55 protein-coding genes (1 of these 55 running past the window's edge) are annotated in these 57,671 nt (G+C 44.5%); 40 read left to right on the top strand and 15 right to left on the bottom strand.

Annotated features, from left to right (window positions below):
* A protein-coding gene (locus CXF83_RS01640; RefSeq protein WP_232774999.1) for a SpoIIE family protein phosphatase crosses the window boundary here: on the bottom strand, window positions 1–588 show its 5' end (the start). 630 nt of this gene lie to the left of the window's left edge; the window shows 588 of its 1,218 coding nt (coding positions 1–588); the start codon lies at window positions 586–588; its stop codon lies off the left edge, out of view.
* Between the two features lie 220 nt (window positions 589–808).
* On the bottom strand, window positions 809–1,204 hold the full coding sequence (locus CXF83_RS01635; protein WP_101093386.1) for a nitrous oxide-stimulated promoter family protein: 396 nt from the start codon (window positions 1,202–1,204) through the stop codon (window positions 809–811).
* Window positions 1,205–1,552: 348 nt separating this feature from the next.
* On the opposite strand from CXF83_RS01635, the gene CXF83_RS01630 reads away from it, so the two are divergent.
* The 6 genes from CXF83_RS01630 (at window position 1,553) to CXF83_RS01605 (ending at window position 5,510) form a co-directional block, all read left to right on the top strand.
* Complete coding sequence (locus CXF83_RS01630) at window positions 1,553–2,341, top strand: hypothetical protein (protein WP_101097963.1); 789 nt, start codon at window positions 1,553–1,555, stop codon at window positions 2,339–2,341.
* A gap of 112 nt (window positions 2,342–2,453) precedes the next feature.
* Window positions 2,454–2,747, top strand: a complete 294-nt coding sequence (locus CXF83_RS01625; protein ID WP_101089339.1) for a hypothetical protein — start codon at window positions 2,454–2,456, stop codon at window positions 2,745–2,747.
* A 61-nt stretch (window positions 2,748–2,808) separates the two neighbouring features.
* A complete protein-coding gene (locus tag CXF83_RS01620; RefSeq protein WP_101089340.1) occupies window positions 2,809–3,114 on the top strand; it encodes a DUF3630 family protein in 306 nt (101 codons plus the stop codon).
* A 47-nt stretch (window positions 3,115–3,161) separates the two neighbouring features.
* Window positions 3,162–4,196, top strand: a complete 1,035-nt coding sequence (locus CXF83_RS01615; RefSeq protein WP_101089341.1) for a serine/threonine protein kinase — start codon at window positions 3,162–3,164, stop codon at window positions 4,194–4,196.
* A gap of 123 nt (window positions 4,197–4,319) precedes the next feature.
* The gene (locus CXF83_RS01610) at window positions 4,320–4,931 is read left to right on the top strand and encodes a thiol:disulfide interchange protein DsbA/DsbL (RefSeq protein ID WP_101089342.1); all 612 of its coding nucleotides are present in this window, start codon (window positions 4,320–4,322) and stop codon (window positions 4,929–4,931) included.
* Window positions 4,932–5,297: 366 nt separating this feature from the next.
* Window positions 5,298–5,510, top strand: coding sequence for a DUF1107 domain-containing protein (locus CXF83_RS01605; protein WP_101089343.1), 213 nt, complete (start codon window positions 5,298–5,300; stop codon window positions 5,508–5,510).
* 240 nt (window positions 5,511–5,750) lie between these two features.
* Here the strand turns inward: CXF83_RS01605 and CXF83_RS01600 are convergent, their stop codons facing one another.
* Window positions 5,751–5,954: a cell division protein ZapB gene (locus CXF83_RS01600; protein WP_101089344.1), complete on the bottom strand. Its 204-nt coding sequence runs from the start codon at window positions 5,952–5,954 to the stop codon at window positions 5,751–5,753.
* A gap of 179 nt (window positions 5,955–6,133) precedes the next feature.
* On the opposite strand from CXF83_RS01600, the gene CXF83_RS01595 reads away from it, so the two are divergent.
* Window positions 6,134–7,624, top strand: coding sequence for a Na+/H+ antiporter NhaC family protein (locus CXF83_RS01595; protein WP_101089345.1), 1,491 nt, complete (start codon window positions 6,134–6,136; stop codon window positions 7,622–7,624).
* Here CXF83_RS01595 and CXF83_RS01590 read toward each other — a convergent pair.
* Complete coding sequence (locus CXF83_RS01590) at window positions 7,608–7,883, bottom strand: Rho-binding antiterminator (RefSeq protein ID WP_101089346.1); 276 nt, start codon at window positions 7,881–7,883, stop codon at window positions 7,608–7,610. The genes CXF83_RS01595 and CXF83_RS01590 overlap by 17 nt on opposite strands.
* 77 nt (window positions 7,884–7,960) lie before the next feature.
* On the opposite strand from CXF83_RS01590, the gene CXF83_RS01585 reads away from it, so the two are divergent.
* The gene (locus tag CXF83_RS01585) at window positions 7,961–8,731 is read left to right on the top strand and encodes a DUF1223 domain-containing protein (protein WP_101089347.1); all 771 of its coding nucleotides are present in this window, start codon (window positions 7,961–7,963) and stop codon (window positions 8,729–8,731) included.
* 201 nt (window positions 8,732–8,932) lie between these two features.
* Here CXF83_RS01585 and CXF83_RS01580 read toward each other — a convergent pair whose 3' ends face one another.
* Window positions 8,933–9,796 (bottom strand): YicC/YloC family endoribonuclease, encoded by an 864-nt coding sequence (locus tag CXF83_RS01580; protein WP_101089348.1) that lies wholly within the window; start codon window positions 9,794–9,796, stop codon window positions 8,933–8,935.
* Between the two features lie 192 nt (window positions 9,797–9,988).
* On the opposite strand from CXF83_RS01580, the gene rph reads away from it, so the two are divergent.
* The gene (rph, locus tag CXF83_RS01575; RefSeq protein ID WP_101089349.1) at window positions 9,989–10,702 is read left to right on the top strand and encodes a ribonuclease PH; all 714 of its coding nucleotides are present in this window, start codon (window positions 9,989–9,991) and stop codon (window positions 10,700–10,702) included.
* A gap of 120 nt (window positions 10,703–10,822) precedes the next feature.
* Window positions 10,823–11,464, top strand: a complete 642-nt coding sequence (gene pyrE, locus CXF83_RS01570) for an orotate phosphoribosyltransferase (protein ID WP_101089350.1) — start codon at window positions 10,823–10,825, stop codon at window positions 11,462–11,464.
* Between the two features lie 229 nt (window positions 11,465–11,693).
* Here the strand turns inward: pyrE and folE are convergent, their stop codons facing one another.
* From folE to coaBC, 5 genes are all read right to left on the bottom strand, one after another.
* On the bottom strand, window positions 11,694–12,353 hold the full coding sequence (gene folE, locus CXF83_RS01565; protein ID WP_101089351.1) for a GTP cyclohydrolase I FolE: 660 nt from the start codon (window positions 12,351–12,353) through the stop codon (window positions 11,694–11,696).
* A 218-nt stretch (window positions 12,354–12,571) separates the two neighbouring features.
* Entirely contained in the window at window positions 12,572–14,542 is a 1,971-nt protein-coding gene (locus tag CXF83_RS01560; RefSeq protein ID WP_101089352.1) for an alpha/beta hydrolase family protein, read from the bottom strand.
* A gap of 133 nt (window positions 14,543–14,675) precedes the next feature.
* Entirely contained in the window at window positions 14,676–15,269 is a 594-nt protein-coding gene (slmA, locus tag CXF83_RS01555) for a nucleoid occlusion factor SlmA (RefSeq protein WP_101089353.1), read from the bottom strand.
* Between the two features lie 99 nt (window positions 15,270–15,368).
* A complete protein-coding gene (gene dut, locus CXF83_RS01550) occupies window positions 15,369–15,827 on the bottom strand; it encodes a dUTP diphosphatase (RefSeq protein ID WP_101089354.1) in 459 nt (152 codons plus the stop codon).
* The gene (gene coaBC, locus CXF83_RS01545; protein WP_101089355.1) at window positions 15,828–17,021 is read right to left on the bottom strand and encodes a bifunctional phosphopantothenoylcysteine decarboxylase/phosphopantothenate--cysteine ligase CoaBC; all 1,194 of its coding nucleotides are present in this window, start codon (window positions 17,019–17,021) and stop codon (window positions 15,828–15,830) included.
* Between the two features lie 149 nt (window positions 17,022–17,170).
* Between coaBC and radC the strand changes: the two genes are divergently transcribed.
* From radC to CXF83_RS01520, 5 genes are all read left to right on the top strand, one after another.
* The gene (gene radC / locus CXF83_RS01540; protein WP_101089356.1) at window positions 17,171–17,848 is read left to right on the top strand and encodes a RadC family protein; all 678 of its coding nucleotides are present in this window, start codon (window positions 17,171–17,173) and stop codon (window positions 17,846–17,848) included.
* 128 nt (window positions 17,849–17,976) lie between these two features.
* The gene (gene rpmB, locus CXF83_RS01535; protein ID WP_101089357.1) at window positions 17,977–18,213 is read left to right on the top strand and encodes a 50S ribosomal protein L28; all 237 of its coding nucleotides are present in this window, start codon (window positions 17,977–17,979) and stop codon (window positions 18,211–18,213) included.
* 6 nt (window positions 18,214–18,219) lie between these two features.
* Window positions 18,220–18,393, top strand: coding sequence for a 50S ribosomal protein L33 (gene rpmG / locus CXF83_RS01530; RefSeq protein WP_101089358.1), 174 nt, complete (start codon window positions 18,220–18,222; stop codon window positions 18,391–18,393).
* A gap of 295 nt (window positions 18,394–18,688) precedes the next feature.
* On the top strand, window positions 18,689–20,008 hold the full coding sequence (gene argA / locus CXF83_RS01525) for an amino-acid N-acetyltransferase (RefSeq protein WP_101089359.1): 1,320 nt from the start codon (window positions 18,689–18,691) through the stop codon (window positions 20,006–20,008).
* Window positions 20,009–20,086: 78 nt separating this feature from the next.
* On the top strand, window positions 20,087–20,605 hold the full coding sequence (locus tag CXF83_RS01520) for a PH domain-containing protein (RefSeq protein WP_101089360.1): 519 nt from the start codon (window positions 20,087–20,089) through the stop codon (window positions 20,603–20,605).
* Between the two features lie 69 nt (window positions 20,606–20,674).
* Here CXF83_RS01520 and rarD read toward each other — a convergent pair whose 3' ends face one another.
* Entirely contained in the window at window positions 20,675–21,562 is an 888-nt protein-coding gene (gene rarD / locus CXF83_RS01515; RefSeq protein WP_101089361.1) for an EamA family transporter RarD, read from the bottom strand.
* Between the two features lie 253 nt (window positions 21,563–21,815).
* Window positions 21,816–22,280 carry a thioesterase family protein gene (locus CXF83_RS01510; protein WP_101089362.1) on the bottom strand — a complete coding sequence of 155 codons (465 nt, stop codon included), beginning with the start codon at window positions 22,278–22,280 and terminating at the stop codon, window positions 21,816–21,818.
* Between the two features lie 173 nt (window positions 22,281–22,453).
* Here CXF83_RS01510 and recQ point away from each other — a divergent pair, with 173 nt between their 5' ends.
* Window positions 22,454–24,277, top strand: a complete 1,824-nt coding sequence (recQ, locus tag CXF83_RS01505; protein ID WP_101089363.1) for a DNA helicase RecQ — start codon at window positions 22,454–22,456, stop codon at window positions 24,275–24,277.
* 10 nt (window positions 24,278–24,287) lie between these two features.
* Here recQ and CXF83_RS01500 read toward each other — a convergent pair whose 3' ends face one another.
* Window positions 24,288–26,036 (bottom strand): histidine kinase, encoded by a 1,749-nt coding sequence (locus tag CXF83_RS01500; RefSeq protein WP_101089364.1) that lies wholly within the window; start codon window positions 26,034–26,036, stop codon window positions 24,288–24,290.
* Between the two features lie 517 nt (window positions 26,037–26,553).
* Here CXF83_RS01500 and leuA point away from each other — a divergent pair.
* From leuA to glpK, 7 genes are all read left to right on the top strand, one after another.
* The gene (leuA, locus tag CXF83_RS01495) at window positions 26,554–28,125 is read left to right on the top strand and encodes a 2-isopropylmalate synthase (protein ID WP_101089365.1); all 1,572 of its coding nucleotides are present in this window, start codon (window positions 26,554–26,556) and stop codon (window positions 28,123–28,125) included.
* Window positions 28,126–28,196: 71 nt separating this feature from the next.
* Window positions 28,197–29,291: a 3-isopropylmalate dehydrogenase gene (gene leuB / locus CXF83_RS01490; protein ID WP_101089366.1), complete on the top strand. Its 1,095-nt coding sequence runs from the start codon at window positions 28,197–28,199 to the stop codon at window positions 29,289–29,291.
* A 2-nt stretch (window positions 29,292–29,293) separates the two neighbouring features.
* Window positions 29,294–30,694: a 3-isopropylmalate dehydratase large subunit gene (gene leuC / locus CXF83_RS01485; RefSeq protein WP_101089367.1), complete on the top strand. Its 1,401-nt coding sequence runs from the start codon at window positions 29,294–29,296 to the stop codon at window positions 30,692–30,694.
* An 11-nt stretch (window positions 30,695–30,705) separates the two neighbouring features.
* Window positions 30,706–31,311, top strand: coding sequence for a 3-isopropylmalate dehydratase small subunit (gene leuD / locus CXF83_RS01480; RefSeq protein WP_101089368.1), 606 nt, complete (start codon window positions 30,706–30,708; stop codon window positions 31,309–31,311).
* A 510-nt stretch (window positions 31,312–31,821) separates the two neighbouring features.
* Window positions 31,822–33,135, top strand: a complete 1,314-nt coding sequence (locus tag CXF83_RS01475) for an outer membrane protein transport protein (RefSeq protein ID WP_101089369.1) — start codon at window positions 31,822–31,824, stop codon at window positions 33,133–33,135.
* Between the two features lie 278 nt (window positions 33,136–33,413).
* Window positions 33,414–33,557, top strand: a complete 144-nt coding sequence (locus tag CXF83_RS22430; RefSeq protein WP_157822875.1) for a hypothetical protein — start codon at window positions 33,414–33,416, stop codon at window positions 33,555–33,557.
* 11 nt (window positions 33,558–33,568) lie between these two features.
* The gene (glpK, locus tag CXF83_RS01470) at window positions 33,569–35,050 is read left to right on the top strand and encodes a glycerol kinase GlpK (protein WP_101089370.1); all 1,482 of its coding nucleotides are present in this window, start codon (window positions 33,569–33,571) and stop codon (window positions 35,048–35,050) included.
* On the opposite strand, the gene CXF83_RS01465 is transcribed toward glpK, so the two are convergent.
* Window positions 35,047–35,373, bottom strand: a complete 327-nt coding sequence (locus CXF83_RS01465) for a hypothetical protein (protein WP_101089371.1) — start codon at window positions 35,371–35,373, stop codon at window positions 35,047–35,049. The two genes, glpK and CXF83_RS01465, sit on opposite strands and share 4 nt — an antisense overlap.
* Before the next feature lie 607 nt (window positions 35,374–35,980).
* On the opposite strand from CXF83_RS01465, the gene mraZ reads away from it, so the two are divergent.
* The 15 genes from mraZ to lpxC all read left to right on the top strand — a co-directional run bounded on the left by mraZ (window position 35,981) and on the right by lpxC (window position 52,939).
* Window positions 35,981–36,439: a division/cell wall cluster transcriptional repressor MraZ gene (mraZ, locus tag CXF83_RS01460; protein WP_101089372.1), complete on the top strand. Its 459-nt coding sequence runs from the start codon at window positions 35,981–35,983 to the stop codon at window positions 36,437–36,439.
* A 29-nt stretch (window positions 36,440–36,468) separates the two neighbouring features.
* Window positions 36,469–37,425: a 16S rRNA (cytosine(1402)-N(4))-methyltransferase RsmH gene (gene rsmH / locus CXF83_RS01455; protein ID WP_101089373.1), complete on the top strand. Its 957-nt coding sequence runs from the start codon at window positions 36,469–36,471 to the stop codon at window positions 37,423–37,425.
* Window positions 37,426–37,433: 8 nt separating this feature from the next.
* A complete protein-coding gene (ftsL, locus tag CXF83_RS01450) occupies window positions 37,434–37,748 on the top strand; it encodes a cell division protein FtsL (protein ID WP_101089374.1) in 315 nt (104 codons plus the stop codon).
* Window positions 37,745–39,481, top strand: a complete 1,737-nt coding sequence (locus CXF83_RS01445; protein WP_101089375.1) for a peptidoglycan D,D-transpeptidase FtsI family protein — start codon at window positions 37,745–37,747, stop codon at window positions 39,479–39,481. Before ftsL ends, CXF83_RS01445 begins: the two co-directional genes overlap by 4 nt.
* Window positions 39,481–40,962 carry a UDP-N-acetylmuramoyl-L-alanyl-D-glutamate--2,6-diaminopimelate ligase gene (gene murE, locus CXF83_RS01440; RefSeq protein WP_232774998.1) on the top strand — a complete coding sequence of 494 codons (1,482 nt, stop codon included), beginning with the start codon at window positions 39,481–39,483 and terminating at the stop codon, window positions 40,960–40,962. Before CXF83_RS01445 ends, murE begins: the two co-directional genes overlap by 1 nt.
* Complete coding sequence (locus CXF83_RS01435) at window positions 40,959–42,326, top strand: UDP-N-acetylmuramoyl-tripeptide--D-alanyl-D-alanine ligase (protein WP_101089377.1); 1,368 nt, start codon at window positions 40,959–40,961, stop codon at window positions 42,324–42,326. The genes murE and CXF83_RS01435 overlap by 4 nt, the downstream gene beginning before the upstream one ends.
* Window positions 42,326–43,408: a phospho-N-acetylmuramoyl-pentapeptide-transferase gene (gene mraY, locus CXF83_RS01430; RefSeq protein WP_101089378.1), complete on the top strand. Its 1,083-nt coding sequence runs from the start codon at window positions 42,326–42,328 to the stop codon at window positions 43,406–43,408. Before CXF83_RS01435 ends, mraY begins: the two co-directional genes overlap by 1 nt.
* A 14-nt stretch (window positions 43,409–43,422) precedes the next feature.
* Window positions 43,423–44,739 (top strand): UDP-N-acetylmuramoyl-L-alanine--D-glutamate ligase, encoded by a 1,317-nt coding sequence (murD, locus tag CXF83_RS01425; RefSeq protein ID WP_101089379.1) that lies wholly within the window; start codon window positions 43,423–43,425, stop codon window positions 44,737–44,739.
* Entirely contained in the window at window positions 44,732–45,949 is a 1,218-nt protein-coding gene (gene ftsW / locus CXF83_RS01420) for a cell division protein FtsW (RefSeq protein WP_101089380.1), read from the top strand. Before murD ends, ftsW begins: the two co-directional genes overlap by 8 nt.
* Before the next feature lie 11 nt (window positions 45,950–45,960).
* Window positions 45,961–47,058 carry an undecaprenyldiphospho-muramoylpentapeptide beta-N-acetylglucosaminyltransferase gene (gene murG, locus CXF83_RS01415; RefSeq protein ID WP_101089381.1) on the top strand — a complete coding sequence of 366 codons (1,098 nt, stop codon included), beginning with the start codon at window positions 45,961–45,963 and terminating at the stop codon, window positions 47,056–47,058.
* Between the two features lies 1 nt (window position 47,059).
* Complete coding sequence (gene murC / locus CXF83_RS01410; RefSeq protein ID WP_101089382.1) at window positions 47,060–48,529, top strand: UDP-N-acetylmuramate--L-alanine ligase; 1,470 nt, start codon at window positions 47,060–47,062, stop codon at window positions 48,527–48,529.
* Between the two features lie 105 nt (window positions 48,530–48,634).
* Window positions 48,635–49,399 carry a cell division protein FtsQ/DivIB gene (locus tag CXF83_RS01405; protein ID WP_101089383.1) on the top strand — a complete coding sequence of 255 codons (765 nt, stop codon included), beginning with the start codon at window positions 48,635–48,637 and terminating at the stop codon, window positions 49,397–49,399.
* 3 nt (window positions 49,400–49,402) lie between these two features.
* A complete protein-coding gene (ftsA, locus tag CXF83_RS01400; protein WP_101089384.1) occupies window positions 49,403–50,638 on the top strand; it encodes a cell division protein FtsA in 1,236 nt (411 codons plus the stop codon).
* Window positions 50,639–50,669: 31 nt separating this feature from the next.
* Window positions 50,670–51,842 carry a cell division protein FtsZ gene (gene ftsZ / locus CXF83_RS01395; protein WP_101089385.1) on the top strand — a complete coding sequence of 391 codons (1,173 nt, stop codon included), beginning with the start codon at window positions 50,670–50,672 and terminating at the stop codon, window positions 51,840–51,842.
* A gap of 176 nt (window positions 51,843–52,018) precedes the next feature.
* Window positions 52,019–52,939, top strand: a complete 921-nt coding sequence (lpxC, locus tag CXF83_RS01390) for a UDP-3-O-acyl-N-acetylglucosamine deacetylase (RefSeq protein WP_101089386.1) — start codon at window positions 52,019–52,021, stop codon at window positions 52,937–52,939.
* Window positions 52,940–52,946: 7 nt separating this feature from the next.
* On the opposite strand, the gene CXF83_RS01385 is transcribed toward lpxC, so the two are convergent.
* Entirely contained in the window at window positions 52,947–53,399 is a 453-nt protein-coding gene (locus CXF83_RS01385; protein ID WP_101089387.1) for a DUF721 domain-containing protein, read from the bottom strand.
* A gap of 27 nt (window positions 53,400–53,426) precedes the next feature.
* Here CXF83_RS01385 and CXF83_RS01380 point away from each other — a divergent pair, with 27 nt between their 5' ends.
* Entirely contained in the window at window positions 53,427–54,326 is a 900-nt protein-coding gene (locus CXF83_RS01380) for a M23 family metallopeptidase (RefSeq protein WP_101089388.1), read from the top strand.
* Between the two features lie 59 nt (window positions 54,327–54,385).
* The gene (gene secA, locus CXF83_RS01375; protein ID WP_101089389.1) at window positions 54,386–57,109 is read left to right on the top strand and encodes a preprotein translocase subunit SecA; all 2,724 of its coding nucleotides are present in this window, start codon (window positions 54,386–54,388) and stop codon (window positions 57,107–57,109) included.
* Window positions 57,110–57,671 lie beyond the last annotated feature (562 nt).

Genomic DNA, 57,671 nt, shown 5'->3' with positions numbered 1-57,671 from the left:
ATCTAACTGCATACAGCCAAGCATATCGCCGCCAATCTGTGCGCTGGGAATATGGGTGTAGTTAATGTCAGCACCTTTAAAATGGGTTTGCTCAGGCAGCATACGTTGAATGAGATCATTGGCAGACTCTAAATCTTGTTTAATGGTTGCGTAGGCTCGGTCGAGCTCAATGTTCTTGGCAACGAGTTGGTTGTGCAGCTCTAATGTTCTGAACCCTGCCTTGAGTCTCGCATCTAGTTCATTGATATTGGTATCTTTTGCTACAAAATCATTGGCCCCCGCGTTGATACCTTCAACAATGGAGTCTTTATCATCGCGGCCAGAGAGCAGTACGAAGAATATGTAGCGGCAATATTGGGGGGACTTAAGGTGATAGCAGAGTTCAATGCCGTTGAGCTGGGGCATCATCCAGTCACTGAGCACTAATTGAATATTGGGATGCGAGTCTAGTTGAGTGAGTGCATCTAAACCATGCTTAGCGGTAACGACTTGATAGCCACGAGAAGTTAACATTTGCGACATCATCAACAGCATGACTTTGTTGTCTTCTACGAGGAGGATCTCTTTCGTCAAAGTGGCAGTCTCCATGCTGAACGTTCCTAACGAGCGGCATCTACAATGCGCCGTTGTTCAAATAAGTCCGTTTACTTTGCAAAAGTCTAGTAGTGAAATTCTGATCCAACAAGAAAGCGCACGATACTATTTAAAGTTATCGTGCGCGCTATTATTGTATCTCTTTAAAATTAGATGAATATGGGGCTGTAAATATCTTGAGGAGCTTTACTTTAGCGCTTGCCTTAAAAAGGCATTAATCTTTAATGTTAACTTTGATTCTATGGTGCCGATTTGAACATTCTACAGGGGGTTTTACCGGTGCGTCTTTACGTTCAGATAACAGGTGCCTTATTGCCATAATCGGATGTGGCAGTAACATTCTAGGGCCAGCATAGACCATTATCTCTCTGGCTTTGGCCTTCATATGGGGTTTATAACAATGCACCGGGCATTTGTTGCATGTCGGCTTATCTTGTCCGTAAGGGCATCTATCTAATCGGGTATGAGCATACTCAGTAAAATCTTGGCAGTCTTGGCATAAGCCAGCATTACCGCCTTCATGGTGTGCTTTGCAATAGATTTCGACCATAGCAACGATGGTTCTAAACTCGCTAAGCAATTTGCCACTTAAAAGTTGTTCGAAAGCCATGGTATACCTTAGTCAGTTACTGGGTTATTGACATCATAAAAGTCTAGAGCGCGACAAACAAAACGGATGCTTGAAAATTTGAAGGTGCGCACAAAATAGCGCTTTAAGCACGATTAGGTTTATCGATAGCTGTTTTGTAAAAATAGGCTGAGATTTTGCTCATAAAGCTGTCTTTTGAGCTATTTTGGCCAATATAGTGCATTAATTTTGATACCCGGTTAAAAAAGAGATATAAATACTTGATTGTATGAAAGAGAATGCATTAATAATAACGTTCTATTTTTACGCGTTTTAAAATGCATAACAAGACTCACATATGAGTCTCTGGCCAACCACTGGTGGAACACAATGAAAGTAATTGCCATTATTTTGCTCGTTATAATAGGCGTTTATCTCTATAAGCGTACTCAGCGATTAGCAAATGAAGAAAATGAAAAAGAAGCTCAGGATGAACGAGCTGAAAACGAAGCCGTTGAGCCCGAAGTTAAAGACGTGACTCCAGATGCGACGGCTGAATTGTCGAGCTCGTCTGATGAAGGGGCGAGTATTGATAAAAAGCTTGATATTGAAGGGGAGGTTGTTCAAATCATGCCAGAGCCAGAGCCAGAGCCAGAGCCAGAGCCAGAGCCAGAGCCAGAGCCAGAGCCAGAGCCAGAGCCAGAGCCAGAGCCAGAGCCAGAGCCAGAGCCAGAGCCAGAGCCAGAGCCAGAGCCAGAGCCAAAAGCCGCAGAGGTTGATGTTGCTTGGGCAAATGCTAAGTTAACTCAGGCTATAGCCGATACTGACGCTGCCACAGATACCGCGGCAAAATATATTGCAATGTCTTCGACTGTTGCGGAGTGTTATAAGCAACGTAAACAAGCTGAATATGTAACGTATGGTGCAAACTTATCTAAGCGATATACAGCACTGTTTACCGTTTATGCTGCTGAAACTAAGACTGATAATCCAGATGCTGAAGTCAAAGGGATTGGCCTAATGCACATGTCGACCTTGCTCAACGACAATGGTGAGTTTGATGCGGCTATCGCGATATGTAAAACAGCGATTAAACATGATGTTAGTGATGGTACAGTGACCGGCTTTGAGGGCCGTGTTACTCGGATTGACAAGGCTAAAGCCAAAGCAAATAAATAAAGCGATGTCAGTAAAGTTCATCAATCGCTGACGAAGCGGTGTAGAATAAGCTAAATTGCTTACGATAAAGGCGAACATTTGTTCGCCTTTTTTTATTTAAAGGATCTTCAGCATGAAATTGCGTTTAGTGTGCTTCATTTCATTTTTATCTTTTGGTTTAACAGCATGCACTGACTCTCCAGAGTGGACATTGCTCTATTATCCTAGCGCGGCAGCAAAGCCGAGTGTCGAGCAGTCTGCAGATTTTATAAGTGGTTACTATGCGTCGGTTGATCAATGTCATGCCAAAGGCAAAGGTTTACTGCGCCTGAGTGACGATAAAAATGCCGATTATGTGTGTGGCCATTTGTGTGTTGCCGATGGTAAAACATTGGTTTGTCAAAGCCAGATATCGTCTGCCGAGTAAATGGAATTCGATAACGTTCGACAAGTACACCCCATACAAAAGAGTCACGAGAGTTAGCTAGATGAAACTAAATGCTATTACGTTAGATCGTCAAACCTTGAGCTTGTCGGTACAAGCAGATATTGATTTTGAGCTGTTTGCCCAATTTGCTGAACCTTTTGCAGCGGCGATTGATTGCAGGGTCGTAGAGAGACAATGGGGAGCAGATAGGCATCAATGGTTATTGGAGTTTGAAGGCACCCACCTACAACTTCATTATGAATTTTATGGCGACATATGTTGGCTTTCAACTGAGAGAGAAGACGAGTTCGATGTGCTGGTCTATCTAGCCGAATTGATGCAGTCTTACATTGTGGCGCAAGCATAACATTAGCCTGAGTTACACCGAGTCACCTTTAGCTAGAGCATTTATAGATGAATAGAATAGAGCCGATTAAGACAGCGATAGCCGCTGTAGATGAAGATTCAGCATTTCATTACCAAGCGTTGACGCCGGATCTTATTTTGACCGCCATTGAAACGTTAGGCATATATCCTGAAACGGGCTTACTGGCACTCAATAGTTACGAAAACCGCGTCTATCAATTCCGTTGTGATAGCGGTCAGCGCTATGTGGTGAAGTTCTACCGGCCTGAGCGATGGTCAGATCAACAGATCCAAGAGGAGCATGACTTTTCTGCTGCGCTGGTGGAGCAAGAAGTGCCTATTGCCACTCCCGTAATTGTTGATGGTCGATCTTTACATGAGTATAAAGGATTTAGGTTTGCGCTATTTCCCTCTATTGGTGGGCGAGCATTTGAAGTTGATAACCTTGAACAGTTAGAGTCTGTTGGCCGTTTTATCGGTCGCATTCACCAGTTCTCGAAACAGGCAGACTTTGTCTATCGCGATACTATGTCGCCGCAGCTGCTGGGTGATGATTCCCTTAAGTGGCTAAAAGAGTCGGGTCATATTCCCAAAAGCTTAGCATTACCTTACTTTACCGTGGTTGAGCAAATCTTAGAGAAATCTAGCGCGATGTGGCAGCCACAAAAGTACCGCAATATTCGACTTCATGGTGATCTACACCCAAGCAATATATTGTGGACGCCTGATGGTCCAGGCTTTGTTGACTTAGATGATGCGAAAATGGGGCCCGCAGTACAAGATCTTTGGATGATGCTTGCAGGTGATAGGCAGCAACAGACTTTACAGCTAGAAGTGTTGTTAGAGTCCTACGAAGAGTTCTGTGAGTTCGATACTCGAGAGCTACAACTTATTGAGCCTTTAAGAGCGATGAGAATGTTGCATTACAATGCGTGGTTAAGTCGTCGTTGGGCAGACCCTGCATTTCCAATGAATTTTCCATGGTTTGCTGAAGGAAAATACTGGGAACAACAAATTTTAGCTTTTAAAGAGCAACTTGCCGCACTTGATGAGCCACCACTGAGTTTAATGCCACAATATTAAATTATATTAAAACTCGCATTTTGTAACAGAAAAATGAACTTATGCGCTTGAGGTCGACTCGAAAGGGCATTATGTTATTGTGAAAATTATTAAAGATGCATTTAGCATCACCAAGGAATCCACATGAAAAAAGCATTATTGGTCGCATTTGCATTATTAGTTGCGCCTATGGCTGCAATGGCTGCAGATTACAAAGAAGGCGTACATTACACTGTCATTAATCAAGGGCCTGCAACGGCAAAGCCTGAAATTACCGAGTTTTTCTCTTTTTATTGTCCACATTGCTATAACTTTGCCAAGTCAGAAGTGCCAAAAATTAAAGCTGGCTTGCCTGAAGGTGTTGTCTTTAAGCAAAACCATGTTGATTTTATCAATGGCAACATGGGCGTGGAAATGTCTCGTGCTTTTGCTGTGGCGCATCAGTTAAAAGTTGATGAGAAAATGGAAACTGCAATTTTTTCAGCCATTCATGACAAGAAACAGCATTTTACTAACCGTGATGATGTAAAAGCGATTTTTGTGGCTAATGGTGTTGACGGTAAAGCCTTCGATGCTGCTGCAAACTCATTCATGGTGAGTGCTCAAATGTCGAACATGAAGCGTGCGACTGAGAATGCAAAAATATCTGGTGTACCCGCACTGGTTGTCAATGGTAAGTACCGTGTTGAAACAGGTGCAATCAAATCATACGACGAACTACTTGATATCGCGTACTACCTGACCACAATGAAGTAAATACGACCTCGAAAATATTAAGGAGCCCTAGCGCTCCTTTTTTTGTGTCTGCTCGTGGGGATATATTTAACCTCGTATTACGGGCATAAAAAAACCGTGCTTCTTGGTCGCAAGAAGCACGGCTACGGAGCTAAAAAGCTCAACGTTACCCTGAGTAACCCCTAAACGTTAACAGGGTGTCAAAAAATTGGCAAGCGACAATTTGATGACGATGCTATTTAGGTGCTTGATTGGGATGAGAATTTATAAGTTGTTTAAATTTGATTCAATTCTTTACAAATTAATTTTCGATTTAATGAAACTCTCATGGTAAAACACCTGTCGAAGCAACACAGATAACAATAAACAACGTTGTGGGGAGGTCTAGTGAGAGTTTTTCCTGTCTATGCACCAAAGCTAATCGTTAAACATGCGCGCATCTTTTTAACTGGAGTGATCTGGGTAAAAGATTTGGGTCGAATTGAATTTGATAAAGGACGATTTTTATTACCAAGGAAAAGTTTACCTAAAGTTAAACAAGCTATATTGGAACTCAATGGCTTAATTGAAACACAAAATAGTGACATGCAAACGGCATAACAACGGCTTTATGCATTGTTAATCGGTAAAACAGCAACATGGTTTTATTGCGAGTAGCGGACTTAGAACGTTAAAGCAGATGCTCGCAGTTCCATACGAAGCAGCAAAGAAGGCGAGGGCTGACCTTGATTGGCCGCACCAGCTGTATTCGTAGTAATCATTTTCGCAGGTGTCGCTATGTGAACTTACTTAGCGACACAACTGCAAAAATAACGATTACGTAAACTCACCTAAGAAAGGTTAGCTAACCTCTTCGTTAAGCAGACCAACTAAACCTGTTACTTTTTCGTTCCAAGAGTTCAATTCTTGTTGTAACAGTTGGTTTTGTTCTGTCAAACTTGTGCTCGACTGTTTCTCTTCTTCAAGCTCCATTCTTAGTAGCTCAATAGTTTCAAGTGCTGCTTGGATTTTTGTTTCCAATTTTGACAATAGTTCAAGGCTCATGGGAGTCCCTTTGGTAGCATGATGATAGCTCCGATTCTAGCAGCGACGGGGTCTTAGTGAATAGTTAATTATGCTAAATGAAGCAAAATCTTACGATAAAAGTTGTGAGAGTGGCTTTTTTTTGTACTTGTGACTAACTCGTTAGTATCCATCTCTTTATTTCTACAGGAATTGCAGCCATGTTAGGCAATATCTTAATGCTGACTCCGTTGGTTTTAACCTTAGTATTAGCCTTAGTTTTACGACGTACACTTGTGGCTTTAGGCGTTGGTATTATCTCAGGTGCACTTATTATCAGCGCGTTTAACCCTGTTAATACAACTGTATATTTATCGTCAAAAGCTTGGATGCAATTTTATGCTGATGGGCAGTGGCAAGCTTGGCACCTTAACGTGCTGGCCGCGATGGTGTTACTGGGTATGATGACACAGCTGCTTGCCCGAGGCGGCGCGGTAAAATCATTTGCTGATTGGCTATATCACCGAATTAAAAGCGGTCGTCAGGCGCGGGTCGGTGTTGTTGTGCTGGGGTGGGTGGTTTTTATTGATGGTATCTTTAGTTGTCTGGCGGTGGGTCATGTATGCCAACCTCTCAGTCAACGATATAGCATGAGTAAAGAGCAAATAGCATATCTTGTTGACTCAAATGCCTCGCCATTGTGTGCATTGTTGCCCTTCTCCAGTTGGGGCCCTTATGTCATGGCGATTTTGGCGAGTATTACGCTATTGCCTCTCTCGCCGCTAGAATCCTTTATTGAAATAGCAAAGCTCAACTTTTACGCGATTACCGTGATTATATTGTCGCTATTGGTGGCTTGGTTTGGTATTGGCTTTACCTATACCGCAACAACGGAACCAGAATCTGCAGAGGTTGAAGCGGGTAATCCGTGGTTATTGGGCATTCCTATGGCAAGCCTATTGATTGCATCGGTGGCTTTAACGTTATGGTCAGGCGCATCTAATTCGCAATCAGCGGATATTAGCCAGTGGATCACTTCGGCTGATATTGGCGCTGCCATGCGCGATGCTTGTATTTTAGCAATGACTATTGCCGTCTTTATGCTGAAGCTCTCTGGTCGCAAAGCTCAGGAGCTTGTGGTGGACATGTTTGCGGGAATGAAGGTCATCAGTTTTGCAATATCCATTTTGCTATTCACTTGGATGATTGGCGCCGTCATTGCTGATTTAGGCGTGGCTAAATTATTAGCCAGTTGGGCAGAACAGTTTATCTCAAGCAATATGTTAGTCGCAGGTACCTTTATCCTCTGCGCTGTAATGGCGTTTACCACAGGATCAAGTTGGGGCACTTTTGCCATTATGATCCCCATCGGAGCCGAGATTGCTGTCGCCGTTGATTCGACTTTGATGCTGCCAGTATTAAGCGCGGTGATGGCCGGATCAGTATTTGGAGACCATTGCTCTCCAATCTCAGACACCAGTGTGATTAGTGCTACCAGCTCGGGCTGTGAGCCTCACGCGCACGTGGTTACCCAGCTTCCTTTTGCGTTGATTGCGGCCTTTAGTGCGTTATTAGGCTTTCAGTTAATTAACTTGAAGGTAGACCCGATATGGTCGTGGTGTATCGTTCTGCTCGCTGCACTGCTACTACTTGCTCTTTATCATCGAGGGACTCGCGGTAGCCAAGTTGAGGTGGCTAAGGCGCAATCGTAATACGCTTAAAATCGGCTGCGGTATCAATGGGCGTTATCGCGATGATTTGATCTAAGCGTATTTCGTTGAGGCTATTATTTTGCTTAACGACTTGTTTTACTATCAGCCATTCCGTTTTGTCAGCCTTAGTGACTAAGGTTACTGCCTGGGCAGTTAGTGGCGCTTTATTATGTAACTCAATTTTTAATTGATAGCCTCTCATGCAAGCTAATTCTAAATAATCATGGCAATGACAATTAACGGTAATGTAGGGCTGCATAGGTACCTCTAAAATTAGTAGTGAATGCTTTTTCTTCTTGGCTAGGTCTATTGTAGAAAGCCAAGGAGATTTAGCTAATGTTAATGAATTCTATTGTTGTAGCTGTTTTATGTGGATCGTTATTGGTTATGACCACTGCGGCCGCGCAAACGTTGACTCAGTTTAATAAGACAAGCACGACGACCCGCCCATACTTTATTGAGCTATACACCTCACAAGGCTGCAGTAGTTGCCCTCCGGCAGAGACTTGGCTGTCTGCATTTAGCAAACAGACCGAACTTTGGCATAAATACTTCCCCATTGCTTTTCATGTCACTTACTGGGATTACATCGGTTGGAAAGATCCTTTTGCAGCGAAAACTTTTAGTCAGCGGCAATATGATCATCTTAACGCCAAGCACATTGGCCAGGTTTACACTCCGCAGTTTGTCATTAACGGCCAAGAGTGGCGGGGTTGGTTTGATCGTAAATTAGGGGATGTCTTTAGCAAAGTACAACCGGAAGTCGGAGCATTATCTGTTTCTATTGAAGGCCTGCAACTAACCGCTAGCTTCGATAACCAAACAGGCAATAGTGCACCTATTGAGCTGCACTTGGCTTTGGTGGGGGCAGGCTTGGAAACGGAGGTTAAACGCGGTGAGAATCGTAATAAACAACTGAAGCATGATTTTACTGTGCTGAGTCATCAAGTGATTAAATCGAATAGAAGGCAGCAAAGTACATTTACAGCAGAAATTGAGCGTATTGATACCAAGTCATGGACGGCTGAGCAATTTGCTTGGGTGGCGTGGATAGAACAAAGAGATCAACCAGTGCAGGCCGTTGCGGCTTGGTTAGAAGCTGAGTGACTTTAGAATATTAAAAGCGATAATCGATATCGGGTGTCAGCGACTCAATCAGACTTGTTAGATAGCATTGAGCGGTATACCTGTTTTGCCTTCAATATTAAGACTCGCTAGCTAGAGCCCTTAGACAATATGTTGAATATAGAGTTAATAAAAAAGCCCTGCATATGCAAGGCTCTAATTGATAGGGATATGGTTTAAACCCTATTCAACGTTTTGGATCTGCTCGCGCATCTGCTCAATAAGCACTTTAAGCTCTACTGCAGCAGCAGTGACGTCTGCGCTGATAGATTTTGAGGCTAAGGTGTTTGATTCACGATTGAACTCTTGCATCATAAAGTCGAGTCTACGGCCTTGTGCGCCACCTTTTTTAAGGATGAGACGTGTCTCGGTAACGTGTGCGTCAAGGCGGTCCATCTCTTCGGCAACGTCCATTTTTTGTGCCATTAATACCATCTCTTGTTCCATACGGGCTGGATCAAGTTCGCCGGTGATTTCGGCTAAACGGTTAGTAAGCTTATCGCGCTGCCATTGCATAATCGTTGGCATATGACCACGAACCACGGCAACTTGCTCCACTATTTGGTCGAGACGAGTTTGCAACATAGTATTGATTGCTTCACCTTCGCGGCCACGAGCTTCAATAAATTCATCGATAGCTAAGTCGAATGCACCCAATAGATCTTTACCTAAGGCGTCCATATCTTGCTCTGAGCTAGACATCACACCAGGCCAACGCAGCACGTCAACGACATTGAGTTCGCCTTGCTTAGCTTCATCTTTTACCCAATTAGCGGCGTTGATAATTTGCTTAGCGAGTTCTTTATTGAGTTGCAGTTCGCTGCTATCACCTTCATTGAGGTCATAACGCAGGTTAACTTCAATTTTACCGCGGTTTAAACGTTTACGAAGACGATCTCTAAGCACTGGCTCTAAGCTGCGGAAATGTTCTGGTAAACGCAAGTAGGTTTCTAGGTAGCGCTGGTTAACGGAACGGATTTCCCAAGAGGCGGTGCCCCAATCTGCTTTGTGCTCAATGCGAGCATAGGCTGTCATGCTTTGGATCATGAATAATTTCCAGTGTAGTTCGTCTAAGTGAGTTGTGATTATATACTCAATTAGCATGAAGGTGCAGGATCTAGCCTTAATTTACTATCGGGATTTTAAGATGAGTTTTATTTTTCAGATAGCATACTGGCTCACATGTCCCTATAATATGCAGCCAAATTACCCCAATGTTTTCAAATACAGGAATTCACTATGCGCCCAAGCGACAGAACTCCAGCACAATCTCGTCCAGTGACTATTACACGTCAGTTTACCGCTCATGCCGAAGGTTCGGTTTTAGTTGAGTTTGGTGACACTAAAGTGCTGTGTACCGCCAGTTTTGAAGAGGGTGTACCGCGTTTTCTTAAAGGCCAAGGCCAAGGTTGGGTTACTGCTGAATATGGTATGTTGCCGCGTTCTACGCATAGCCGCATGAACCGTGAAGCGGCTCGTGGTAAGCAGTCTGGCCGTACTCAAGAGATCCAGCGTTTAATCGGCCGTTCACTACGTGCAGCTGTTGATATGAAGCTACTGGGTGAAAACACGATTGTTATTGATTGTGATGTTATTCAAGCAGACGGTGGCACGCGTACAGCTGCTATTACAGGTGCTTGTGTGGCATTGGTTGATGCACTTAACTGGGCACGTGGTAAAGGCATTTTAAAGACTAACCCACTTAAGTTCCTTATTGCTGCTGTTAGTGTTGGTATCTATAAAGGCGAGCCTATCTGCGATTTAGAATATATTGAAGATAGCGCAGCTGAAACCGACATGAATGTTGTGATGACTGAAACTGGTAAAATGATTGAGATCCAAGGTACAGCCGAAGGCGAGCCGTTCAGTCATGAAGAGCTATTGAGCTTATTAGAACTAGCTAAGCATGGTATCCGAGAGATCGTTGATATTCAAAAAGCGTCTTTAAGCTAAATCGTATTGTTGTTACTAGGGCCCTACGGGGTCCTTTTTGTAAGTGCTTTTTGACCGCGCTTATAATAAATAAAATGATTAAAATAATTTGAGTTGCCCTACATTTTTTAAGGAGAGATTGTGAAAGCCTATCAACGTGAGTTTATTGAGTTTGCCCTTGAGCGCAAGGTACTTAGATTTGGCGAGTTTACGTTAAAATCAGGCCGCACTAGCCCTTACTTTTTTAATGCTGGTTTGTTTAATACCGGTCGTGATTTAGCGCGTCTTGGTCGTTTTTATGCAACGGCATTAGTTGATTCAGCTATTGAATATGATTTACTGTTTGGTCCTGCATATAAAGGCATTCCCATTGCGACAACAACGGCGGTTGCTTTGTGTGATCACCACGATATCGATATGCCTTACTGCTTTAACCGTAAAGAAAAAAAACAACATGGTGAAGGCGGCAGCCTAGTCGGTAGCGAGCTTAAAGGCCGTGTGATGTTAGTCGATGATGTCATTACTGCTGGCACAGCCATTCGCGAGTCAATGGAAATTATCGCGGCTCACAATGCTAAGTTAGCGGGTGTGTTGATTGCACTTGATCGTCAAGAGAAAGGCAAAGGTGAGTTATCTGCCATTCAAGAAGTTGAGCGTGATTTTGGTTGTGAGATTGTGTCGATTATTAAACTTGAAGACTTGATTAACTACCTGTCAGAAAAGACCGGTATGGAAACAGAGCTGGCGTCAGTGAGTGCTTACCGCGACCAATACGGGATTTAAAGTGTAGAACGCCTTTGGCTACAGAGCGCTGCGCTTACGGAAAAGCAGGAGCACAAATTAATATTTAGCATCGGTTTTGATTTTCCGTGAGGCCGAAGGCCGTTCCGTTATCGGGCTATTTCATTTTCTTATCTAGAAACTAAAAAACGCTGCGTTTATGACGCAGCGTTTTTGTTTCTGGCGCAGTATTTTAGAACCTAGAACCTAGAACCTAGAACCTAAAGTTGGGCTAGTTGCTAAGAAACTCAGCCCGTGTGGCAGGGTTAGATTTAAAAATACCGCCTAATGCTGTAGTGGTTGTTGAGCTGGTTGAATCCATCACGCCACGTGATTTTACGCAGTAATGTACCGCATCCATTTTAACGGCGACGTCTTTGGTTTCTAGTAAGGTTTGCAGTGCAACTAAAACCTGTTGCGTCAGACGCTCTTGTACCTGTGGCCGCTGCGCAAAGAAGCGTACGATACGGTTTATCTTGGATAAGCCAATAATGTTTTTACGCGGCAAGTAAGCTACTCGTGCTAGGCCATCGATGGTGACTAAGTGATGCTCGCAAGTACTGGTGAGACTTATGTCATTAACCTTGACCATCTCGTCGAAGCCCATCTTATTTTCAATCACGGTGATTTTTGGAAAATTGGCGTAATCGAGACCTGAAAATATCTCATCAACGTACATTTTTGCAATGCGACGTGGCGTATCGGTCAAGCTGTCGTCACGTAGATCTAACGACATTAACGTTAGAATCTCGCGCATATGATGCTCAATTTTATCCTTACGTTCTTCAGGACTAAATTCGCAGGGTAGCATCGGGGTTTCAAGTCCGCGTTCAAGTAGCGCAGCTTGTACTAATTGTGCTGATTCGCTGAGGATAGCTTCTTTTGATGTCATAATGTCCTCCACTTTAATGGGTAGTGGTGCTGTCTCTGGTGATCTTAGTTGCGGTTCGCAATTTGACAGGTATCGCTTAACAGTAATAGTAGAGCGTTAACGCTTTGCTTTGGCGCTAAGATGCACGGAGGCACAGCGATTTGATGCAAATATACACCAAAAATCTCGCTTGCGATAAGAAAAACCGACTAATTTAGTCGGTTTTTCTATTTGAGGGATTACAGCTTAAGGTTGGTCTTTAAGAAGCTGAGCATTTCACTGTAGTATTTTGCCCTATGTCCGTCATCATAAAATCCATGACCTTCATCATCCATCACTAACTTTTTAAAGGGATAATCGATTTCTTTGAGACTATCTTCTAATGATTCAAGTTGTTCAATGGGAGCTCTTTCATCTTCACCGCCATGAACTAATAAAATGTTGGTTTTGAGTTTGCTCACATTATAAGTTGGCGACATCGATTTTAATAATGCTTGGTCTTCACCAAGTATCTCTTTTAAGTAGTTCAGACCTGATCGGCGTCCTTGTACGTCACCTTCCTCAAACATGAGTGGTAAGTCGTAAACGCCGGCAAATCCAATGGCACACTTAAACATGTTCGGTTCGATAATGGCGCTTTGTAAGGCGCTATAACCACCAAAACTGCCTCCGGCAATACAGATACGCTTTGCATCAACGTAGCCTTCCTCTATAACGTACTGCGTAGCATCAATGATGTCATACTGAATATCAGTGCCCCACTTTTGGTACCCAGCCTTTTCAAAGGCATTACCGTAACCACCTGAACCACGGAAGTTGACTTGTAGTACCGCCATCCCTTCACTGGCTAACATTTGGTTTTGTGCGTTAAAGCCCCACCAATCTCTGACGTTATATGGGCCTCCATGGGGGTTTACCACTAAGGGTAAATTCTTGGCTTCTTTACCATGAGGTAATGTTAAGTAACCACTTATTTTGATCCCGTCTCGACTGACAAAACTGATAGGTTTAACTTCAGCCATTAGTTCAGGGTCGAGCCATTGTTTTTGAGATGCTAGATATTCAAGCTTTACTTTTTCAGTATCAAAGATGTAGTAGTCGCCTGGGTTGCGATCATTAGATGCTTTTATAATGAGTAAGTTGGAATCTCTATTTTCACTGACAATTTGGACCTGGTGACCAGGTAAAGCCGCTATCAGTTGTTTAAGTATTTTTGTGTGTTGTTCTTTGGGATTAACAAAAGCGTAGGTTGGGTAACCGTTGTCGAACTCTACTGCGTACAATTTTTTAGTTTTCTGGTTAATCCAAAAATTGCTTGGGTCGACAACTTCATCTTGAATTATTTTCTTTTTATTACCTGTTTCAAGATCGATGCTGTACACACCTAAAGTTTGCCCATCTTCACGGCCTGCGGCATAAATACTGTTTTTCTGTTCAGCAAAAGAAATAGGGCTAAAATCAAGGAGACCAATTGAGAGTTGGTCACTATTTACCCATTCACCATCTTTGCGGTAAAACACTTTAGTGGTGTTAGTTTTATCTTCACCAACAGCAAAGCGAACTTCACCTTTAAAATCAGTTAAGAATCTAGAATGACCAATTGGCGCACGCATCAGTTTTCTGCGTTTTCCTTTGTATATGTCGACACGATAAACGTCTTGTTTCCGCTCATAATCAAGGGTACGTTTATTATTCCAAGGTATTGCGTTAACCAACATGTAACGATCATCATTTGGCAGTGGATCTAAAATATAAGCGGTGGCTCGAATAGCTGTGTTCTTTTTTAGGTTTGAACCTGTTTGTTGTTCGCCACCGTTATAGCCAAACAAATATTGCGCATTAGAGCCATCAGCATTAACAGCAAATAACTCACCATAATAGATGGGAGTATCTTGCCAGCCTTTTAAGTACTCTTTTTGCAAAACGATTCGATCATCATTAGCCCATGCGTAGTTACCGACTTGAGCATTACCAGGGAAAAATACTGCATGGTGTAATTTCTTAGTTTTAGCATCCAATATTAACAGTTTATTTTTACCATCATGTTTGGTAATAGCGCCGATATAGTCACCGCCAGGTGAGAGTTTTAGATGACTAAACTCCGCTCCGCGACTAAATTGTTTTGCTATAGTTAGGGTGGTGTCTGAGCCAAAGGCCGGCATAGCTGTGGCAATAAGCACAACTAGGCTAATGAGAGAGGTGATCCTCATAATACTTCCTTGTTTAATTATAAAGAGTTGTATTTTTAAGCAGTTAGAGAGTAGGGGAAAAGTAATAAATTTTCAATGGGAAAGTTAACTAATAAGTAAGTGGCGAATGGCCCGCCACTTAGCGCATTAATGGCTAGCTCTGCAGCAGTTGTTGCTGAACAAATGCCCATTGTTCATTAAAGTGCTTGGTAGGCTTTATTTTAAACTCACTGCGAACAAACTGGGCAATTCTGCCCTCGGCAATTGCAAGCAGTAAGTTAGCCAGAACGGCTTCATCGATGTTAAAGCCTTGGGCTTCGCGTAAGCTTTTCTCGCGTAGAATTTGCTTAAGATGAGTTTCAATTTTAGAAAAAAGTTGGCTAATTCGACTGCGTAAACGTTCGTGTTCACCGAGTAAGGCGTCACCGTTTAACACTCTCGAAATACCGGGGTTACGCTCGGCGAAAACCAGCAGCAGTTGCAATAACTGTTGGCAGCGTTTCATGGTGTCTTTTTCTTCATCCATGATGAGATTGATTCGAGAAAGCAGTGACTCCTCGATAAACTCAATAAGGCCTTCAAACATACGTGCTTTGCTCGGAAAGTGACGGTAGAGGGCTGCCTCTGATACGCCAACTTCAGCTGCTAATTTAGCAGTGGTTATACGTTGTCCTGGATTTGTTTCTAGCATGGTCGCCAAACATTGAAGAATATGTTCGCGACGGTTTATTTTTGGGCTTGCAGCCATTTATCAGTCCTTCACTCGATTACTACTGAGCGAGATAGCAAGGAAACGCTGCTCCGTGCTATCTATAAAATGTAGTGATGCGTTTAACGCGGTAATGTATTATTTTGTACCTGAATGACCAAACCCGCCTGCACCGCGATCTGAGCTATCAAATTCATCCACAAGCTTAAACTCAGCCTGTACGACGGGAACAAACACTAACTGCGCAAGACGGTCACCAATTTCGATAGTGAAGGGTTCACTACCACGATTCCAGCAAGAAACCATTAAGGGTCCTTGGTAATCAGAGTCGATTAACCCCACTAAGTTACCGAGCACGATACCGTGCTTATGGCCTAGGCCTGAACGAGGTAATATGATGGCGGCCAAACTTGGATCTGCCACATGCACTGCAATACCGGTAGGGATAAGGACTGTTTGACCCGGTTGTATGGTGAGAGCAGTGTCGGTGATAGCGCGTAAATCCATTCCTGCGCTACCTGGAGTCGCATATGCAGGCAACGGAAACTGCGTGCCAATACGTGAGTCTAGGATCTTTAATTCAATCGGTGTTTTCATTTATTTTTTTACTTTTTCTGCGATTAGGGTGAGTAATTGCTTGGCTAACGTTTGTTTGTCAACAGGGGGTAAGTGTGTCGCACCACCGTGCCAAAACACGCTGAGCGCATTATTGTCGCTATTAAAACCAATGTTACTGTTAGACACATCATTGGCGGCGATCATATCGAGTTTCTTACGCACCAGTTTACCTTTGGCGTATTGTTCGACATCATTTGTTTCTGCTGCAAAACCAACCGTAAACGGACGTTTAGCATGGCTGGCAACGGTGGCTAAGATATCAGGATTTCGAACGAGCGCAAGCTGCATCTGTTCCGCAGATTTTTTTATTTTACTCTCTGCAATATCCGCTATTCGATAATCAGCCACTGCCGCACAACCGATAAAAATTTGGTGGTTTTCTACTTCTGGGATCACGGCATCAAGCATCTCTTGTGCTGACCCAACATCAATACGGGTGACATTCGCTGGAGTGGCTAAGTTTACAGGTCCTGCAACGAGTGTGACAGTTGCACCCATCTCAGCCGCCGCGCTAGCAAGTGCAAAGCCCATTTTTCCTGAACTGTGATTCGAGATATACCTTACGGGATCTATGGCTTCACGAGTGGGTCCTGCCGTGAGTAATAAAGAGACGCCATCTAACAATTTTGGCCCTAATAGCTGTTCGGCTCGTTCTGCAATCGCCACGGGTTCTAACATTCTGCCAGGGCCCACTTCGCCACAGGCTTGTGAGCCAGAATCTGGGCCCCATATTGTAAAGCCGCGTTGTGCTACGGTTTTTAAATTGGCTTGCGTCGCTGCATTGCGGTACATCTGCTGATTCATCGCAGGGCAAAGCACTATGGGCGCTTCTGTTGCTAGGCATGTGGTGGTGATGAGTTCATCGGCCATGCCGATACTCATGCGCGCAATTAAGTTTGCCGTGGCGGGGGCAATAATGATTAAGTCAGCCCAGCGGGCTAATTCTATATGGCCCATGGAGGCTTCAGCAGTGGGGTCGAGCAGGTCGGTGGCAACCGGATAGCCAGATAAAGCTTGGAGGGTGAGTGGTGTGATAAATTGCTGCGCACTTTGGCTCATGACGACTCTAACGTCAGCGCCACGGTCTTTTAGTTTGCGAACTAAATCAGCAGATTTATAGGCAGCAATGCCACCTCCAATTCCTAAAAGGACTTTCTTGTTTTTCAAACCCATACGTACTCTTCCATTATCATTTTGACGGATTTTAATGCCATCCGTGCAGTCGATGTGCGGCCTAAGATATCACAATCCTAAACGAGTTGATGAACAAGTTAGCAAATTCTCGACCATACTCAATGTTAAATAATAACAAGGAGGTTATTGTGGGAATTAAAGACTGGCCACAAGGCGAAGGACCAAGAGAGAAGCTACTGCTTAATGGTGCACAGCAACTATCGGATGCAGAGTTACTTGCAGTATTGCTCAGGGTTGGCCTTAAGGGCTTAAGTGCCGTCGAGTTAGCTCGTATTATGATAACCGAGTTTGGAGGGCTTAGAAGCTTGTTGACAGCGTCTCAAGCAGAAGTATGCCGTTTAGATGGAATTGGTCCAGTTAAGTATGCTCAATTGCAGGCTGCTGTAGAGATCGGTAAGCGAATTTCGAAAGAAAAGCTAAAAAGAGGCAAAATTTTATCGGATCCTGATTTAACTCGAGACTATTTAATGAGACAATTAGGGGATCGTGCCTACGAAGTGTTTGCTGTCTTACTGTTAGATAGTCAACATCGGGTGATTCAATTCGTTGAATTATTCAGGGGCACAATAAATTCTGCGTCAGTTTATCCGCGAGATGTGGTGAGCTTGGTGCTTGAGAAAAAAGCTGCGGCTGTGATCGTGTGTCACAATCATCCCTCTGGAGTTGCAGAGCCAAGTACAGCCGACAGACGAATTACTGAGCGATTGAAACAAGCCCTACAAACTATCGATGTTTCCTTGTTGGACCATATGGTTGTAGGCGATCGAGAGATAGTTTCTTTCGCTGAACGAGGGTGGATAGATTAATCTAACCCTTGATCTTTTATTTTAGATCCTGTATAAAATGCGCCCTCTGTTGTGTGCCTCAGGCGACGGCCGTGTTCGAGGTACATTAATGCTCGAGCGTTATATATATTGTTTTGGAGAAGTTTGACATGTCAAGAATATGCCAAGTAACTGGCAAGAAACCAATGGTTGGTAACAACCGTTCGCACGCGAAGAATTCTACGCGACGTCGTTTTTTACCTAACCTACAGAATCACAGATTCTGGTTAGAAATTGAAAAACGTTTCGTTAAGCTACGTATCTCTACTAAGGGTATGCGTATCATTGATAAGAAAGGTATTGAAGTTGTTGTTGCTGAACTTCGTGCCCGCGGCGAGAAGGTATAATAAACCATGGCTAAATCTAAAGGTAATCGTGAGAAGATCAAGCTAGTATCTAGCGCTAAAACTGGTCATTTCTACACGACTGAAAAAAACAAGCGTAACATGCCTGAAAAAATGGAAATCAAGAAATTTGATCCAGTTATTCGTCAGCATGTTATCTACAAAGAAGCTAAAATGAAGTAGTAACTTACTTTTAGCATCTTAAAAAGCCTCTATTTTTAGAGGCTTTTTTTTGTCTTAAAATCCGAATATACCCTCGATAATCCCCTCTCTCGCTACAACGACTGACTATTCATTTCTGCCATCATTAGCTTTATAGGCTTCAACCATTTAAATTCACATGCTTAACAATGTTATTTTATATTAATAAGTGAAAATAAATGCTGTTTAAATGAATTAAAATGCAATATCATCATTGGTGTTTATCAATGATGCAGATTGTTGCGACTGTCTATTTAGACTATAAGGTGGATTTAGCGTGCGTACTACAGAACTTGTCGATGGTTTTCGTCACTCAGCTTCCTATGTCAATGCGCATAGAGGTAAAACATTTGTCGTTATGCTTGGCGGCGAAGCGCTTGCGCAGCCGCAGTTCAAAGCCATTATTAATGATATCGCACTGCTGCATAGCTTAGGGATCAAGATTGTGCTGGTTCACGGCGCTCGGCCACAAATCGATGAAGCACTCGCTCAGCACAGCCTAACCCCTGAGTATTACAATGGTGTGAGGATCACTGAAGAAGATACCTTCAAAGTGATTAAACAGGTGGTTGGTGCATTGCAACTCGATATCACGGCTCGGCTGTCGATGAGTTTGAGTAATACTCCCATGCAGGGCGCTCAAATTAATGTGGTCAGTGGCAATTTTGTTATTGCGCAGCCATTAGGGGTTGAAGATGGTGTGGATTATAGCCTTAGCGGGAGAGTGCGACGGATTGACACTCACGGACTCAAGCGGCAGTTAGACAGTGGCTGCATCGTTTTATTAGGCCCTGTAGCAGCCTCAGTCACTGGAGAGAGCTTTAACTTAACGGCTGAAGAGGTTGCGACGCAAATTGCGGTTAAGTTGAAAGCTGACAAGATGATTGGCTTTAGCGCGCATAAAGGCATTATGGATGAGCATGGAGACGTCCTTGCTGAATTGATGCCGACTGATGCCCAAAGCATACTCAATAATTTGCCAGCGCAAGCGCCACTCTGTTTAGGGACCAAGGCATTTTTACAAGCCAGTATTGATGCATGTCGTAATGGCGTGAGTCGTTGTCATTTTGTCAGTTATTTAGATGATGGTGCGCTGCTACAAGAGCTGTTTTCTCGGGACGGTATCGGAACGCAAATTGTGACAGAAAGTGCAGAGCGCTTGCGTCGTGCTTCTATCAGGGATATCGGTGGCATTTTAGATCTTATCCGACCGCTGGAGGAAAAAGGGATTTTAGTGCGCCGTTCGCGTGAACAGCTCGAAGTTGAGATAGAGCAGTTTATGCTGATTGAGCGCGATAGTTTAGTGATTGGTTGCGCTGCTTTCTACCCTTTTGAAGAGGACAACGCGGGGGAGTTCGCCTGTTTGGTGGTGCATCCAGAATACCGAGATGCTGATCGTGGCAGTCTGTTGCTGCAAAATATTATTAGCCAAGCAAGGGTAAGGGGTTACTCACGGTTGTTTGCGTTAACGACTCGCAGTATTCATTGGTTTTTAGAGCATGGCTTTACGATTGTTGAAGTCGATGAGCTACCAGGGAAAAAGAAGCAGCTGTATAACTATCAACGTAAATCTAAGATCCTAGCATTAGATTTATAAGTGTTTTGCGCCAAGTTCATCTTGACCTAGTGCGTCTTGTGGCCAAGGATAGAGCGACTGTATTAATGAGAACGTCCTATGACTCAGAGCTTTGATCTTGCGCCACTCAGTTCGACAGGTAACTGGAGCTTTATTGCCTTACTGGTCGGCTTTATTGGATTGGGCATTTACATCTACTATAAGGCACTGCCGCAAACCAGCAAGGTGGTAATAGCAGCGGTACTGCTACCTATGGTAGGTGCGTTTAGTTGGATGCTGTATAGCGTTAATGATGCCAAGCTCATTCTGACGACAGACTCTGTAACGGTTGATGTGCCTTTTTATGGTTTTACCCTACCGATTGAAGATGTTAATAAGCTAGAGATCCGCAAGTTAGCTTGGCAACAAGGAGCTGATCTTAGCTTAAAACCCGATCTTCGCGTTAACGGTGTGGGCATGCCTGGTTTTCAGCTCGGATGGTTTAGATTGTCAGATCAGCAAAAGGCATTTGTGGCAATAACTGAGACCGACACCGTGGTGGTGATCCCCACGTTAAGAGGCTACTCAATACTACTGAGCATAGCGCAGCCTGATGCGCTGTTAAGTGCTATCAAATAAGCCTCGTATAGCTAAACCTATTACGTAAAAAGCGAACCTTAAGGGTTCGCTTTTTAGTATTTTTAAAGCCTACTTTTTTTGCTTTCGCTTATAGAACATATCGACAGTAAACAGGGCCAGTGCTGCCCAAATAAAGGCAAAGGTAATGCCTTTTTCTATATCAAAAGGCTCGTTAAACAAGTTTACTGCAAGAATAAACATGATGCTGGGTCCGATGTACTGAAAAAATCCGAGCATGGTGAATGGGATCCGCACTGCCGCCGCCGAAAAACACAATAGTGGCACCGTTGTCACTACACCGGCTGCGAGCAATAATAGATTGAGATGCATGTCATTGTTCAACAGATGCGTCATTGAATCACCCATATTGCTTAATAGATAAATCAGCGCAATTGGCATTAAAATCGCGGTCTCAACCAGTAAGCCCGTTTTTGCATCGACATTGACTTTCTTACGCAGTAATCCATAACAAGCAAAAGAGCCTGCTAAGGCAAGCGATACTAGTGGAATAGATCCAAACGAAATTAGCTGTACCGACACACCAATGGCGGCTAAAGAAACCGCAGCCCACTGCAGTTTGCGCAAACGCTCACCGAGAAAAAGCATGGCTAAAAATACATTAACCAGAGGGTTAATAAAGTAACCTAAACTGGCATCGAGCATATGGTCGTTATTCACCGCCCAAATAAACAGCAGCCAGTTAGCGGCGATTAATAATGAGGTGATACACAGAACGGCTAATTGTTTAGGCTTTTTTAATAGTTGTCTGACACGACTAAAGCCGCCAAACAAGCTCATTAATAACGCTACAAAAACAAATGACCAAAGTACACGGTGCAACAATATCTCAGTTGCAGACACATCAGTTAGCAATTTAAAGTACAGCGGAGCGAAGCCCCATAGGGTGTAGGCGCAAATGGCAAATGTGATGCCTTTACGGTGTTCAATATCTTGCATTAGAATGTGCTAAAAAGAGGGAGTAGGGCGTAATTGTAATCTCGTAGTGGCGCAGACTCAAGTTCGCCGAAGTGTTTATCTACACACTGCCGTGTGACAGTGAGGAAAGAAATGCTGCCACATGAGCGCAGAGTGCGACATATAAGCATTTTTAAAAAAATGGCTATCGTGAGTTTGGTATTGAGTCGGTCATGTTTGTTAGCGTAAAGCGATGAGTGCCGTTTCACTATCGCTTATTATGCGTTCGTCTCGATTAGCCAACCATATAAGTGCCTGTGCCGAAAGCAATATGATCGCCTTTTTCATTATGCAGTTCCATTCTGGAAACTGACACTCGATTGCCTGCGCGAATGACGGTACCAGTCCCGGTAAAAATCTCGCCACGTCCTGGACGTAAATAATCGATTCTAAGATCGATGGTGCTTAAGGTTTGAATACGTTTCTCTAACTCTTCGATACTCCAGTCATCACGACTAGCGACTAGGCCAGAAAAAGCCGTTAATCCGCCAACAACATCAAGCACGGTTGCCGTAACGCCACCATGCAATATTTTCTGATGGATATTACCAATCAATTCCGGCTTCATTTTGACGACAACTTCAACGCCTTCCACATCATAACGTTTGATATCCATGCCGAGTAAGTTGTGAAACGGCACATGTTGGTCAAACACCTCAGCGACCCTGCGTAATGTTTCTTGTTGAATAATATTACTCATTTTGCTCCCTGCTTGTTTCTTTTAGGATCAATCGCTTAGTGTTAGAGCATTTAATCTATCGCTAATGGAGCCTGTGTTGCAAGTTTAAATTTCAATCGATAAACCGTTTGGGGAGAGACAACGGCAGTTCGCTCCATTAGAATGGTCGGCCTTATATTTAACACAGGTTCACTATGGATAAGGTGGCAATCGAACAACCGGTCGATCAGTTATCAGCAAGCCTTCAGTCTGTCTTTGGATATCGCACGTTTAGAGACGGTCAGCGTGAAGTCATTGAACAGATCTGCGCTGGACAAGACTGCTTAGTGATCATGCCTACTGGCGGTGGTAAAAGCCTGTGTTATCAGCTGCCGGCATTGCAACTTTCAGGTTTAACGATAGTGGTGTCACCACTGATATCGTTAATGAAGGATCAAGTCGACAGCCTGACTCAGACTGGCGTGGCCGCTGCTTATCTTAACTCGTCTCAACCTAGGGAAGAGAGCCTAAAGATTTTGCAGCAGATGCGTTATGGCGAGCTAAAATTACTTTATGTTTCACCTGAGCGATTACTGCAAGCAAGCTTTATCGACCGGCTCCATGAGCTAAATATCTCTTTATTCGCCATTGACGAAGCGCATTGTATTTCGCAATGGGGCCATGATTTTAGACCTGAATATGCAGCGCTTGGCCGATTACGGCAGCAATTTCCTCAGGTGCCTATCATGGCATTAACCGCCACGGCAGATAATGCCACACGGGTGGATATCTGTGAGCGATTGACGATAAAGCCATTCTCGCTACTGACGAGCTTCGATAGACCTAATATTCGCTATACCGTCGCTGAAAAGCTCAATGCGGCTAATCAGTTGCGGCAGTTTATTGATGCGCAAAATGGTAACAGTGGCATCGTTTATTGTAGCAGTCGTCGCCGAGTGGACGAGGTGGCTGATCGTTTGCGCCTGCAGGGGCATCAGGCTGAAGCGTATCATGCTGGTCGCACTCAAGAAGAGCGAGCTAATGTGCAAGATCGCTTTCTAAAAGATCAACTGGATATTGTCGTGGCAACCGTGGCCTTCGGCATGGGGATCAATAAGTCTAACGTGCGTTACGTGGTGCACTACGATATTCCTAAAAGCGTTGAAGCTTATTACCAAGAAACGGGCCGAGCAGGTCGAGACGGTCTGGACTCCGAAGCGCTGATGTTATTTGACCCTGCCGACATCGGTAGAGTTAGGCATCTTATTGATCAATCGGAACCCGGGCCGCAGCAACAGGTAGAGTTTCATAAGCTCAACACTATGGCTGCCTTCGCTGAGGCGCAGACATGTCGTCGCCAAGTCTTGCTGCACTATTTTGATGAAAGCGCGTTAGAGCCATGCGGTAACTGTGATATTTGTTTGGACCCACCGAAAAAATACAATGGCATTCAAGATGCCCAAAAAGTGCTGTCGTGCATTTATCGACTCGGGCAACGTTTTGGTGTGAACCACCTGATTGAAGTGCTGAGAGGTTCTAAAGCGGCCACTGTGATGGAGCGGGGGCACAACAAACTTTCGACCTGGGGAATAGGTAAAGAGAAAAGCCATGAACATTGGTTAAGTGTCATTCGTCAGCTTATCCATCTAGGGCTTGCTAACCAAGATATCACTCGTGGCTCTTCGGTTACCCTTAACCCTTCAGCACGAACGGTATTAAAAGGCGAAGTTGAGTTATTACTGGCTGAGCCAAGAATCGTCATTCAAACCACTAAGCGCCGTGGCCATAATCCTAAAGCGCCAATCAATTATGATCGTAAACTCTTTGCCAGGCTTAAGTTATTGAGACGCACCATGGCCGAGGAGCTAGATGTACCGCCATATTTGGTGTTTAACGATGCCACTTTAGCTGAGATGGCCTCTATTTTACCCACCAGTCCCGCTGAGTTACTGGCGGTTAATGGTGTTGGTGAGCGAAAATTAGAACGTTTTGGTGGTGAGTTTTTAGATGAGATTGAAAACTACTTAGCCGAAGGATAATGAGCTTGGTTTAGTTCGTTTTTAGCTTTCTCAGTTGGTTAATATTGGCTCGCTTTATCATTGAATGCAGATCATCAAACTGTTGCATAGATGCTAGGCCAATATTGACTTTGCTCTCTTCTTGCCACACTGAAATGGTACTCGATAGCTGCTTAATCACATTCATCGCACCCTGCTCTGATGTATGCGGCAGCATGATGATGATCTGCTGATCAGATTGCTGTAATAACACATCTTGTTCCCGCAACTTTGTTTGTAGTTGTTCTATAACAATCGGCACATCAGCAGCAATAATATGCTTGGGATTAAAGACTAATAAGGACAAAGGGTAGCCAGCCTGTTTATTGATATTGAGCAGATCTTCAAGAGATTTCTTCTTATCCATCTTGGTGTCAAGATTGACTACGAGGTGTTCAGTTTGTTTTTGTTGCGGTAGTTTTCTTTGGTACCAAGTGATGAATATAACCAAACTGACGATCACTAACGCGATAGGGAAAAAAGAACTGAGCATTATCCCATTGGATGTTGTTGCCGTGATAAGGGAGTGTGTTGGCGGGGTTATCTGCTCTTTACGGCTTAAATCTGCCTTTAGCTGAGATAACCAAATATTCTTAATCGATAGCGTTTCATTTTCGAGAGCCTCTAATTGTTTAAGCTGATATTGATACGCGAGTGAGAACTTTCCCTGCTCTGCAAAGTAAGTCGCCAAAGTGGCATAGCAATTCTTTAAATCTGAGTAACGAGCATTGTCCTTCGCCAATGATATTGCTTGTTCCATTAGTGTCAAACCCGCAGCTTCATTATCCCGCTTTAGATTAACTTGGGCATTTAGCCATAAAACACTAATGGTGTTAATAGCATCAGCTTCCTTACGAAATGTACTTAAACTGAGGTTTAATAATTGTTCTGCGCTACTGTATTTCCCGCTGTCAAAATCAATAAGTGCAATTGTTTTGTAAGCAATCGCAAGCTCCAACGGTGTGCTTAACTCGGCGAGCTTGACTCTTGCTATCTGAGTATACTTATTACGCAGGTTTGGTTGTTGATTTTGCTGGGCGAATCTTGCCATATCGAGCGCAATAAAAAGTAAAACTTTTCCTTGTGTTGTCTCTTCATTCAAGGCTTTTTTCAAGTTTTTCTCTGCCTCTTTTTGTTCGCCTATCTCCGCCAACTGTTTGGCCATTGATGTGTATAGGTAGCCTTTAGGCGGCCAAGTCCATTTTTGTTTTTGTTGAGTAATGTCTGGATAGATATCGAGGGCTAATCGTAGATCTTCAATGGCCGCGTTGTTGTGATTAACATTGGCATTAAGCAGGCTTCTTAGCCAGAGGCCACCTATCAACGCTTGAGGCTGTTTTAGCTGACGTGACAATGAAATAGAGGAGTATAACAGCGGTAATGCTTGTTGATAGTCACCGAAGTTTGCATAAGCTTGCGCCATACAGTTTAAAAAGTAGGGCCGAGCTTGTTCAAGTCCTAATTGTTTTGCCCTAGCTTCGCTTAAACGTGCGAGATTGACTGCTGCCGCATTTTCGCCAAGTTGAATATAGGATTCACATTTAAGCGCACTTAAGCGCATTAATATAGAGTCTGATCTTACTACCCCCTCAAAGTGACTTTCGAGCGTATTAATCTCTGACAATGCTTGACTTGGATATTGAAATACAAGGGTATTTAATTGATCAAGTTGTTCTAACGTGCCCGCATATACTGGCGAAACCCAGCATGCCAGACAAAGAACGATGATCCTAAAATCCATTTTTAGCTCCAGTGGTAACTCTTCAATCCGCTTTCCATTAGCAGAACGGAGCTATTATAACCATTTTATCTAAAAATATGCATAAAAAAGCTGAACAGTTGAGAATATTGCGACATCACTCTATTTTCGGTGCTGCTTAGCAATAATATCTCGAGATAGTGTTTGTTGTTGACTTTAAGTGTCGCTATTGTCATTTGCGTAAGCAATGTTAGGCTTGTTAAATGCTGAAGTTGAGCAATTTAGACTTGACACAGATGGCTGGTCGCGTTAAAAATTAACTCTGTCAGCAACTCATGCTGGAATATTTATTTAATAAAGATGAATAATCATTGATGAAACACACAAGCACACTATTCCGACTCCTCATTCTCATTCTCGCAGTCACTGCGCGGCGGATATAGTGCTACACGCTTGAGAAAGCCAGCATTTATAAACCCCGCGCATAATACGCGGGGTTTTTTGTATTTAAATTGCCTGAAAGCATAACTGAACGTTTGAAGTTCAATGGAGATAATAGATGTCTAACCGCGTGATTATATTTGACACGACACTACGTGATGGCGAGCAAGCATTAGCTGCTAGTTTAACGGTTAAAGAAAAGCTTCAAATTGCGTTGGCCTTAGAACGTCTTGGCGTTGATATCATGGAAGTTGGTTTTCCGGTGTCATCACCGGGTGATTTTAAGTCGGTGCAGACGATTGCTAGAACGGTAAAGAATAGCCGTGTTTGTGCACTAGCAAGGGCATTAGAAAAAGATATCGATGCAGCCGCACAAGCCTTATCGGTTGCTGATCAGTTCCGTATCCATACCTTTATATCAACCTCAACCATTCACGTTGAAAGTAAGCTTAAGCGTTCTTTTGATCAAGTATTGGAAATGGCAGTGGCTGCTGTTAAGTATGCGCGCCGCTTTACCGATGATGTTGAATTCTCATGTGAAGATGCTGGTCGAACCCCTATTGATAACCTTTGCAGAATGGTTGAAGAGGCCATTAAGGCTGGTGCTCGCACCATAAACATTCCTGATACTGTCGGTTACACCGTACCGAGTGAATTCGGTGGCATTATTCAAACCTTGTTTAACCGAGTACCTAATATCGACCAAGCCGTTATCTCGGTTCATTGTCATGACGACCTTGGTTTGTCGGTGGCTAACTCTATAACTGCAGTGCAGCACGGTGCCCGCCAAATTGAGTGTACCGTCAACGGTATTGGTGAGCGTGCCGGTAACTGTTCGTTAGAAGAGATCGCGATGATTTTGTCGACCCGTAAAGGCACTTTGGGTCTAGAGACAGGCATTAATGCCAAAGAGATCCATCGTACTTCGAGTTTGGTGAGCCAGCTTTGTAATATGCCAGTGCAGGCAAACAAAGCCATTGTGGGTGCTAACGCCTTCACACACTCTTCCGGTATTCATCAAGATGGTATGTTAAAAGCGAAAAATACCTACGAGATTATGACACCAGAAAGTATCGGCTTAAACCGTAGCAATCTGAACATGACGTCACGCTCTGGAAGACATGTTATTAAGCATCGTATGAGTGAACTCGGTTATAGCGAGCAAGATTACGACATGGACGTGCTATATAACGATTTCTTAGTGTTGGCGGACAAAAAAGGCCAGGTGTTTGATTACGATCTTGAAGCGTTAGCCTTTATGGAAGCACAAGCGGAAGATGATGATCATTTTAAGCTACAGCAGTTAGTGGTGCATTCAGATTCTACCGAAGGCAGCGCTACAGCCACCGTTAAAATTGAAGTCAATGGTCAAACGATTACCGAAGCGGCTATTGGTAATGGCCCTGTCGATGCAGCTTATAAAGCGGTTGCTCGTGCAAGTGGCTGTGAGATAGACATCACTAGCTACCAGCTTGGCGCGAAAGGCGAAGGGCAGAATGCACTGGGTCAGGTCGATATTACCGCCAGTTATCGTCAGCAGAACTTCCACGGTGTCGGACTTGCCACAGACGTTGTTGAAGCCTCGGCTAAAGCATTAGTTCATGTGATGAACCTTACTTGGCGAGCCGATAAAGTCGCTGATTGTAAGCAGAAGATTAAACAGAATAAGCAAGAACTCGGCTGTGTTTAGGCTTTAAACATAGCAATAGTTTGATGTACCCGATTTGAATATAAGAAAAATTTAAAGGAGATAGTTGTCGTATGAGTTATCAAATAGCAGTGTTAGCTGGAGATGGGATTGGTCCTGAAGTCATGGCAGAAGCCCGTAAAGTACTTACGGCTATTGAGGAACGCTTTGCTCTTTCTATTGAATATACTGACTACGATGTTGGCGGCGCCGCGATTGATAATCAAGGTTGCCCGTTACCGGAGGCGACTCTTAAAGGCTGTGAAGCCGCTGACGCTATTCTTTTTGGTTCAGTAGGCGGTCCTAAGTGGGAACACTTAGCGCCAAATGATCAACCAGAGCGTGGAGCATTATTGCCGTTGCGTGGTCACTTTGAGCTGTTCTGTAATATGCGTCCGGCTAAATTACATGCTGGGCTTGAGCATATGTCACCGCTGCGCAGTGATATTTCATCACGTGGATTTGATATACTTTGCGTGCGAGAACTCACCAGTGGTATCTATTTTGGTAAGCCTAAAGGCCGTCAGGGCGAAGGTGAAAACGAAGAAGCGTTTGATACCATGCGTTATAGCCGTAAAGAGATCACCCGTATTGCTAAAATTGCTTTTGAGACCGCTCAAGGTCGTCGTAAAAAAGTCACCTCCGTTGATAAAGCGAATGTGCTGGCATGTTCAGTGTTATGGCGTGAAGTTGTTGAAACGGTAGCGAAAGATTATCCAGATGTTGAGCTTGAACATATCTATATTGATAATGCGACCATGCAACTATTACGTCGCCCCAATGAGTTTGATGTGATGCTCTGTTCTAACTTATTTGGCGATATCATCTCTGACGAGATAGCCATGCTAACCGGATCTATGGGCTTACTATCGTCTATCAGTATGAACAGTTCAGGTTTCGGTTTGTATGAGCCCGCTGGCGGCAGTGCGCCAGATATTGCGGGTCAAGGTATTGCCAATCCAGTGGCGCAGATTTTGTCTGCAGCTTTGTTATTGCGCCATAGCTTAAAGCAAGAAGCAGCCGCAACGGCGATAGAGTTAGCGGTAGGTAAAGCATTAGGTGACGGTTATTTAACCGGTGAATTACTGCCAGCTGAGGAGCGTCACAATGCAAAATCAACCCGCCAAATGGGCGATTATATTGCTCAGCTTGTAAGAGAAGGTGTTTAACAATGGCTAAGACGTTATATGAAAAGGTATGGGATGACCATATTGTGGTGGCGACAAAAGGTGAAGCACCGATTATCTATGTCGATAGACATCTCGTCCATGAAGTGACCTCGCCTCAAGCATTTAGTGGTTTGCAAGTGGCGGGTCGCAAAATGCGCGCCCCAGAAAAAACTTTTGCCACCATGGACCATAACACCTCAACGACCAGTGCTAGCTTGGATGCCTTAAGTATTATGGCGCGCACTCAAGTGCAAACCTTGGAGCGCAACTGTAAAGAGTTTGGTGTGCGTCTTTATGATATTCATCATAAGAACCAAGGTATTGTGCATGTAATGGGCCCTGAACTGGGTATTACCTTACCGGGCACTGTGATTGTATGTGGCGATTCACATACTGCAACTCACGGCGCTTTTGGGGCGTTAGCATTTGGTATCGGTACCTCGGAAGTTGAACATGTGATGGCAACGCAGACGTTACGTCAGCTAAAAGCCAAGACGATGAAGATTGAAGTGCGTGGCCACGTTGCTGATGGCATTACCGCAAAAGATATCGTATTGGCAGTTATTGGTAAGATTGGCATGGACGGCGGTACGGGCTACGTGGTTGAGTTTTGTGGCGAAGCCATTGAAGCGCTTAGCATGGAAGGCCGCATGACCGTGTGTAACATGGCCATCGAGATGGGCGCCAAAGCGGGCATGATAGCCCCTGACGCAACCACCGCTGCGTACATTAAGGGTCGTGAATTCGCACCAAAAGGCGACAATTGGGAGCAAGCCGTTGCGGCTTGGGCGCAATTGAAAACAGACGATGATGCAGTATTTGATGCGACGGTGACGCTTGAAGCGGGCGATATTGCTCCACAGTTAACTTGGGGAACCAACCCTGGACAAGTGGTGGCGATTGACCAATTGGTGCCTAATCCAATTGATGCCATCAATTCAACGGTTCGTTCAAGTATCGAGAAAGCCCTTAAATATGTTGATTTGAGCGCAGGCACCTTAATGACAGATGTAGACATTAATAAGGTGTTTATCGGTTCATGTACTAACTCTCGTATTGAGGACCTTCGCGCTGCTGCGGTACATGCTAAAGGGCGTCAAGTTGCCCAAGGCGTGACTGCGATAGTGGTGCCAGGTTCTGGCCTTGTGAAAGAGCAAGCAGAAGCGGAAGGCTTAGATAAGATATTTTTGGATGCTGGCTTTGAGTGGCGTCTACCGGGGTGCTCTATGTGCTTAGCGATGAATGACGATAAGTTAGAAGCGGGCGATCGCTGCGCATCGACGAGTAACCGTAACTTTGAAGGTCGACAAGGGCGAGGTAGCCGCACTCACTTGGTGAGTCCCGCTATGGCCGCTGCTGCAGCTATTGCAGGTCATTTTGTTGATATCCGTAAACCTTACTAGAGAGTTAAGTTATGCAACCATTTATTGCACACACAGGGCTTGCGGTTATCATTGATAGCGCAAACATTGATACCGACCAGATTATTCCGAAGCAGTTTTTGTCTAAGGTGACCCGCGATGGTTTTGGCATTCACCTGTTCCATGACTGGCGTTATCTTGATGATGCCGGCAATGAGCCTAATCCTGATTTTAGTTTAAATAAACCCCGTTATAAAGGGGCCTCTGTCTTAGTCTCGCAAGAGAACTTTGGCTGTGGTTCTAGTCGAGAACACGCCCCATGGGCACTGGCTGACTTTGGTTTAAAAGCCATTATTGCCCCGAGCTTTGCCGATATCTTTTATGGCAACTCAATCAACAATGGTTTATTGCCCGTTCAGTTAACAGAAACAGAAGTTGCTCAATTGATCACAGAGATTGAAGCGCAACCAGGCGCCGAGGTCCATGTTGATCTGCAAGCATTAACTGTGACGTCGCCGTCTGGCGCGGTGTTTAGCTTCCAAATAGCGGAGTCTGCCAGACACAACTTGCTAAATGGTCTCGATGCGATTGGATTGACGTTAGCTCAATCTGATGCGATTGCAACGTACGAAGCAAATTTACCGGCATGGAGAGTTTAACTAAAGCCTGAAGATGTGATTATTAAGCGTACATCTGTACCAGCGTATCGTTTTAAGAAAGCCATTTAGGTTTAAACCTAAATGGCTTTTGTTTTAAATGTTACCACCAACCAGTTAACGCATTGTAATTATGGGTTTATTTAGTTTTGGCTTAAGACTTTTTGCATCCATTGCTTTTTAGGTAGTGATTTATGCTACTAGAGTTTGTTTTTTTGAGTGTACGTTTGTTTTTCTTTGTGTTGTTAGTATTCATTTGTAATTATTGCCTTTTTATGTGATTTTATTTTTTGACTTGTCTGCTTTAGCGACGTTTTCTGCGCGTTTGTATCCTGTTTTAAATTTTAAACTGTGATCTGTAATGGGTTATCACTGCACTTAATGCTTTTTGGTGGTGTTTTATGCTGTTTTTATTAAAACGCTTGTAAAGATATTCTGTGCTTGTAAAATCCGCTCCACTTTAAAGTGGAGTGATTACTCTACTTGTTGTAATTACATAATTAGAGAATAAAAATGAATAAGCGTTTATTAACACTTGCCGTTAGCACGGTACTTTTGGGGAATGTGACACAGGTTCAAGCTGCTGGATTCCAGCTAGCTGAATACTCAGCTACGGGCCTTGGGCGTGCGTTTGCTGGTGAAGCGGCAATGGCTGATAACGCAGCTGCACAGTTTCGTAATCCGGCGATGTTGACTTATTTAACGGGTACTCAAATGACGGCGGGCGCCATTTTGGTTATGCCGAATATCGATATCAACGGCGAAGTGACCTATACCGATGGCACTAACCCTACTTCTGCAAAAGATATCGCTGACGATGCTGTTATTCCAAACTTCTATGTATCTCATCAGATAAACCAACAGTGGTTTGTTGGTCTTGCGCTAGGCAGCAACTTTGGTATGGCGACTGAGCTTGATGATGATTTTCGCGGTACTCAATTTGGTAATGAAGCATCAGTAACCACAATCGAAATTAACCCGAATGTGGCTTACCGCATTAATGATCAATTTAGTATTGGTGCTGGTGTGCGCTTTGTTATTGGCGAAGGCAGCATTGGTGCGAAAAGTTCAGTTGACACCGTTCTTCCTACTCCTATGGGCAATTTGCCAGTACCGAAGGGAACAACGCTCAAATACATGGAAGGTGATGATACTGCTTGGGGCTGGCAGCTTGGTGGTGCTTGGCAGATCAATGCCGATAACCGTATCGGACTGAACTATCGATCTGCTGTGGATCAAAACCTTGAAGGAGAAGCTGGCGGTTTAGCCTTTAATCCTATGGATCCTAACATGAAAATGGCGGGCTCTATGGAGCTGTCATTGCCAGCAACTGCTGAAATTGCTTCATTCCATCAACTCAGTGAGAAGCTAGCGATCCATGCCAGCATCAACTGGACTGATTGGAGTTCATTCGACAAGCTTGAAGCCATTATTCCATCGCTATCTGAGCCGACTCAACTAGTGAAGCAAGAAAACTGGGAAGACAACTACCGTTTTGCACTGGGTACCACTTATCAGTTAAACGACACTCTTAGCATGAGAGCGGGTGTTGCATATGACAAGTCAGCAGTATCTGATGCAAACCGTACTCTAACCATTCCAGAAATGGATCGTCTCTGGTTGAGTGCGGGTATGGGTTACCGCATTAGTGAAAACTTTGATATGGACTTTGGCCTGACTTACATCTTTGCTGATGAATCTCCAGTGGTTGAACCTCGTCCTGGTATCCCATCAGATGATTCTTCTGCACACTTTGGTGGTACTTTTAGTGGAACGACCAGCGGCAATATTTTGTTAGTCGGTATTCAAACAAGTTACCGCTTCTAAGCTCATAATATTGTAAGTAGCATGGCACTTACAACACGCGAGTGTTGTTCTGTAACGTTATAAGCCTCGCAATTGCGAGGCTTTTTACTTTCTATTGGGGTTGGATTATTAGATGAGTTTCATGGTAAAAAAGACTAATAGTTATCTTTGTGCTTGGTCTAAAGGTTCATGCTAAGGGCCATTGGTCTCTCTGGTACAGAAATGCTGACGTAGACCTCATCAAAAAATGAACTGGGTGCGGCAATGGCAGATTATTTGTAGTACTTACCGATGCTAAAGTGACTCCGGCTCAAGTGGTTGGCTCTGCTAATGATGTCAGCACGGTTATGAAGGTCACCTGGAGCTATAAGGGTGAAACGTCGGCGGATAATAGTCATATTGTGCAACCGGAAATCGGCCTGCTACAAGATACACGTCAATAAGGAAGTTTTTTGTGTCAAAGAAATATGTCATAGCGCTTGATCAAGGCACTACCAGTTCTAGAACCATCGTTTTTGATCATAACGCGAATATGGTGGCGAGCTCTCAGCGAGAGTTTGGGCAAATTTATCCCAAGCCGGGTTGGGTTGAGCATGATGCGATGGAGATATGGGCATCTCAAAGCTCAACGCTAATAGAAGCATTGGCAAGAGCCGATATTCATAGTGAGGACGTCGCAGCGATTGGCATCACTAATCAGCGTGAGACCACGGTTATTTGGGACAAAATAACGGGTAAACCAGTCTATAACGCTATTGTATGGCAATGCCGAAGAAGCAAAGCGATATGCGATGAATTGAAAGCACAGGGGCTTGAAGATTACGTTAGAGATACCACGGGCTTGCTGTTAGATCCTTATTTTTCAGGTACTAAAATAAAATGGATCCTAGACAATGTTGATGGCGTAAGAGCGCGGGCTGAAAGAGGCGAGCTTTTATTTGGCACCATAGATACTTGGTTAGTCTGGAAGCTTACCGAAGGTAAAGTGCATGTCACTGATCCAACCAATGCCTCGCGTACGTTATTGTTCAATATTCATCGCCAAGAGTGGGATGAAAAGCTGCTTAATGCACTTAATATCCCACGATCCATTCTTCCAGAAGTCAAACCGTCGTCAGCGATCTATGGTCACACCCGTATTGTGGGCGAGGGCGGCAGCATTGCGATTGCAGGGATCGCTGGCGACCAGCAATCAGCGTTGTTTGGTCAACTATGCATTGATGAAGGCATGGCAAAAAATACCTATGGTACTGGCTGCTTTTTATTAATGAACACGGGCACAGAAGCGGTGAAGTCAAAGCATGGTTTACTAACAACCATTGCGGTCGGGGCTAAAGGCGAAGTCAATTATGCGCTCGAAGGGTCGGTATTTATGGGGGGCGCGACCATTCAATGGCTGCGTGATGAGTTAGGTCTTATTCGAGATGCACAAGATACGGAGTACTTTGCTTCAAAAGTAGATGACACCAATGGCGTATATCTGGTGCCGGCATTTGTTGGATTAGGTGCACCGTATTGGGATCCTGACGCTCGAGGTGCATTAGTTGGGCTGACACGTGGTGCAAATCGTAATCATATTATTCGTGCAGCACTTGAAGCCATTGCCTACCAAAGTCGAGATCTGCTTGATGCGATGAGTAAAGACAGTGGTGTGCAGCTTAAGCAGATAAAAGTGGACGGGGGGGCGGTTGCCAACGACTTTTTAATGCAGTTTCAAGCCGATATCACTAATGTAGAAGTGTTGCGTCCAGAGTTAACTGAAACCACGGCGATGGGGGCTGCATTCTTAGCGGGATTAGCGGTCGGCTTTTGGAGTTCTACAGCAGAGCTTAAGCATAAATCGGGCATAGAGCGACGTTTTAAACCGCAGCTGAATGATGCTGCTAGAGCCACTCTGTATGATGGCTGGAAAGAAGCGGTGGCTAGAACACGTTAGATATTGATGTCGATATGAGGAAAGGGCGAGTCATCTTCTTTATCAGCTGGAGAGTGTCGTTCTTCGTCATCACGCCTATCTTCGACATAGTTTTTACGTCTTTCTAACGTTGGTTCTAGCTGATAAAGACCGGGTGGGTTTTTACGTCTTTCCTCTCGAGACTGACGTCTTTCCAAATTTGGCGGTAGTTGTGATTGTGGTTGTTCATGACTATCCGCTGCAATCGCGGCACTATTATCTACTGGCTTTACACCATTTTTCTGTTTAATCTCACGCAGTGGTGGTCGTGCAAGCATGGCGTAAACACTGTCTAAACTGATCATACTGCTCCCTCTTTGTAAGTTATTGATACCTTATATATCGACCGCTACTGATTAAAATTTAGCCTGTTGGTGATGTTTTTCGAAATGAGTGATGGTTTAAGTCAAAGACTCCACCTTATTGGGGCTTTAATCGTATTGACCATCGTTGGTATCTGCTCGAATCCCTGACGGTGACAACCAGATTCTGTGTTTGACTGTAAGATATTTATGATTAAGGCATGGTAATGGGTTAAATATTGTTAACCCTATTTTATCTGCAGCTCTCTGAAAGTGGCTTTTACTTCGGTAAATAGACTAATTAAGGCTTCGTTAATAAATGGCTGTAGGGGAAAAAACATCCTTAAAGTACGACCTCAGATCCACTCTATTACTCTCTACTGTCTGTTTTTCCTACTGATTAGAAATTTTGAATAACCTAGCTCCCACAAAATCCCCTATTTGTGCACTCGATTACAACTAGATGAAAACTGGCTGCTAACCCGCTTGGTTACTGGATTTTAAATAGAGCAGAATCCTTGACAATTCTTGCATTCTGTCCCTAAACTTAGCTGTTGTGGGGAAATGTGGAAATTTGTGGATTTTAATAATTTAACAAGGATGACTTAAGGTGTTTTCTGGGGCGAGTGCTATCAGCTTAGATGCTAAAGGACGGGTCGCGATACCGAAACGGTACCGTGAGTCTTTGCATGCCCATCATAACAGCCAATTAGTGATTACTGTCGATATTCAATCACCTTGTTTACTGGTCTATCCAATACAAGAGTGGGAGCAAGTTGCCGCTAAATTATCCCAATTATCAGATACACAACCTGCCGAGCGCGCGATCAAACGCATGCTACTTGGTTATGCCCATGAATGTGAGCTTGATGGCAATGGCCGAATTTTACTGCCGACACCCTTACGTCAATACGCCAATTTAGAAAAGCGGGCGATGTTAGTCGGTCAGCTTAATAAGTTTGAGCTGTGGGACGAAGCTGCTTGGCAGCAACAGATTGAAGAGAGTCGCATTGCGATTCTTAATGAAGATTTAGCAGCTAACTCACGTTTAGCTGACTTTTCGCTCTAACGAGTGATATTAACCAATAGAAGATGAACATGACGCAATCATTTGAACACCTATCCGTCTTGCTGACAGAAACCGTCGCAGGCCTAAACATACGGGAAGATGGCATCTACATTGATGGTACCTTCGGCCGCGGTGGACATTCAAGAAAAGTGCTAGAGCAGTTAGGCCCTAATGGTCGTTTGATCGCTATCGATAGAGATCCACAAGCTATTGTTGCAGCCCAGCAGTTTGAAGACGATAGTCGATTCCAAATTGTGCATGGTGGCTTTGGACAGTTAGCAGAATATGCAGAAGAGTTAGGCCTAAAAGGCAAAATCGATGGTGTATTACTTGATTTTGGTGTGTCTTCGCCTCAATTAGATGACGCTGAGCGTGGTTTTAGTTTCTTGCGCGATGGTCCCCTTGATATGCGCATGGATAACTCACAAGGCCAAACGGCAGCTCAATGGATTGCCCGCGCTGAAATTGAAGATATGGCATGGGTATTTAAGACCTATGGCGAAGAGAAAAATTCTCGACATATTGCGCGTTGTATTGCGGCCGATCGAGAGAAAGAACCCTTTTTACGCACCAAAGCGTTAGCTGACCTTATCGCACGTATTTCTAAAAATAAAGAGCGTAATAAGCATCCTGCAACACGTGTGTTTCAGGCGATTCGAATTTATATCAATAGTGAGCTTGAACAAATTGATCAAGCGCTTGAAGGGGCATTAAAAGTACTTGCACCTGAAGGTCGCCTATCAGTGATTAGCTTCCACTCATTAGAAGATCGCATGGTTAAGCGTTTTATTCGCCGTCACAGTCAAGGGGCAAGTGTGCCACATGGGCTACCTATCACCGAAGCAGAAATTAATAAAACTCGTAAGTTAAAAGGCATAGGCAAAGCCATTAAACCGTCAGTGGAAGAGGTTGAACGTAACGCGAGATCGCGCAGTTCAGTATTGCGTATTGGCGAGCGCTTACCCTACGATATTGACGAACAGTAAAGACTACGGTGAGTAAATCGCAGCTTAATCTGCCCCGTATTGTACTGCTCGATTTGTGGCACCACAAATGGGTCATGGTGGTCGCACTATTGGTGATGCTTAATGCTATTGCTGTGGTGTATACCAGTTACGAAGGTCGGCAATACATTAGTCAGTGGGAGCTGTTGTTACAAGAGCGAGACCGATTAGATATTGAATGGCGAAACCTGCTACTTGAAGAGCAGTCTCGCTCAGAACATAGCAGGGTAACTCGGATGGCGACCAAAGAGCTCAATATGAGGCGGCCATTACCTAAAGAAGAGGTAGTAGTAAGAGTGCGATGAATAAACAAGCAAAGCGCAAACAGAAACCAAAGTTAATTCAATGGCGTTTATACGTTGTTGTGGCGTTTGTTTGCTTGTTATTTAGCAGTCTTATTGGGCGAGCGGCTTATATTCAGATCATTGAGCCGGAAAAGCTGCGTCATGAAAGTGATATGCGTACGTTAAGAACAACGAGCCGCGAAGTACAGCGTGGCTTGATCACCGATCGTAATGGTGAAATGTTAGCGGTCAGCGTACCCGTTAAGGCGGTTTATGCCGATCCTAAAGTGGTGCATGATGAAAATGGCTTCGTTGATATGCGCCGCTGGCAGGCATTAGCTGACGTGCTGCACGAGCCAAAAGATAAGATCCTCAAACGTGTACAAGCTAATCCGCGTAAACGCTTTACCTATTTGAAACGCCAAGTCACCCCCGCGGTTGCTGACTATATCAAAAAACTCAAACTGCCCGGAATCTATCTTAAGCCCGAATCGCGTCGCTATTATCCAACTAGCGAAATATCGGCACAGTTAGTGGGTATTACCAATATTGATGATCTTGGTATCGAAGGTATTGAAAATACTTACAATGATTGGTTAACGGGGACGCCGAGTAAACAGAAAGTGCGTAAATCTCGCGATGGCCACGTGGTTGAGCGTTTGGATATGGTGCAAGAGGGTGAAAGCCCGAATGATCTTGTATTAAGTATCGATCAGCGAATTCAACAATTAGCATATCGAGAGATAAAAAAAGCCACTGAAGTTAATCAAGCCACCTCAGCATCGATTGTGGTGCTAGATGTGAATACTGGCGAAGTGCTAGCGATGGCAAACACGCCATCTTATAACCCCAATTCTCGAGAGAACTTACAGAGCTATCGGATGCGCAACCGCGCCTTAACGGATGCCTATGAACCTGGTTCAACCATTAAACCTTTTGTAGTGGCTGCAGCACTTGATGCAGGCTATATCAAACAGGACGACATTATAAAAACCAGTCCAGGTCGTATACGCATCGGTGGCAAGATAGTGCGTGATGGGCGTAATTATGGTGATCTTTCTCTTAGCGGCATCCTTGTTCACTCCAGTAATGTTGGTATGAGCAAAATAGCCTTATCAATGCCAGTACAAGAGTTATTAGGTTCTCTGCAAACAATGGGCTTGGGTAACTACTCGGGGATTAACCTCGAAGGCGAAAGCGCGGGTCTTATCCATGACCGTAGGCGTTGGTCAGAGTTTGGGCGGGCGACGTTATCATTTGGCTATGGCTTAATGGCGACCCCTTTACAGCTCGCCAGAATGTACGCGACTCTCGGCAGTAAAGGTGTGCTTTATCCTGTTTCAATCTTAAAACTCAAGCAAAAACCTGAAGGTACTCAAGTGATATCCGCTGAAGTCGCGCAGAGCGTGATGGAGATGCTCGTAGGCGTAACGGAGAAAGGCGGCACGGCACGTAAAGCGCATATTGAAGGTTATCCCGTTGCAGGTAAAACGGGGACTGCCCGTAAAGCCGTTGCCGGAGGCTATGGTGAGGATTATGTGGCTATTTTTGCTGGAGTAGCTCCAGTACATAATCCCAGACTTGCCATTGCAGTTATCGTTAATGAGCCTAAAGGCGACCGCTATTATGGCGGTGATATCGCAGCTCCTGTCTTTGCATCCGTAATGTCTGCTGCGCTGCAGATGTTAAATGTAGAACCAATTTCTAGCCGCGAGAAAGTTCGTTTGGCAGCTTTATCTAGGAATGCAGAATAATGTTAATTCGAGATCTCCTTGCTCCTTGGTTTCACTATTCCGGAAGAGACGTATTTAATGATTTAACGCTTGATAGCCGTGCGCTAAAAGTGGGAGATCTATTTGTTGCAGTACCTGGTTATCAGGTCGATGGACGACAGTATATTAAGGCCGCTTTTGCCAAGGGCGCAGCGGCAGTGTTGGTGCATACCGATTCTCCCGAAGAACATGGCAATATTACCTCCGAGATGGGGCTGGAAATTGCTTTTTTCCAGCTTAATCGACAAGTGTCGGCGCTCGCAGCGCAGGCTTACCCAATGTCGAGTCAACGCCCACGAATTATCGGTGTGACGGGGACAAATGGTAAAACATCAGTCACCCAGTTAATTGCTCAGTTACAGCAACTTCAACATAAGCAAGCTGCGGTAATGGGGACGTTAGGCAATGGCTTGTGGGGCAAGCTAGTCGACAGTGGCAATACCACAGCGGATGCCATTACTCTTATTAAGCAGTTACAAGATTTTGAAATTAGCCATGCCGATACGTGTGCGATGGAGGTGTCGAGTCACGGCTTAGTGCAGGGCCGCGTCGAAGCGGTACCGTTTGATGTTGCAGTATTTACCAATTTGAGTCGTGATCATCTTGATTATCATCACACGATGGAGGCTTATGGAGCGGCCAAGCAGCGACTTTTTCATTTTAGCTCTTTACGCGCAGGGCTGATTAATTGTGATGACGCAACTGGCGCGTCATGGTTAGCACAAACATCTTCCGCTAAAACACCAGCGTCTAAAACATTAGCTTTCAGCATCAAAGCTGATACCAAAGCGGATATCTACGCCAAGCATTGTCAATATCATGATGGCGGTGTGTCATGCATCCTCGTTTGGCCTGAAGGTGAAGCTACGTTGGTGTCGCCATTACTGGGCGACTTTAACTTGTCTAATTTAGTGGCTGCATTAGGCGCGCTATATCTTGTTGGTGAAGATATGGCTGCCCTTGTTAAGTCCGCCGCCATGCTGACCCCCGTTGCAGGACGAATGGAGCGTTTTACGACGACCAATAAGGTTACCTTAGTGGTTGATTATGCACATACGCCCGACGCCATTGAGCACGCTTTACAGGCATTAAGAGTGCATTGTAAAGGGCAGCTATGGTGTCTGTTTGGTTGTGGCGGTGATCGTGATGCTGGTAAGCGTCCGATGATGGCTCGCAGTGCTGAACTGTTTGCCGACCACGTGATGGTGACCAGTGACAATGCTCGCAGTGAAAACCCAGAAGAAATTATCGCGAATGTATTTTCCGGATTTACTGAACCGCAAAAAGCGCAATCACAAGTCAATCGAAAAACAGCGATCAGAGAGGTTGTGGCGATGGCTAAAGCGGGTGACATGGTGTTAATCGCTGGTAAAGGACATGAAACCTATCAAGAAGTTAATGGTGAAAAATTGAATTACGACGAACGAGCTTTTACGCAAGCGATAGCGGAAGGTAATGCATGATAACGCTATCACTGACTGAAATCGCCCAGCACCTCGGCGGTAAACTGCACGGTGAAGACCTGTCGGTTGAACATGTGTCGAGCGACAGTCGTGTTGTATGTGACAAAACCCTTTTTGTTGCACTGAAAGGTGATAATTTTGATGGGCATAATTTTGTTGCATCAGCAGTAGAACTGGGTGCAAAAGCGGTATTGGTTGAACGTTTATTGCCGATTGCGGTGTCGCAAATTATTGTGGAAAACAGTCAGCGGGCAATGGGCGAGATTGGCGCGTATGTTCGTCAACGGTTAGCGCCTATTTGTGTTGCGTTGACCGGTTCAAACGGCAAGACCAGCGTAAAAGAGATGGTCGCGACTATTCTGTCTCAGCAGCATCAAGTGCTTTATACCGCGGGTAACTTTAATAATGAGATTGGCGTGCCGCTGACGCTATTACGCTTGCAGGTTGGAGACCAATTTGGTGTGTTTGAGTTAGGTGCCAACCATGCTGGTGAAATCGATTATACCTCGAGCTTAGTCAAGCCCAATGTTGCGATGGTTAATAACGTGGCTTCGGCACATCTTGAGGGGTTTGGTTCTTTGGCTGGCGTTGCTAAGGCCAAAGCAGAAATATTCAATCATGTTGCCGCGGATGGCACGGCGATTATCAACGCTGATGATGCGTTTGCGACGGTGATGTTAGAAGCATCTAAGCATTTAGCGCAACTGACGTTTGCGATTGATGCCGACGCCAAGGTTAAAGCAACAGCATTACAAGCTGATAAAGGGGGTCGATACCACTTCAATATCTCCTATGCAGATCAACATAAGTCAGTGGCTTTGCCGCTGGCAGGACGTCATCAAGTGCTTAATGCTTTAGCGGCCACAAGTATCTGTTTGGCGTTGGGACTGACATTAAATAATATCTGCCAAGGGTTAAGCTTACTTAAACCGGTAAAAGGTAGAATGTTGCCAACCAGCTTAGGCCGCGTAACTGTTATTGATGATAGTTATAATGCTAACCCCGCTTCGGTCGGTGCTGCGATTGACTGGCTGCAAAAAATTCAAGGGGATCGGTGTTTAGTGCTGGGCGATTTAGGGGAATTAGGCGACAATGCCGCCCTTTTGCACCGTGATCTAGGTAAAGAAGCTAAAACAAAAGGTGTTGATGCACTGTTTTGTGTTGGCGAGCTAAGTGAAGGTGCAAGTGTTGCTTTTGGTGCTACACACTATAAAGATATCAAGGAATTGGTCGCAAAATTAATAACTTATATTAATGAACGTCCTGGAGATATCAGCATATTAGTCAAAGGTTCTCGCAGTGCGAGAATGGAACGTGTAGTTGAAGCTTTAACAATGGCCTTTGGTCGCGGGGAGTTTGTTTAATGCTGGTTTACCTGGCGGAGTATTTAACCCAATTTTACAGTGGGTTTAACGTATTTTCTTATGTCACATTTAGAGCCATTCTTGGCTTGATGACGGCATTAATGTTTAGTCTTTGGTGGGGACCAAAGATGATTAAGCGGTTGCAGTTATTGCAAATTGGTCAAGTCGTACGCAGTGATGGTCCAGAGTCGCACTTTAGTAAGAGTGGTACACCGACTATGGGTGGCTTACTTATTCTTGCAGGTGTCTTCATTAGTGTATTGCTTTGGGGTGATTTGGGTAGTCGCTATGTGTGGGTTGTTCTGTTTGTTTTAGCAAGCTTTGGCACCATTGGTTTTATTGATGATTATCGCAAAGTCGTTCGTAAAGACACTAAAGGCTTGATCGCAAGATGGAAGTACCTTCTGCAGTCTTTGGTTGCAATCATTATTGCGGTTTACCTCTATGGTTCGGCTGAAACGGCGGGTGAAACCCAGTTAGTCGTGCCTTTCTTTAAAGATGTGATGCCTCAACTTGGCGGCTTCTTTATCGTGCTAGTGTATTTCACTATTGTCGGTTCAAGTAATGCGGTGAATCTAACTGACGGACTCGACGGTTTGGCTATTATGCCAACAGTGATGGTTGCCGCTGCATTTGCACTGATTGCTTATCTTTCTGGCCATGTTCAATTCGCTAATTATTTGCATATACCTTATCTGCCCGGGGCGGGTGAATTGGTCATTGTCTGTACCGCTATCGTGGGTGCTGGCTTGGGATTCTTGTGGTTTAACACCTACCCTGCACAAGTGTTTATGGGCGATGTTGGGTCTTTAGCACTTGGGGCGGCATTAGGTGCAATCGCGGTATTAGTCCGTCAAGAGATCCTACTGGTGATCATGGGCGGTGTTTTCGTGATGGAGACGGTGTCGGTCATTTTGCAAGTGGGATCATACAAATTAAGGGGCCAGCGTATTTTCCGCATGGCACCTATACACCACCATTATGAGTTGAAAGGTTGGCCCGAACCACGAGTTATTGTGCGTTTTTGGATCATCTCCTTATTCCTAGTTTTGCTAGGACTTGCAACATTGAAGCTTAGATAATACGGACATATAACATGGCACAGCAGTATTCACACATCGTTTTAGGGTTGGGTGCAACAGGGTTATCTGTTGTGCGCTACTTGTGTGAGCAGGGGATAACGCCCTTGGTTATGGACAGTCGAATGAATCCTCCTGGGGCTGACAAGCTGGCTGCTGCCTATCCTAGCGTAGAGTTGATTGCTGGCGGATTTGATTGCCGTTATTTAGTTCAGGCTTCCCAGATAGTGATAAGCCCTGGTATTTCGGTTGAAACGCCAGAGGTTCGTGCTGCATTTGATATGGGTATTGAGGTTATTGGTGATATTGAGCTATTTGCTAGAGCGTTAGCAAATAGCCCTGCTAGTGTCATTGCTATCACAGGTTCAAATGGTAAATCGACAGTTACCACCTTAGTGGGTGAGATGGCAGCAGCAGCCGGACGGTCATACGCGATGGGCGGTAATATCGGTATTCCAGTATTGGATTTACTACTCGAGCCAAAAGAGCTATACGTGCTTGAACTGTCGAGTTTTCAGCTTGAAACAACCCATAGTCTTAATTGTATCGCGGCGACTTGTTTGAACATTAGTGCAGACCATATGGATCGCTATAGTGATCTAGAGTCTTATCGACAAGCTAAGTTGAATCTGTATGACCAAAGCAAGAGTGTGTTATTTAACCGAGAAGATCAGCTCACCTTGCCGAACAGCCCAATGAATCAAAACAGTTTTGGGTTAGATGCTCCTGAAGTTGATGCTTGGGGAGTCGTCGAGGGACAAATAGTGCATGGCAGTAGCCAGATAATGGCCATTAGCGATGTAGCCTTAGTCGGCAGTCATAACCATGCCAATCTCATCGCAGCAATGGCTTTGGCGACCGCGGCGGGTATTGAACGTCAATACCTTATTGAAGTCGCCCAGCAATTTAATGGACTCACACATCGTTGTGAAGTGGTTGCTGATATTGCTGGCGTCACCTACGTTAATGACTCTAAAGCCACTAATGTCGGAGCCACGGTGGCAGCTATTGACGGTTTAAGTGAACATTTAGGTGAATTAATTCTTATCGCTGGCGGTGATGGTAAAGGCGCTGATTTTTCAGCGCTTGCAACGGCATTGGGAAAAGTGAGTACTTTAATTACCCTTGGGCAAGATGGTGGCAAAATTGCGGCTTTAAAAGAGGGCGCATTGGCCGTAAATACGATGGCCGAAGCGGTCGCTTTGGCGAATGAAGTGTCGACAGCGGGTGATATTGTGATCCTGTCACCGGCATGTGCGAGCTTAGATATGTACCCTAATTTTATGGTGCGTGGTGATGATTTCCGTGCTGAAGTTGGCAAGTTAAATGCCTAGCGATGAAAAGCAGTTAAGTCTGTTTAGTCACCGTTTTAAATGGTCGCTATCAAGCTTATTTACTGATAGAACTGCGCCAGGAATGCAGTTGTATGACCGCGCATTACTGTTTGCAATATTATCATTGATTTGCTTTGGGTTTGTGATGGTGATGTCGGCTTCGATGCCTGAAGCGCAGAGTTTAACGGGCAATCCATTTCACTTTGTTTGGCGCCACAGCGCCTATTTAGTGGGGTGCATGGTGATTGCTGGCGTTGTCCTACAAGTAGAGATGCGGCATTGGCAAAACTTTAGCCCGTTTCTACTGCTGATTGTTGGCATCATGCTAGTTGCAGTGCTCTTTGTTGGCACCACGGTAAACGGCGCAACTCGATGGTTATCTATCGGTCCTATTCGGATACAGGTTGCTGAGATCGCCAAGTTTGTTTTTGCAATATATATGGCGGGCTACTTGGTTAGACGTCACCAAGAAATTAGAGAAAATGCTAAAGGGTTTTATAAACCGATAGCCGTATTTGCCGTGTATGCATTTCTTATTTTGATGCAGCCAGATCTCGGCACCGTGGTGGTGTTGTTTGTGGGCACTGTAGGGTTGTTGTTTTTAGCGGGGGCACGTTTACTGGACTTTTTCGCATTGATTTTAACCGGCGTGTTAGCGTTCGTAGCGTTGGTGGCATTAGAACCTTACCGTATGCGCCGAGTCACCTCTTTTTTAGACCCTTGGCAAGATCCATTTGGCAGCGGCTATCAGTTAACACAGTCACTAATGGCCTACGGCCGAGGTGACTGGTTTGGTCAGGGACTAGGAAACAGTATTCAGAAACTTGAGTATTTACCAGAGGCTCATACCGATTTTATCTTTGCCGTTATCGGTGAAGAGTTAGGATTTGTTGGCATTATAGTGGTGCTTTCGGTACTGCTATTTGTGGCTTTGAGAGCAATAAAGTTAGGCAACATGTGCCTTGCGCTTGAGCGAGCATTTGATGGTTACCTTGCCTACGGTATAGGCATCTGGATCTGCTTCCAAACTGTGGTGAATGTCGGTGCGAGCATCGGTATGTTACCGACCAAAGGATTAACTTTGCCGTTTATCAGTTATGGCGGTAGTAGTTTATGGGTCATGACTGCAGCGGCAATGATGTTGATACGAATTGACTACGAAAGAAGATTAAGCGTGACCCAAGCCGTAGAAGGGCGAGGTCCAAAATAATGAGTAAATTAATGACTGACCAAGCATCAGATAAGCGCATTTTAATTATGGCAGGTGGCACTGGCGGCCATGTCTTTCCGGCGCTCGCGGTGGCTAAATATCTCAGCCAGCAAGGCTGGAAGGTGCGTTGGTTAGGCACGGCAGATAGAATGGAAGCAAGATTAGTCCCTCAACATGGTTTTGATATTGATTTTATTGATATTAAAGGTGTTAGAGGTAACGGCTTACTGCGTAAGTTAGCAGCGCCTTTTAAGGTGTTGCGTTCGGTTATGCAGGCTCGCTCAGTGATAAAGGACTTTAAGCCTGATGTGGTGATGGGTATGGGCGGCTTTGCCAGTGGTCCAGGTGGTGTTGCTGCCAAGCTATCTGGTATTCCTTTGGTATTGCATGAGCAAAATGCGATTCCTGGAATGACCAATAAGTTGTTATCCAAGGTGGCAAATGAAGTGTTATGTGCATTTCCTGACACCTTTACCGATGTCACCGCTGAAACCGTGGGTAATCCTATCCGTAAAGAGCTAATCGCTCTTGGCGGCAATAGGGATACTGCATGCGAAGAAGATGCACTTAAAGTCTTAGTGGTTGGCGGTAGCCTAGGTGCAAAAATATTTAATGATGTGATGCCAAGTGTCCTTGAGGGAGTGAGTAAAACCCACTCTATGACAGTATGGCATCAAGTAGGACGCAATAATTTGGCGTCGGTGAAAAGTGAATATCAGCATTTAGGACAAGATGGCAGCGTTAAAGTGGCTGAGTTTATTGACGATATGGAATCAGCATATCGTTGGGCTGATGTTGTCGTTTGTCGCTCTGGTGCACTGACAGTTTCAGAATTAGCGGCTGTTGGGCTACCCAGTTTGCTCGTCCCTTACCCGCACGCGGTGGACGATCACCAAACTAAGAATGCCCAAGTATTAGTTGAGGCTGGAGCGGCATTTTTGCTACCTCAGCCAGTGGTTGATAGCAGTAAATTGATCACCAAGCTGTCGATGCTGGCCTCAGATAGAAAAGAGTTATGCAAGATGGGCGAGCGCGCCCGAGATGTGGCAGTACTCGATGCAACAAAAAGAGTCGCCGACGTCTGTATTAAATTAGCGGAAAAGGGTTGAGATGAGTAACAAAGCAGAGAAGTATTCGCAGCTAAGAACCATGATCCCTGAAATGCGTAGGGTCAAGCATATCTATTTTGTTGGAATAGGTGGTGCGGGTATGGGTGGCATAGCGGAAGTGCTTGTTAACGAAGGATACAAGTTAAGTGGCTCGGACATTGCTGAAAATGCGGTCACACAGCGGCTAACACAGTTAGGTGTAGTTATTCATATTGGCCACGATGCCAGTCAAGTTAAAGATGTGGACGTTGTGGTGGTTTCAACCGCAATTAGTGCAGATAACCCAGAACTCATTGCTGCCAAAGAATTGCGCATACCGGTAGTACAGCGTGCTGAAATGCTTGCTGAGTTGATGCGTTATCGTCACGGCGTTGCGGTAGCTGGAACCCATGGTAAAACGACTACCACCAGTTTAATCGCCAGTGTATACGCTGAGGCTGATCGCGATCCAACTTTTGTCATCGGTGGCTTGTTGAATAGTGCGGGCACTAATGCTCGTCTAGGTCATAGTCGTTATTTAATCGCTGAAGCTGATGAAAGCGATGCGAGCTTTTTACACCTGCAACCTATGGTCAGCGTAGTGACCAACATTGAAGCCGACCATATGGATACCTATGGCGGCGATATTGAGAAGTTAAAGACGACATTTGTCGACTTCATTCATAATCTTCCCTTTTATGGTGTCGCGGTTGTTTGTATCGATGACCCTATCGTACGTGAGTTATTGCCACGCTTTAGTAGAAAAATAGTCACTTATGGTTTTAGTGAAGAGGCTGATGTACAAGCCACTGACTTCTCGCAAACTGGTTATAGCAGCCAATTTACCGTTAAGCGTAATGGCGTTGAAGATCTGCAATTGTCTGTCAACCTGCCGGGTGAGCACAATGTGCTCAATGCATTAGCGGCAATTGCGGTAGCAAGTGAAGATGACATTGAAGACGAAGCAATCATTAAAGCATTGGCTGAGTTCCAAGGGATTGGCCGCCGTTTCCAGCAAGTTGGAGATTTTGAAACCCGTAAAGGTGAGATCAAACTGGTTGATGATTATGGTCATCATCCTAGTGAGGTAGCAGCCACTATTAAAGCGGCTAGACAGGGATGGCCTGAACGAAGATTGGTGATGATCTATCAGCCGCACCGTTACAGCCGCACTCGCGATCTTTACGAAGACTTTGTTGAAGTACTGTCTCAAGTTGATTGCTTGTTATTGCTTGATGTTTATGCCGCTGGTGAAGCGCCTATACCGGGAGCGGATAGTCGGGCATTATGTCGCTCTATCCGCGTTCGTGGTCAGCTCGAACCTGTTTTTGTTGCCAGTGCCGAGCAGCTGCAAACCGTGTTGCCGGAACTACTTCAACACGGTGATCTCCTTCTCACTCAAGGGGCGGGTAACATTGGCTTGTTATCGCGAAATTTGGCACAGTCAAATTTGGGCTTTGACTCAAAACATGCTGAAGATAAAAATGGGTAACTTAGAAAGATATTCAGTGAGTTACGCTGTAAATTTTGACGATCGGAATAAGGTCTATATAATGGCCGGTTTTCTGTCTTCGCGACTTCAAAAGAGGGCGTGAAGATGTCTTGGAGCGATAAAGGCCAACGTGTTCGGATTTTGCTGTTAAAAGCGGACTGGTATTTATGCTTTGGGTTAGTGTTTTTATTGTGTGTTTTAATCGGGCTTTCAGCTGCGGCCTTTAAACTCAATGCGGTATTGAATGATGCTGATGCGTTGCCGATAGAAGCTGTTGCGATTAAAGGCGAGCGACGTTATACCGCAGATGAAGAGATTCAAGTGGCGCTACAAGATTTAATGCAAAGAAGTTTTTTCTCTGCAGACATAAATGCAGTGCAACAAGCATTGGAAGATCTGCCATGGGTTTATCGAGCATCGGTTAGGCGAGAGTGGCCAGCAAAGTTAAAAGTGTATTTAGTCGAACAGACACCGGTTGCTCAATGGAACGGCGATGCTTGGCTCAATACCTATGGTGATGTATTTGACGCGCCAGTGAAGGAGGGAATACCTAATTTACCGTCGCTTACCGGACCAGAGAATCAAGGTAAATCAGTGTTAACAACCTACCAGCAGCTGGGAGAGTTGTTAACCATAAATGGGTTTGTTTTGCAGAGTTTGAGCTTAAGTGCAAGGCATGCATGGCATGCAGAATTAAACAACGGAATCAAGCTTGAGCTTGGCCGTGAAGATAATATGGCAAGGATACAACGATTTATTCATGTCTACCCCAAGCTTGCAGCGCAAGATAAAAAAGTAGGGGTGGTGGATTTGCGCTACGACACTGGATTGGCCGTAGATTGGGATGATGCACAAACAGAGAGCCGTTAATTAATGACTAAGAATCTAGATAGAAATCTGATCGTTGCTTTGGACATAGGGACTTCGAAAGTTGCTGTGATCATTGGCGAAGTATTGCCTGATGGCGAGATCAGTATTGTCGGCCTAGGAAACCATCCGTCGCGCGGCATGGATAAAGGCGGTGTAAACGATCTCGATTCTATTGTACGCAGTGTGCAACGAGCACTTGATCAAGCGGAATTAATGGCAGATTGCCAAGTCTCTTCTGTTTACCTGAGCATTTCAGGCAAGCATATCGAATGCCAGAACGAAAATGGCATGGTATCGATTAACGATGAAGAAGTGACACAAGAAGATGTCGATAACGTTATTCATACGGCACGCTCAGTAAAGATCCCGACGGAAAGACGTATATTGCACGTGTTACCGCAAGAATATGCTATTGATGTCCAAGATGGAATTAAGAGCCCTATAGGCATGTCAGGCATGCGTATGGAAGCCAAAGTGCATATCGTTACGTGTGCGAATGATATGGCAAAGAATATTACTAAGAGTGTTGAACGTTGCGGACTAAAAGTCGATGACTTAGTGTTTTCTGCCATCGCTTCAGCAGACTCAGTGTTGACTGACGACGAAAAAGATTTGGGTGTTTGTTTGGTTGATATCGGTGGTGGTACCACAGATATAGCGGTTTATACCAATGGAGCATTGCGTCATTGCGCAGTGGTACCAGTAGCGGGTAATCAAGTGACTAACGACATCGCCAAAATTTTTAGAACGCCATTATCGCATGCAGAGCAGATCAAAGTGCAACATGCGAGTGCGCGTAGCTCTATGGTCAGTCGCGAAGACAGTATCGAAGTCCCTTCAGTGGGTGGACGGCCATCACGTAGTATGTCGCGCCATACACTTGCTGAAGTGGTTGAGCCAAGATACCAAGAACTATTTGAATTGATTTTAAAGCAATTGCGAGATTGTGGACTTGAAGATCAAGTTGCAGCGGGCATCGTGCTCACTGGCGGAACCGCTTCGATAGAAGGGGCGGTTGATATTGCGGAAGCAACATTTGGTATGCCAGTTCGAATGGCACAACCGTTGCCAGTAAAAGGATTATATGAATATGTGGATCAGCCTATTTACTCTACTGGAGTCGGGTTGCTTCATTATGGAGCGCGCAGAGTAATTGAACGTCAGTTCGAGCGTCCTGAGCGACAAGGGGTAACCAGTCTTTGGAATCGGGTCCAAAGTTGGTTTAAAGGCGAATTTTAATTTAGCAACGCAGGCAAACGGAGAAAACACCATGTTTGAGATCATGGATAGTCATACAGATGAAGCGGTGATTAAGGTCATCGGTGTTGGTGGCGGTGGCGGTAATGCTATCGAGCATATGGTTAAGCACAATATTGAAGGTGTTGAATTTGTAGCGACTAATACGGATGCGCAAGCATTACGTAAGTCATCTGCAGGCACCACTATTCAGCTAGGCCGCGATGTGACTAAGGGGCTAGGCGCTGGCGCTAACCCTGAAATAGGTCGTTTAGCAGCTGAAGAAGACAGAGAAAGTATTCGTAATGCAATTAAGGGATCTGACATGATCTTTATTGCAGCGGGTATGGGTGGTGGTACGGGTACAGGTGCTGCGCCAGTGGTTGCTGAGGTCGCTCGTGAAGAGGGGATCTTAACGGTAGCCGTTGTCACCAAACCTTTCCCATTTGAAGGGAAAAAGCGTATGACCTACGCTGAACAGGGTATTGAGCAACTAGCTAAGAATGTGGACTCGTTGATCACTATTCCAAACGAGAAACTACTTAAAGTACTGGGTCGTGGCACCTCTTTACTTGATGCTTTTGCAGCGGCTAACAATGTACTGCTGGGCGCTGTTCAAGGTATTGCTGAGTTAATTACTCGTCCAGGTCTGATTAACGTCGATTTCGCCGATGTGAAAACGGTTATGTCAGAAATGGGTAACGCCATGATGGGTACAGGCGTTGCAAGTGGTGAAGATCGTGCAGAAGAAGCTGCTGAAGCTGCAGTCGCAAGCCCATTACTAGAAGATATCGATCTAGCGGGTGCACGTGGCGTACTGGTTAATATCACGGCTGGTATGGATATGAGCATTGAAGAGTTTGAAACCGTGGGTAACCATGTAAAAGCTTATGCTTCAGATAATGCCACTGTTGTCGTGGGTGCAGTTATTGATCCTGAAATGTCAGATGAATTACGTGTAACGGTTGTCGCTACAGGTATCGGTGCTGAGAAAAAGGCGGATATCCAGTTAGTCACTAAGCCTGTTTCACGCCCAGAGCCTATTGTGCCAGTGGAAACATTTGCTGCAGAAGATCCTATTTCGGCTACGTTATCGCACGGTAATACCGCGGCAGTAACTCAGCCAGCTGTCGCTCCAGTAGCAGAGAAAAAGAACGACCTTGATTACTTAGACATTCCTGCATTTTTGCGTAAGCAAGCAGATTAAAATCAATGTTAATAGCATGTTAAACAATGTGAGGTAATACTAATGTATTGTCTTAAAGCGGGCTCATTTTTGGTGAACTCGCTAAGATATGCTAAGATATGCGTCCAGCAACGCCATACACGGTTAATTAGTGTGCAGGGTGTGCTTTTTTGTTGAGCGAATAAACGGGTAAACACATGATTTTTCAAAGAACAGTCAAAGAAATAGTTAAAACTACTGGTGTTGGATTGCATTCCGGCAACAAGGTGACTTTGATCGTTAAACCCGCACCAGTCAATACCGGCATTATTCTTGTTCGTACGGATCTGTCGCCTGCAGTTGAAATTCCAGCTGTAGCCGATCAAGTTCGTGAAACAACAATGTGTACTGCACTTGTAAATGACGATGGTGTTCGTATATCGACTATTGAGCATCTTTTTGCGGCACTTGCCGGCTTGGGTATTGATAACGCTATCATTGAAGTTGATGCGCCTGAAATCCCCATTATGGATGGCAGCGCGAGTCCTTTTGTATTCCTGCTGCAATCGGTAGGTATTCAAGAACAAGCCGCGGCTAAGAAATACATCAAGATCACCAAACCAATTCGTGTTGAAGATGGTGATAAGTGGGCTGAGCTAAAACCGTTTAAAGGTTTTAGAGTTGATTTCGAAATTGATTTTGATCATCCAGAAATAGCCCGCAGTCAACAACACATGGTAATGGATTTTTCATCATCTGCTTTCATTAAAGATATCAGTCGAGCGAGAACCTTCGGTTTTATGCGAGACATTGAATATTTAAGGGCTAATAATCTAGCGCTTGGTGGCAGTATGGAAAATGCTGTTGTACTTGACGAATATCGAGTTCTCAACCCCGATGGCCTGCGTTATGAGGATGAGTTCGTTAAGCACAAAATTCTTGATGCATTTGGTGACCTGTATGTGGCGGGTCACGCTATAGTTGGCGAGTTCTGTGCATACAAGACAGGACATGCCTTAAACAACCAGTTAGTGCGTGCAATGCTTGCCCAGCAAGACGCCTGGGAAATCGTTAGTTTCGAAAAAGAAGCTGACGCCCCAGTAAGCTTCTCAGTACCTTCGGGTGCCGTGTTCGCTTAATTATGAATTAAGATTGCCTTGGACGGCTGGCTAATGCAGCCAGCCGTTTTAGTTTTACCGCCAGAGTGCCTTCGGCATGTTCAGCTAAAGCTTCAATGTGAGCCGCCGCATTTTCACTTATGTGGTTGTGAGCTAGTTTGGGTTTTGTTGCATACATTAACAAGCTTGGGTTGACTTTGACCTCGATAGCGGTAAGCATGGGTAGCGTTTCGGCTTGCAGCATTTGCAGTATCTTGGGTTTTTGGAAGTTAATTCTTGCAGCCCAAGCAGCCGTCGTTGTTTCAATCACCAAGATACCTTGGCGTAGATTGGCAACTTTTAGCTGCTCTATCACTGGGCCAGTTAGCACTTTTTTTACGTAGTGATCTAAGTGTAATAGCAGTTCTGCTTTTTCAGCTAAGTTGGGCATGTTCCCTTGCTGATGCAGTAATTGACTGAGATCTTGTGGGGGCTTTTTCATATGATAATAAAATGGCTTAATTAGGCTATGAGTGTAACAGTTTTTATTCAAGGTCGAAACGGTGCCACACGCTGGCAACCGGGAAAGCGTTGGTTGCTTCTACCTATCTTGCTCATTGCAGCAGGTACAGGTCTTTATCAACACAATGCCAAACAGCTTATACAGCAACAGACTAATACTGATAATGAACGCTTAGCTCGTGAAGGGCAAAAAAGCGAGTTGAACTCTTTAAAGAGTGCAACTGAAACTCAATTGTCGATGTTAGTCACCCACGTTGCGCGTATGCAAGCTAAGCTCAGTCGTTTAGAAGCGTTGGGTCAGCAGGTTGCTTTAAACAATCAATTAGAAGATCAATTTGATTTCTCTTCAGAAGTCGGTGTTGGTGGTATCAGTGAATTAGGTACTAACATCGAACTCGATCAGCTCATTGCCGATATGGATGCGCTGGTATCACGAATGGATAATAATAATGTTCAGCTCTCACTACTTGAAACGGTAGCATCTAATCACCATATAGATAGAGAACGTTTTATATCTGGGCGACCAATTGAAAAAGGGTGGTTATCCTCGTCCTATGGTTTACGAAATGATCCTTTTAACGGTAAACGAACGATGCATAAAGGCATCGACTTTGCTGGAGAAGAGGGCGTCGATGTAATAGCTACTGCAGGTGGAGTTGTTATGTGGGCGGACAAAATGTTTGGTTATGGTGAGCTCGTTGAAATTGATCATGGTAATGGTCTACGAACTCGTTATGGTCACAATAAAGCTTTGTCAGTAACTGTAGGTGACGTGGTCGCGAAGGGCGATAAAATCGCTGTTATGGGAAGTACTGGGCGCTCAACCGGGCCTCATGTGCACTATGAAGTGTTACGCGGTGGACAGCAGATCGATCCGCAAAAATATGTCTACCGCAAGGCAGGTTAATCTAAATTAGGCTTTCAGGCTCTTAAAGGGACTTGGCCAACAACATAGAAGTGGTTCAGATGTTTGGTAAATTACTGACAAAAGTATTTGGTAGTCGCAACGATCGTACACTTAAAGTTTTCGGAAAAGTCGTTAATAAAATTAATGGTTTTGAGGAAGAGTACGCGCAGTTATCCGATGAAGATTTAAAAGCAAAAACAACCCTTTTTCGTGAACGACTCAATGCAGGTGAAACATTAGATTCTGTTTTACCTGAAGCGTTCGCTACTGTCCGTGAAGCATCAAAGCGTGTATTCGAAATGCGTCATTTCGATGTGCAGATGATTGGTGGCATGATCCTAGACAGTAACCGTATTGCAGAGATGCGTACCGGTGAAGGTAAAACGTTAACAGCAACCTTGCCAGCATACCTCAATGGTTTAACGGGCAAAGGTGTTCACGTCATTACCGTGAACGATTATCTAGCTGGACGTGATGCCGACAATAACCGTCCTCTTTTTGAGTTTCTTGGTTTAACTGTTGGTATTAATGTAGCGGGTCTTGGTCAGGTAGAGAAGAAAGCTGCCTACGACGCTGACATTACCTACGGAACCAATAACGAGTTCGGCTTTGATTATCTTCGTGACAACATGGCTTTCTCGCCAGCAGAGCGAGTGCAGCGTCCCTTGCATTACGCCCTTATCGATGAAGTCGATTCAATCCTAATCGATGAAGCGCGTACACCGCTTATTATTTCCGGTGCAGCTGAAGATAGCTCAGAGCTTTACACCAAGATTAACACCCTTATTCCAAACCTCATTCAGCAAGAAAAAGAAGACACTGAAGATGAGATTGGTGAAGGCGATTACTCCATTGATGAAAAAGCCAAACAAGTTCATATGACAGAACGCGGCCAAGAAAAGGTCGAAGTCTTGTTGACTGAGCGTGGCATGTTAGCTGAAGGCGACTCATTATATTCTGCCGCTAACATCTCGTTACTGCACCATGTGACTGCAGCGCTACGTGCTCATACCTTATTTGAAAAAGATGTTGATTACATTGTTCAAGACAATGAAGTCATTATTGTTGATGAACATACTGGCCGTACTATGCCAGGTCGTCGTTGGTCTGAAGGTTTACATCAAGCAGTAGAAGCTAAAGAGGGTGTTCATATTCAAAATGAAAACCAAACTTTAGCATCAATTACTTTCCAGAACTTCTTCCGTCAATATAAAAAGCTTGCCGGTATGACGGGCACAGCCGATACAGAAGCATTCGAATTCCAACATATTTATGGACTCGATACTGTAGTCGTCCCAACTAACCGTCCTATGGTACGTATTGATAATCCAGATTTGGTTTACCTTACAGCTGATGAAAAGTATGCCGCTATTGTTAAAGACATCATTGGCTGCCGTGAGCGTGGGCAACCAGTGTTGGTAGGTACGGTATCAATTGAGCAATCAGAATTACTGCACAGTTTATTGAAGAAGCAAAAGATCCCACATGAGATCTTGAACGCTAAGTTCCATGAACGTGAAGCTGACATTGTGGCTCAAGCTGGTCGTCTTGGCGCTGTAACCGTTGCGACTAACATGGCCGGTCGTGGTACCGATATCGTGTTAGGCGGTAACTGGAATATGGAAATTGACGCCATTGCGAATCCGACTAGCGAGCAGAGAGTTACAATCAAAGCAGATTGGCAAATTCGTCATGATGAAGTTGTTGATGCCGGTGGTTTACATATTCTAGGGACAGAACGTCACGAATCTCGCCGTATCGATAATCAGCTACGTGGCCGTTCTGGTCGTCAAGGTGATGCAGGTTCATCTCGTTTCTATCTATCTATGGAAGATAGCTTGATGCGTATCTTTGCTTCTGACCGTGTTTCTTCAATGATGAAGAAGCTGGGTATGGAAGAAGGTGAGGCCATTGAGCACCCATGGGTATCTCGTGCTATTGAAAACGCACAGCGTAAAGTAGAAGCCCGTAACTTTGATATTCGTAAGCAATTGCTAGAGTTTGATGATGTTGCTAATGATCAACGTCAGGTTGTCTATGCTCAGCGTAATGAGCTAATGGATGCTGAAAGCATTAAAGACACTATTACCAATATTCAAACTGACGTCATTCAAGAGTTAATGGATCAATACATTCCGCCTCAATCAGTAGAAGAGTTATGGGATGTACCAGGTTTAGAGCAACGCTTGCAGCAAGAGTATTCAATGAGCTTGCCTGTTCAAGAGTGGTTAGATAAAGAAGATGAACTGCATGAAGAGACATTACGCGAACGTATTGTTGAAACATGGATTAACGCATACAAAGCAAAAGAAGAGATGGTCGGTGAGTCAGTACTGCGTCAATTTGAAAAAGCAGTCATGTTACAAACCTTAGATGGACTATGGAAAGAACACCTTTCTGCCATGGATCATCTACGTCAAGGTATCCACTTGCGCGGATACGCACAAAAGAATCCTAAGCAAGAGTATAAGCGTGAGTCATTTGAATTATTCCAGCAAATGCTCGAATCACTTAAACATGACGTGATCAGTGTCTTGTCTAAAGTACAGGTACAAGCGCAGTCCGATGTTGAAGAGATGGAAGAGCGTCGTCGTCAAGAAGATGCAAAGATCCGTCGTGACTATCAGCACGCAGAAGCTGAAGCTTTAGTCGGTGGAGAAGAAAGTGCAGCACTAGTGGCTACACAGCCGCAAGTGCGTGACGGTGAGAAAGTGGGCCGAAATGATCCTTGCCCTTGTGGTTCTGGTAAGAAGTATAAACAGTGCCACGGTAAATTGAGCTAAAAGCACTCGCTTCATGAAATAATTAAAAGGGTGACTGAGAAGTCACCCTTTTTTGTTGTCATTTTTTAAGGTTTTATGAGTGTCATTACCGCAATGTGCTCGTATTCGCTAAAGGCATGACAATATAGTGTTTGTATTGCGATTGAATGTGGCAGATAGACACAAATATACTTAAATAGCATATTTATCAATGTAGCACTTGAGCTTAGATCCAAATTAAATCCACGGTGTTGTATGTAAAACAAACGCTTAAGTAAAGATCTGTGGATAACTCTGAGGGTAAGTAGTGGCTAAAGTGTGGTTAAGTAAAAACATTGAAGAAAGGACGTTTTTTCTTAAAAAAGCACTTGCGCTTGCTGAGGAATTCCCTATAATTCGCACCCACTGACACGGCACAGCAGGCCAACTACTTAGATAGTACGGGACTTGCAGCGGTGTTAGAGAGTTAAAACTCTTCGGAGATTTGATTCAGGTGACAAGCGCTTTAAGGGCTTCGGTTTTGACTTCTGATTAAGAAAGCATCACTCGAAAAACTTCTTAAAATAAGCACTTGACGCCGACA

The organism is Shewanella sp. Choline-02u-19 (genome assembly GCF_002836205.1).
Taxonomy (GTDB): Bacteria; Pseudomonadota; Gammaproteobacteria; order Enterobacterales; family Shewanellaceae; genus Shewanella.
Note: the sequence above shows the minus strand (reverse complement) of the source record. Positions and strands in the feature narration are given on the sequence as shown.

Excerpts from the sequence above, each read along its gene's own strand:
- CXF83_RS01635 (WP_101093386.1), bottom strand. The coding sequence starts at position 1,204 with ATGGCTTTCGAACAACTTTTAAGTGGCAAATTGCTTAGCGAGTTTAGA.
- CXF83_RS01630 (WP_101097963.1), top strand. The coding sequence starts at position 1,553 with ATGAAAGTAATTGCCATTATTTTGCTCGTTATAATAGGCGTTTATCTC.
- CXF83_RS01625 (WP_101089339.1), top strand. The coding sequence starts at position 2,454 with ATGAAATTGCGTTTAGTGTGCTTCATTTCATTTTTATCTTTTGGTTTA.
- CXF83_RS01620 (WP_101089340.1), top strand. The coding sequence starts at position 2,809 with ATGAAACTAAATGCTATTACGTTAGATCGTCAAACCTTGAGCTTGTCG.
- CXF83_RS01615 (WP_101089341.1), top strand. The coding sequence starts at position 3,162 with ATGAATAGAATAGAGCCGATTAAGACAGCGATAGCCGCTGTAGATGAA.
- CXF83_RS01610 (WP_101089342.1), top strand. The coding sequence starts at position 4,320 with ATGAAAAAAGCATTATTGGTCGCATTTGCATTATTAGTTGCGCCTATG.
- CXF83_RS01600 (WP_101089344.1), bottom strand. The coding sequence starts at position 5,954 with ATGAGCCTTGAACTATTGTCAAAATTGGAAACAAAAATCCAAGCAGCA.
- CXF83_RS01595 (WP_101089345.1), top strand. The coding sequence starts at position 6,134 with ATGTTAGGCAATATCTTAATGCTGACTCCGTTGGTTTTAACCTTAGTA.
- CXF83_RS01590 (WP_101089346.1), bottom strand. The coding sequence starts at position 7,883 with ATGCAGCCCTACATTACCGTTAATTGTCATTGCCATGATTATTTAGAA.
- CXF83_RS01585 (WP_101089347.1), top strand. The coding sequence starts at position 7,961 with ATGTTAATGAATTCTATTGTTGTAGCTGTTTTATGTGGATCGTTATTG.
- CXF83_RS01580 (WP_101089348.1), bottom strand. The coding sequence starts at position 9,796 with ATGATCCAAAGCATGACAGCCTATGCTCGCATTGAGCACAAAGCAGAT.
- rph (WP_101089349.1), top strand. The coding sequence starts at position 9,989 with ATGCGCCCAAGCGACAGAACTCCAGCACAATCTCGTCCAGTGACTATT.
- folE (WP_101089351.1), bottom strand. The coding sequence starts at position 12,353 with ATGACATCAAAAGAAGCTATCCTCAGCGAATCAGCACAATTAGTACAA.
- CXF83_RS01560 (WP_101089352.1), bottom strand. The coding sequence starts at position 14,542 with ATGAGGATCACCTCTCTCATTAGCCTAGTTGTGCTTATTGCCACAGCT.
- slmA (WP_101089353.1), bottom strand. The coding sequence starts at position 15,269 with ATGGCTGCAAGCCCAAAAATAAACCGTCGCGAACATATTCTTCAATGT.
- dut (WP_101089354.1), bottom strand. The coding sequence starts at position 15,827 with ATGAAAACACCGATTGAATTAAAGATCCTAGACTCACGTATTGGCACG.
- coaBC (WP_101089355.1), bottom strand. The coding sequence starts at position 17,021 with ATGGGTTTGAAAAACAAGAAAGTCCTTTTAGGAATTGGAGGTGGCATT.
- rpmB (WP_101089357.1), top strand. The coding sequence starts at position 17,977 with ATGTCAAGAATATGCCAAGTAACTGGCAAGAAACCAATGGTTGGTAAC.
- rpmG (WP_101089358.1), top strand. The coding sequence starts at position 18,220 with ATGGCTAAATCTAAAGGTAATCGTGAGAAGATCAAGCTAGTATCTAGC.
- CXF83_RS01520 (WP_101089360.1), top strand. The coding sequence starts at position 20,087 with ATGACTCAGAGCTTTGATCTTGCGCCACTCAGTTCGACAGGTAACTGG.
- rarD (WP_101089361.1), bottom strand. The coding sequence starts at position 21,562 with ATGCAAGATATTGAACACCGTAAAGGCATCACATTTGCCATTTGCGCC.
- CXF83_RS01510 (WP_101089362.1), bottom strand. The coding sequence starts at position 22,280 with ATGAGTAATATTATTCAACAAGAAACATTACGCAGGGTCGCTGAGGTG.
- recQ (WP_101089363.1), top strand. The coding sequence starts at position 22,454 with ATGGATAAGGTGGCAATCGAACAACCGGTCGATCAGTTATCAGCAAGC.
- CXF83_RS01500 (WP_101089364.1), bottom strand. The coding sequence starts at position 26,036 with ATGGATTTTAGGATCATCGTTCTTTGTCTGGCATGCTGGGTTTCGCCA.
- leuA (WP_101089365.1), top strand. The coding sequence starts at position 26,554 with ATGTCTAACCGCGTGATTATATTTGACACGACACTACGTGATGGCGAG.
- leuB (WP_101089366.1), top strand. The coding sequence starts at position 28,197 with ATGAGTTATCAAATAGCAGTGTTAGCTGGAGATGGGATTGGTCCTGAA.
- leuC (WP_101089367.1), top strand. The coding sequence starts at position 29,294 with ATGGCTAAGACGTTATATGAAAAGGTATGGGATGACCATATTGTGGTG.
- leuD (WP_101089368.1), top strand. The coding sequence starts at position 30,706 with ATGCAACCATTTATTGCACACACAGGGCTTGCGGTTATCATTGATAGC.
- CXF83_RS01475 (WP_101089369.1), top strand. The coding sequence starts at position 31,822 with ATGAATAAGCGTTTATTAACACTTGCCGTTAGCACGGTACTTTTGGGG.
- CXF83_RS01465 (WP_101089371.1), bottom strand. The coding sequence starts at position 35,373 with ATGATCAGTTTAGACAGTGTTTACGCCATGCTTGCACGACCACCACTG.
- rsmH (WP_101089373.1), top strand. The coding sequence starts at position 36,469 with ATGACGCAATCATTTGAACACCTATCCGTCTTGCTGACAGAAACCGTC.
- CXF83_RS01445 (WP_101089375.1), top strand. The coding sequence starts at position 37,745 with ATGAATAAACAAGCAAAGCGCAAACAGAAACCAAAGTTAATTCAATGG.
- murE (WP_232774998.1), top strand. The coding sequence starts at position 39,481 with ATGTTAATTCGAGATCTCCTTGCTCCTTGGTTTCACTATTCCGGAAGA.
- CXF83_RS01435 (WP_101089377.1), top strand. The coding sequence starts at position 40,959 with ATGATAACGCTATCACTGACTGAAATCGCCCAGCACCTCGGCGGTAAA.
- mraY (WP_101089378.1), top strand. The coding sequence starts at position 42,326 with ATGCTGGTTTACCTGGCGGAGTATTTAACCCAATTTTACAGTGGGTTT.
- murD (WP_101089379.1), top strand. The coding sequence starts at position 43,423 with ATGGCACAGCAGTATTCACACATCGTTTTAGGGTTGGGTGCAACAGGG.
- ftsW (WP_101089380.1), top strand. The coding sequence starts at position 44,732 with ATGCCTAGCGATGAAAAGCAGTTAAGTCTGTTTAGTCACCGTTTTAAA.
- murG (WP_101089381.1), top strand. The coding sequence starts at position 45,961 with ATGACTGACCAAGCATCAGATAAGCGCATTTTAATTATGGCAGGTGGC.
- murC (WP_101089382.1), top strand. The coding sequence starts at position 47,060 with ATGAGTAACAAAGCAGAGAAGTATTCGCAGCTAAGAACCATGATCCCT.
- CXF83_RS01405 (WP_101089383.1), top strand. The coding sequence starts at position 48,635 with ATGTCTTGGAGCGATAAAGGCCAACGTGTTCGGATTTTGCTGTTAAAA.
- ftsA (WP_101089384.1), top strand. The coding sequence starts at position 49,403 with ATGACTAAGAATCTAGATAGAAATCTGATCGTTGCTTTGGACATAGGG.
- ftsZ (WP_101089385.1), top strand. The coding sequence starts at position 50,670 with ATGTTTGAGATCATGGATAGTCATACAGATGAAGCGGTGATTAAGGTC.
- lpxC (WP_101089386.1), top strand. The coding sequence starts at position 52,019 with ATGATTTTTCAAAGAACAGTCAAAGAAATAGTTAAAACTACTGGTGTT.
- CXF83_RS01385 (WP_101089387.1), bottom strand. The coding sequence starts at position 53,399 with ATGAAAAAGCCCCCACAAGATCTCAGTCAATTACTGCATCAGCAAGGG.
- CXF83_RS01380 (WP_101089388.1), top strand. The coding sequence starts at position 53,427 with ATGAGTGTAACAGTTTTTATTCAAGGTCGAAACGGTGCCACACGCTGG.
- secA (WP_101089389.1), top strand. The coding sequence starts at position 54,386 with ATGTTTGGTAAATTACTGACAAAAGTATTTGGTAGTCGCAACGATCGT.